Source organism: Pseudomonas sp. BN505 (assembly GCF_029873175.1).
Lineage (GTDB): Bacteria > Pseudomonadota > Gammaproteobacteria > Pseudomonadales > Pseudomonadaceae > Aquipseudomonas > Aquipseudomonas putida.
The window spans coordinates 1-56394 of record NZ_SSOI01000070.1; the positions used below are offsets into that span (position 1 = coordinate 1).

At 62.9% G+C, this 56394-nt stretch carries 59 protein-coding genes (1 of these 59 only partly in view); 10 read left to right on the forward strand and 49 right to left on the reverse strand.

The window, feature by feature from the left end; all coding sequences use genetic code 11:
* Window positions 1-20: 20 nt before the first annotated feature.
* On the reverse strand, window positions 21-1016 hold the full coding sequence (locus E8E78_RS26495) for an IS110 family transposase (protein WP_016497900.1): 996 nt from the start codon (window positions 1014-1016) through the stop codon (window positions 21-23).
* Between the two features lie 377 nt (window positions 1017-1393).
* Between E8E78_RS26495 and E8E78_RS26500 the strand changes: the two genes are divergently transcribed.
* The 4 genes from E8E78_RS26500 to E8E78_RS26515 all read left to right on the forward strand — a co-directional run bounded on the left by E8E78_RS26500 (window position 1394) and on the right by E8E78_RS26515 (window position 6543).
* Window positions 1394-2266, forward strand: a complete 873-nt coding sequence (locus tag E8E78_RS26500; protein ID WP_049273331.1) for an urea transporter — start codon at window positions 1394-1396, stop codon at window positions 2264-2266.
* 45 nt (window positions 2267-2311) lie between these two features.
* On the forward strand, window positions 2312-3133 hold the full coding sequence (locus E8E78_RS26505) for an ion transporter (RefSeq protein WP_049273333.1): 822 nt from the start codon (window positions 2312-2314) through the stop codon (window positions 3131-3133).
* A 213-nt stretch (window positions 3134-3346) separates the two neighbouring features.
* Window positions 3347-4345 (forward strand): sulfate ABC transporter substrate-binding protein, encoded by a 999-nt coding sequence (locus tag E8E78_RS26510; protein WP_049273334.1) that lies wholly within the window; start codon window positions 3347-3349, stop codon window positions 4343-4345.
* A gap of 173 nt (window positions 4346-4518) precedes the next feature.
* Window positions 4519-6543, forward strand: a complete 2025-nt coding sequence (locus E8E78_RS26515) for a mechanosensitive ion channel domain-containing protein (protein ID WP_049273336.1) — start codon at window positions 4519-4521, stop codon at window positions 6541-6543.
* A gap of 120 nt (window positions 6544-6663) precedes the next feature.
* On the opposite strand, the gene E8E78_RS26520 is transcribed toward E8E78_RS26515, so the two are convergent.
* Both E8E78_RS26520 and E8E78_RS26525 read right to left on the reverse strand, forming a co-directional pair.
* Window positions 6664-7590 (reverse strand): class I SAM-dependent methyltransferase, encoded by a 927-nt coding sequence (locus E8E78_RS26520; protein ID WP_049273338.1) that lies wholly within the window; start codon window positions 7588-7590, stop codon window positions 6664-6666.
* 145 nt (window positions 7591-7735) lie between these two features.
* Window positions 7736-8632 (reverse strand): DMT family transporter, encoded by an 897-nt coding sequence (locus tag E8E78_RS26525; protein WP_049277337.1) that lies wholly within the window; start codon window positions 8630-8632, stop codon window positions 7736-7738.
* Between the two features lie 133 nt (window positions 8633-8765).
* Here E8E78_RS26525 and E8E78_RS26530 point away from each other — a divergent pair, with 133 nt between their 5' ends.
* The 3 genes from E8E78_RS26530 to E8E78_RS26540 all read left to right on the forward strand — a co-directional run bounded on the left by E8E78_RS26530 (window position 8766) and on the right by E8E78_RS26540 (window position 11974).
* A complete protein-coding gene (locus E8E78_RS26530; RefSeq protein WP_019473363.1) occupies window positions 8766-9203 on the forward strand; it encodes an Lrp/AsnC family transcriptional regulator in 438 nt (145 codons plus the stop codon).
* A gap of 493 nt (window positions 9204-9696) precedes the next feature.
* On the forward strand, window positions 9697-11229 hold the full coding sequence (locus tag E8E78_RS26535; protein WP_059395750.1) for an NCS1 family nucleobase:cation symporter-1: 1533 nt from the start codon (window positions 9697-9699) through the stop codon (window positions 11227-11229).
* A 16-nt stretch (window positions 11230-11245) separates the two neighbouring features.
* Window positions 11246-11974 carry an aspartate/glutamate racemase family protein gene (locus E8E78_RS26540; protein ID WP_016498592.1) on the forward strand — a complete coding sequence of 243 codons (729 nt, stop codon included), beginning with the start codon at window positions 11246-11248 and terminating at the stop codon, window positions 11972-11974.
* 118 nt (window positions 11975-12092) lie between these two features.
* Here the strand turns inward: E8E78_RS26540 and E8E78_RS26545 are convergent, their stop codons facing one another.
* The 17 genes from E8E78_RS26545 to ccmA all read right to left on the reverse strand — a co-directional run bounded on the left by E8E78_RS26545 (window position 12093) and on the right by ccmA (window position 25273).
* Window positions 12093-13286 (reverse strand): D-amino acid dehydrogenase, encoded by a 1194-nt coding sequence (locus E8E78_RS26545; protein WP_049277341.1) that lies wholly within the window; start codon window positions 13284-13286, stop codon window positions 12093-12095.
* 44 nt (window positions 13287-13330) lie between these two features.
* Window positions 13331-13993: a hypothetical protein gene (locus E8E78_RS26550; protein ID WP_049277342.1), complete on the reverse strand. Its 663-nt coding sequence runs from the start codon at window positions 13991-13993 to the stop codon at window positions 13331-13333.
* Window positions 13994-14226: 233 nt separating this feature from the next.
* Window positions 14227-14733: a hypothetical protein gene (locus E8E78_RS26555; RefSeq protein WP_049277344.1), complete on the reverse strand. Its 507-nt coding sequence runs from the start codon at window positions 14731-14733 to the stop codon at window positions 14227-14229.
* A gap of 288 nt (window positions 14734-15021) precedes the next feature.
* A complete protein-coding gene (locus tag E8E78_RS26560; protein ID WP_016488389.1) occupies window positions 15022-15360 on the reverse strand; it encodes an FKBP-type peptidyl-prolyl cis-trans isomerase in 339 nt (112 codons plus the stop codon).
* Window positions 15361-15442: 82 nt separating this feature from the next.
* A complete protein-coding gene (locus E8E78_RS26565) occupies window positions 15443-15850 on the reverse strand; it encodes a GFA family protein (protein ID WP_016498587.1) in 408 nt (135 codons plus the stop codon).
* 79 nt (window positions 15851-15929) lie between these two features.
* Complete coding sequence (locus tag E8E78_RS26570) at window positions 15930-16718, reverse strand: PhzF family phenazine biosynthesis protein (RefSeq protein WP_049277346.1); 789 nt, start codon at window positions 16716-16718, stop codon at window positions 15930-15932.
* Window positions 16719-16767: 49 nt separating this feature from the next.
* A complete protein-coding gene (locus E8E78_RS26575) occupies window positions 16768-17706 on the reverse strand; it encodes a 2-hydroxyacid dehydrogenase (RefSeq protein WP_059395751.1) in 939 nt (312 codons plus the stop codon).
* Between the two features lie 221 nt (window positions 17707-17927).
* Window positions 17928-18344: a hypothetical protein gene (locus tag E8E78_RS26580; protein ID WP_016488394.1), complete on the reverse strand. Its 417-nt coding sequence runs from the start codon at window positions 18342-18344 to the stop codon at window positions 17928-17930.
* A 12-nt stretch (window positions 18345-18356) separates the two neighbouring features.
* Window positions 18357-19553 (reverse strand): c-type cytochrome biogenesis protein CcmI, encoded by a 1197-nt coding sequence (ccmI, locus tag E8E78_RS26585; protein WP_049277349.1) that lies wholly within the window; start codon window positions 19551-19553, stop codon window positions 18357-18359.
* A complete protein-coding gene (locus tag E8E78_RS26590; RefSeq protein WP_016498583.1) occupies window positions 19546-20022 on the reverse strand; it encodes a cytochrome c-type biogenesis protein in 477 nt (158 codons plus the stop codon). Before E8E78_RS26590 ends, ccmI begins: the two co-directional genes overlap by 8 nt.
* Window positions 20019-20555 carry a DsbE family thiol:disulfide interchange protein gene (locus E8E78_RS26595; RefSeq protein WP_016498582.1) on the reverse strand — a complete coding sequence of 179 codons (537 nt, stop codon included), beginning with the start codon at window positions 20553-20555 and terminating at the stop codon, window positions 20019-20021. Before E8E78_RS26595 ends, E8E78_RS26590 begins: the two co-directional genes overlap by 4 nt.
* Window positions 20552-22540, reverse strand: a complete 1989-nt coding sequence (locus tag E8E78_RS26600) for a heme lyase CcmF/NrfE family subunit (protein WP_016498581.1) — start codon at window positions 22538-22540, stop codon at window positions 20552-20554. Before E8E78_RS26600 ends, E8E78_RS26595 begins: the two co-directional genes overlap by 4 nt.
* Window positions 22537-22992, reverse strand: coding sequence for a cytochrome c maturation protein CcmE (gene ccmE / locus E8E78_RS26605; protein ID WP_049277351.1), 456 nt, complete (start codon window positions 22990-22992; stop codon window positions 22537-22539). Before ccmE ends, E8E78_RS26600 begins: the two co-directional genes overlap by 4 nt.
* Entirely contained in the window at window positions 22989-23165 is a 177-nt protein-coding gene (ccmD, locus tag E8E78_RS26610) for a heme exporter protein CcmD (RefSeq protein WP_012273475.1), read from the reverse strand. Before ccmD ends, ccmE begins: the two co-directional genes overlap by 4 nt.
* Window positions 23162-23929, reverse strand: coding sequence for a heme ABC transporter permease (locus tag E8E78_RS26615; RefSeq protein WP_016498579.1), 768 nt, complete (start codon window positions 23927-23929; stop codon window positions 23162-23164). The genes ccmD and E8E78_RS26615 overlap by 4 nt, the downstream gene beginning before the upstream one ends.
* A 46-nt stretch (window positions 23930-23975) precedes the next feature.
* The gene (gene ccmB, locus E8E78_RS26620; RefSeq protein ID WP_012051653.1) at window positions 23976-24644 is read right to left on the reverse strand and encodes a heme exporter protein CcmB; all 669 of its coding nucleotides are present in this window, start codon (window positions 24642-24644) and stop codon (window positions 23976-23978) included.
* Window positions 24641-25273: a cytochrome c biogenesis heme-transporting ATPase CcmA gene (gene ccmA / locus E8E78_RS26625; protein ID WP_049275138.1), complete on the reverse strand. Its 633-nt coding sequence runs from the start codon at window positions 25271-25273 to the stop codon at window positions 24641-24643. Before ccmA ends, ccmB begins: the two co-directional genes overlap by 4 nt.
* Before the next feature lie 203 nt (window positions 25274-25476).
* On the opposite strand from ccmA, the gene E8E78_RS26630 reads away from it, so the two are divergent.
* The 3 genes from E8E78_RS26630 (at window position 25477) to E8E78_RS26640 (ending at window position 30125) form a co-directional block, all read left to right on the forward strand.
* The gene (locus E8E78_RS26630) at window positions 25477-27033 is read left to right on the forward strand and encodes a flagellar hook-length control protein FliK (RefSeq protein ID WP_059395752.1); all 1557 of its coding nucleotides are present in this window, start codon (window positions 25477-25479) and stop codon (window positions 27031-27033) included.
* Window positions 27030-27371 carry an EscU/YscU/HrcU family type III secretion system export apparatus switch protein gene (locus tag E8E78_RS26635; protein WP_049275141.1) on the forward strand — a complete coding sequence of 114 codons (342 nt, stop codon included), beginning with the start codon at window positions 27030-27032 and terminating at the stop codon, window positions 27369-27371. Before E8E78_RS26630 ends, E8E78_RS26635 begins: the two co-directional genes overlap by 4 nt.
* Window positions 27372-27440: 69 nt before the next feature.
* The gene (locus tag E8E78_RS26640) at window positions 27441-30125 is read left to right on the forward strand and encodes a DUF6543 domain-containing protein (protein WP_049275143.1); all 2685 of its coding nucleotides are present in this window, start codon (window positions 27441-27443) and stop codon (window positions 30123-30125) included.
* An 85-nt stretch (window positions 30126-30210) separates the two neighbouring features.
* Here E8E78_RS26640 and E8E78_RS26645 read toward each other — a convergent pair whose 3' ends face one another.
* The 29 genes from E8E78_RS26645 to fliH all read right to left on the reverse strand — a co-directional run.
* Window positions 30211-30606, reverse strand: coding sequence for a DUF2802 domain-containing protein (locus E8E78_RS26645; protein WP_016498573.1), 396 nt, complete (start codon window positions 30604-30606; stop codon window positions 30211-30213).
* A gap of 1 nt (window position 30607) precedes the next feature.
* Window positions 30608-31087, reverse strand: coding sequence for a chemotaxis protein CheW (locus E8E78_RS26650; protein ID WP_003254393.1), 480 nt, complete (start codon window positions 31085-31087; stop codon window positions 30608-30610).
* 43 nt (window positions 31088-31130) lie between these two features.
* On the reverse strand, window positions 31131-32024 hold the full coding sequence (locus tag E8E78_RS26655) for a CheW domain-containing protein (RefSeq protein ID WP_049275144.1): 894 nt from the start codon (window positions 32022-32024) through the stop codon (window positions 31131-31133).
* On the reverse strand, window positions 32024-32812 hold the full coding sequence (locus E8E78_RS26660; protein ID WP_016488407.1) for a ParA family protein: 789 nt from the start codon (window positions 32810-32812) through the stop codon (window positions 32024-32026). Before E8E78_RS26660 ends, E8E78_RS26655 begins: the two co-directional genes overlap by 1 nt.
* Window positions 32813-33029: 217 nt before the next feature.
* A complete protein-coding gene (gene motD, locus E8E78_RS26665) occupies window positions 33030-33887 on the reverse strand; it encodes a flagellar motor protein MotD (RefSeq protein WP_016498571.1) in 858 nt (285 codons plus the stop codon).
* Window positions 33888-33890: 3 nt separating this feature from the next.
* The gene (locus tag E8E78_RS26670) at window positions 33891-34631 is read right to left on the reverse strand and encodes a flagellar motor protein (RefSeq protein ID WP_016498570.1); all 741 of its coding nucleotides are present in this window, start codon (window positions 34629-34631) and stop codon (window positions 33891-33893) included.
* Window positions 34631-35755 (reverse strand): chemotaxis response regulator protein-glutamate methylesterase, encoded by a 1125-nt coding sequence (locus E8E78_RS26675; protein ID WP_016498569.1) that lies wholly within the window; start codon window positions 35753-35755, stop codon window positions 34631-34633. Before E8E78_RS26675 ends, E8E78_RS26670 begins: the two co-directional genes overlap by 1 nt.
* A gap of 46 nt (window positions 35756-35801) precedes the next feature.
* Entirely contained in the window at window positions 35802-38051 is a 2250-nt protein-coding gene (locus E8E78_RS26680; protein WP_280311747.1) for a chemotaxis protein CheA, read from the reverse strand.
* A gap of 12 nt (window positions 38052-38063) precedes the next feature.
* Window positions 38064-38852 carry a protein phosphatase CheZ gene (locus E8E78_RS26685; protein WP_016498567.1) on the reverse strand — a complete coding sequence of 263 codons (789 nt, stop codon included), beginning with the start codon at window positions 38850-38852 and terminating at the stop codon, window positions 38064-38066.
* 20 nt (window positions 38853-38872) lie between these two features.
* Window positions 38873-39247 (reverse strand): chemotaxis response regulator CheY, encoded by a 375-nt coding sequence (locus E8E78_RS26690; RefSeq protein ID WP_162489843.1) that lies wholly within the window; start codon window positions 39245-39247, stop codon window positions 38873-38875.
* Window positions 39248-39367: 120 nt separating this feature from the next.
* Complete coding sequence (fliA, locus tag E8E78_RS26695; protein WP_019472908.1) at window positions 39368-40108, reverse strand: RNA polymerase sigma factor FliA; 741 nt, start codon at window positions 40106-40108, stop codon at window positions 39368-39370.
* On the reverse strand, window positions 40105-40938 hold the full coding sequence (gene fleN, locus E8E78_RS26700; protein WP_012273492.1) for a flagellar synthesis regulator FleN: 834 nt from the start codon (window positions 40936-40938) through the stop codon (window positions 40105-40107). Before fleN ends, fliA begins: the two co-directional genes overlap by 4 nt.
* A 93-nt stretch (window positions 40939-41031) precedes the next feature.
* Window positions 41032-42339 carry a flagellar biosynthesis protein FlhF gene (gene flhF / locus E8E78_RS26705; RefSeq protein ID WP_059394800.1) on the reverse strand — a complete coding sequence of 436 codons (1308 nt, stop codon included), beginning with the start codon at window positions 42337-42339 and terminating at the stop codon, window positions 41032-41034.
* An 11-nt stretch (window positions 42340-42350) separates the two neighbouring features.
* Entirely contained in the window at window positions 42351-44480 is a 2130-nt protein-coding gene (gene flhA, locus E8E78_RS26710; protein ID WP_016498563.1) for a flagellar biosynthesis protein FlhA, read from the reverse strand.
* 223 nt (window positions 44481-44703) lie between these two features.
* The gene (flhB, locus tag E8E78_RS26715; RefSeq protein WP_061203380.1) at window positions 44704-45846 is read right to left on the reverse strand and encodes a flagellar biosynthesis protein FlhB; all 1143 of its coding nucleotides are present in this window, start codon (window positions 45844-45846) and stop codon (window positions 44704-44706) included.
* A 2-nt stretch (window positions 45847-45848) separates the two neighbouring features.
* Window positions 45849-46625, reverse strand: coding sequence for a flagellar biosynthetic protein FliR (gene fliR, locus E8E78_RS26720; RefSeq protein WP_274138440.1), 777 nt, complete (start codon window positions 46623-46625; stop codon window positions 45849-45851).
* A gap of 7 nt (window positions 46626-46632) precedes the next feature.
* On the reverse strand, window positions 46633-46902 hold the full coding sequence (gene fliQ, locus E8E78_RS26725; protein WP_012273497.1) for a flagellar biosynthesis protein FliQ: 270 nt from the start codon (window positions 46900-46902) through the stop codon (window positions 46633-46635).
* Between the two features lie 21 nt (window positions 46903-46923).
* Window positions 46924-47691 (reverse strand): flagellar type III secretion system pore protein FliP, encoded by a 768-nt coding sequence (gene fliP, locus E8E78_RS26730; protein WP_016498560.1) that lies wholly within the window; start codon window positions 47689-47691, stop codon window positions 46924-46926.
* Window positions 47691-48125 (reverse strand): flagellar biosynthetic protein FliO, encoded by a 435-nt coding sequence (gene fliO, locus E8E78_RS26735; RefSeq protein WP_059394804.1) that lies wholly within the window; start codon window positions 48123-48125, stop codon window positions 47691-47693. Before fliO ends, fliP begins: the two co-directional genes overlap by 1 nt.
* A gap of 12 nt (window positions 48126-48137) precedes the next feature.
* Window positions 48138-48605 carry a flagellar motor switch protein FliN gene (gene fliN, locus E8E78_RS26740; protein WP_049274740.1) on the reverse strand — a complete coding sequence of 156 codons (468 nt, stop codon included), beginning with the start codon at window positions 48603-48605 and terminating at the stop codon, window positions 48138-48140.
* A 47-nt stretch (window positions 48606-48652) separates the two neighbouring features.
* Window positions 48653-49621 (reverse strand): flagellar motor switch protein FliM, encoded by a 969-nt coding sequence (gene fliM, locus E8E78_RS26745; RefSeq protein ID WP_013973595.1) that lies wholly within the window; start codon window positions 49619-49621, stop codon window positions 48653-48655.
* A 9-nt stretch (window positions 49622-49630) separates the two neighbouring features.
* Complete coding sequence (gene fliL, locus E8E78_RS26750; protein WP_016498557.1) at window positions 49631-50128, reverse strand: flagellar basal body-associated protein FliL; 498 nt, start codon at window positions 50126-50128, stop codon at window positions 49631-49633.
* A gap of 217 nt (window positions 50129-50345) precedes the next feature.
* On the reverse strand, window positions 50346-51602 hold the full coding sequence (locus E8E78_RS26755) for a flagellar hook-length control protein FliK (RefSeq protein WP_059394795.1): 1257 nt from the start codon (window positions 51600-51602) through the stop codon (window positions 50346-50348).
* A 72-nt stretch (window positions 51603-51674) separates the two neighbouring features.
* Complete coding sequence (locus E8E78_RS26760) at window positions 51675-52022, reverse strand: Hpt domain-containing protein (RefSeq protein ID WP_280311734.1); 348 nt, start codon at window positions 52020-52022, stop codon at window positions 51675-51677.
* A gap of 48 nt (window positions 52023-52070) precedes the next feature.
* The gene (locus E8E78_RS26765) at window positions 52071-53762 is read right to left on the reverse strand and encodes a fused response regulator/phosphatase (protein WP_059394794.1); all 1692 of its coding nucleotides are present in this window, start codon (window positions 53760-53762) and stop codon (window positions 52071-52073) included.
* An 8-nt stretch (window positions 53763-53770) separates the two neighbouring features.
* Window positions 53771-54076 (reverse strand): STAS domain-containing protein, encoded by a 306-nt coding sequence (locus tag E8E78_RS26770; protein ID WP_059394793.1) that lies wholly within the window; start codon window positions 54074-54076, stop codon window positions 53771-53773.
* Window positions 54077-54199: 123 nt separating this feature from the next.
* Window positions 54200-54652: a flagellar export protein FliJ gene (gene fliJ, locus E8E78_RS26775; RefSeq protein ID WP_016498552.1), complete on the reverse strand. Its 453-nt coding sequence runs from the start codon at window positions 54650-54652 to the stop codon at window positions 54200-54202.
* A gap of 6 nt (window positions 54653-54658) precedes the next feature.
* Complete coding sequence (gene fliI, locus E8E78_RS26780; protein WP_059394792.1) at window positions 54659-56014, reverse strand: flagellar protein export ATPase FliI; 1356 nt, start codon at window positions 56012-56014, stop codon at window positions 54659-54661.
* A protein-coding gene (fliH, locus tag E8E78_RS26785) for a flagellar assembly protein FliH (RefSeq protein ID WP_059394791.1) crosses the window boundary here: on the reverse strand, window positions 56004-56394 show its 3' end. 404 nt of this gene lie beyond the right edge of the window; the window shows 391 of its 795 coding nt (coding positions 405-795); its start codon lies beyond the right edge, outside the window; the stop codon is at window positions 56004-56006. Before fliH ends, fliI begins: the two co-directional genes overlap by 11 nt.

The window sequence follows — 56394 nt, forward strand, 5'->3', positions numbered from 1 at the left end:
TGTAGATACTCTGTTGGCGGTCAAGCTTTTCTAAGGTGTTCAGAGCTGAAAAGCTTGGCCGTATCAAATGGTTCATCGCCGCGCATGCATGCCCATATGCCTGTCAGGTACTTGCGCATGACAGCGGCGATCGCTTGCATTTTTTTCTTCCCCCTGCTGACCAGCGATTCATAAAAGGCCTTCGCGTAAGGATCGCAGCGCACCGCCGTCAGCGCCGGCATGTACATGGCCGCCCGTAAATAGGCATTCCCGCTTTTGCCGAGCCGACCAGGTTTATCAATGCTTGTCCCCGACTGTGTCTGTCGAACATCTAGACCAGCATGACGAGCGACCTGAGAGGACTTGAGCATTTGAGGAAGGGTGGTCAGCTCAGCCAAGGCAGCAAGTGCCGAGACTTCTCCCATTCCCGGGCCCGCTAGTAACTGCTTGTACTGCCGGTTAAGCGTCGGACACTGAGCGATCAACTCACGTCCGGCTTTGCGGAAACGCTCAATGCGATTGTCCAAAGTGGCAATCGCTTCCTCTTGATCTTCGATCAGCATCGACACGGTCGTAGCGGTCGCCTGCAATGCATGCAGCTCATTCTTCGCCCTGGTGCGGTGCCCGACCAGACGATTGATGTGCCGGCCAAGAGCCCTCAGCTCAAGCTGTACGGAGCTTGGCGGTGTCCACAAGCGCGGTGTCATACGTTCACCGTACTCGGACAGCAACTGAGCATCTATCGAGTCAGTTTTACTGTTCACCAGCATCAGCTTGGCGAAATTATGGAAGCTCTTGGGGTTGATCACCGAAACAGGAAGGTCCGCAGCATGCAGCTCAAGGGCCAGGTCCAGGTAATAGATTCCGGTCGCCTCCATCACGATCGACTTGGGCTTGAGCGCCTGCAGCTTTTTCACCGCTGCCTTACGACCAGCAGGGGTTTGAGCGATATCCCACTGTCCAGCGGGACGCCCATCTTTACGCACCCCAACGATCGACGTACGAGAACCAATATCCAGGCCCACACAGACATTCATTCTTCCCACTCCCAAGCGAGTTAGGTAACAATGGCCTCCGGTTCCCCGACCTCGAACTTCATGCCGCTGCAACCTTGTAATGCGAAGTCCGACTTGTCGGCTTCTCGATACTCTTCGTAGTGGGCAATGAGGCGGGGGGCCTCTCTACAGACAAGGTCAGGGGCAAACCCTGCCTTCAGGAGCGATCGGCCTCCCCGGAAGTGCTTCTATAGCCTGACGAGAATAACCTCTCTCATCAGGCTAGGCACAACATACAAGGAGCAGCCTTGTGCTGCGAATGGAGGGCGCAGCCCTCCCCGTACACCGATCTACCTGCACTGCGGAAAACCGAGGCCCAAAGAGGCCCACCGCTCCCCATCAACCTCACTGACTGCCCCATGTACACCAAAAATTTCGTCAACCCGTGCCCTGACTGGGCCACGGCATTACTCAACGGCTTCAGCCAGGTGCTGCTGCTGCGCAACCCCCTGTGCGGCCTGTGCTGCCTGCTGGCCATTCTGCTGACCGCGCCCAACCTGGTCGGCGGCGCCCTGCTTGGCGCCCTGGCCGGCCTGCTCACCGCCCAGGCACGCGGCTACGACCGCGCCGACCGCCAGGCCGGGCTGTACAGCTACAACGGCGTGCTCATCGGCCTGTTGATCAGCGCCGTGCTGCCTTGGTCGGCCATTCTGCCGCCACTGATCATCGCTGCCGGCGGCCTGTCCAGCATCATTACCCACCAGTGGCGCAAGCGGGGCGGCAAGCTGCTGATTGCCTATACCGCGCCGTTCGTCCTGCTGGGCTGGGGCACGCTGATGCTCACCAGCCCCTCGCCCAGCAGCTTCGTCGAGGCCGACCCGCTGGACGCCCTGGCGCGTGGCGTCGGTCAGATCTTCCTGCTTGACCAGCCCTTGGCCGGGTTGCTGATCATCGTCGGCATGTTCATCGCCAACCCCTACGCGGCAATGTGGGCGGTGATCGGCTCGGCCATCGGTGGGGGCGTGGCGTTGATTGCCGACCAGGCGCAGGCAGCATGGCTCGGCCTGTATGGCTTCAACGCCGCGCTGGCGGCACTGGCCTTCAGCAGGCAAGGTGAAAAACCCTGGGTGACGCTGCTTGCCATCGCCTTGGCCCTGTTGCTGCAATCGCTGTTCAAGCTGCTGCCCGTGCCGGGCCTGACAGCGCCCTTCGTCGCCGCCTGCTGGCTGATGCACCTGGGCAGCCACCTGGCTCAGCCCAGGCAGCGCAACGCCAGCCGCTTGCACAGCTGAAATGCAACCCCTAGGCTCAGCCCATCGCTTTTTTGGAATGAGCCAATGAATAACCCTGCGAGCCTGCGCGAGCGGCTCTTCGTCATCGTCTTCCAGTCCGATACCGTGGCAGGAAGACGCTTCGACAAAATCCTCCTGCTGATCATCCTGGCCAGCCTGGTCACCGTCATCCTCGACAGCATCGACGAAGTGCACCAAGGCTACGCCGGCCTGCTGGCCGGCATCGAGTGGGGCTTTACGGCGATATTCCTGGCCGAGTACATCACTCGCCTGTACTGCTCGCCCAAGCCCTTGCGCTATGCCTTCAGTTTTTATGGCCTGGTCGACTTGCTGGCGATCGTGCCGGGGATCATCGCCCTCTATTACAGCGACGCCCAGTACCTGCTGATCATCCGGGTGATACGGATGCTGCGGATCTTCCGCGTGCTCAAGCTCAGCCCCTATCTCAAGCAGGCTCACTACCTGATGGAGGCGCTGCGCGGTAGCAAGCAGAAGATCATCGTGTTCCTGGTGACGGTATCGACCCTGGTGACGGTGTTCGGCACGCTGATGTACGTGATCGAAGGGCCGGAGCACGGCTTTACCAGCATCCCCAAAGGCATCTACTGGGCCATCGTCACCCTCACCACCGTAGGCTTTGGCGACATCGTGCCAAAGACGCCGCTGGGGCAGGTGCTGTCGTCGCTGGTGATGATTACCGGTTATTCGATCATTGCCGTGCCGACCGGCATCTTTACCGCCGAACTGGCCAATGCCATGCGCGGGGAGCAGCTGCAGCATGAATGCCCGACGTGTCACAAAAAGACGCATGAGCATGGGGCGGCGTTCTGTTCCCGGTGTGGGAATGGGCTGTTTCCCAAACAATGATGCTGCCTGTACTGGCCCTTTCGCGTGTAAACCCGCTCCCACAGGATCACCACAGGCCTTAGCGGTGCGCGGCCCCTGTGGGAGCGGGTTTACCCGCGAAGAGGCCAGTACAGGCAACGGCATAACCAAAGTCATTTTTGTTCTTTAACCGCCACAAACCCACCCGCTATAGTCGCAGGCAAATTGCCAACATCTCGATAACAAGGACGCAACGTGAAAAAACTCTTCACCGCCTCGCTGCTCGCCGCAGGCCTGGCCTTGGGCAACCTCGCCCAGGCCGCCCCCACCCTGCTGAACGTTTCCTACGACGTGATGCGCGACTTCTACAAGGACTACAACCCGGCCTTCCAGAAGCACTGGGAAGCCGAGCACAAAGAGAAGGTCAACGTGCAGATGTCCTTCGGCGGTTCGAGCAAACAGGCGCGTGCAGTGATCGATGGCCTGCCGGCCGATGTCATCACCATGAACATGGCCACCGACATCAACGCACTGGTCGACAATGGCAAGCTGGTGCCGGACAACTGGGTAACCCGCCTACCGAACAACAGCGCGCCGTTCACCTCGGCCACTGTGTTCATCGTGCGCAAGGGCAACCCGAAAGCCCTGAAAGACTGGCCCGACCTGCTCAAGGACGGCGTGCAAGTGATCGTGCCCAACCCGAAAACCTCGGGTAACGGGCGCTACACGTACCTGTCGGCCTGGGGCTATGTGCTCAAGCAAGGCGGTGACGAGAGCAAGGCCCGCGATTTCGTCGGCAAGCTGTTCAAGCAGGCCCCGGTGCTGGACACCGGTGGCCGTGCCGCCACCACCACCTTCATGACCAACCAGATTGGTGATGTGCTGGTCACCTTCGAGAACGAAGCCGAGATGATCGCCCGCGAGTTCGGCCGCGACCAGTTCGAAGTGGTTTACCCAAGCGTGTCGGCCGAAGCCGAGCCACCTGTCAGCGTGGTCGACAAGGTCGTGCTGAAGAAAGGTACCAAGGCCGTGGCCGAGGAATACCTGAAGTACCTGTGGTCCCCAGAAGCCCAGGAGATCGCCGCCAACAACTACCTGCGCCCGCGTGATGCCACGGTGCTGGCCAAATACACCGACCGTTTCCCTAAAGTGGACTTCCTGTCGGTAGAGAAGACCTTTGGTGACTGGCGCACCGTGCAGAAGACCCACTTCAACGATGGTGGGGTGTTTGACCAGATCTATACCGGTCAATAACTGATGCAGGCAGGTACTGCACAATGCCCGAGGCGTGTGCAGTACCTGTGGGAGCTGGCTTGCCGGCGATAGCGCCAGTCGTTTTGACACACCTCTTCGAACTTTCTCCACCAACCTGCAATCAGTTCCTTGAGTAACCCTGCCCCGCTCACCCCGGCCCAAGGAGTACTCCAGTGCTGCGTTTTCTCTCTACCCTGCTGCTCGGCTGCCTGCTGAGCACCCACCTGTTGGCCGCTGACCCCACCCCCACTGAAGAACAACCCGCCGAACCCGAACCGGTACTGCAAGGCGGACTGCTTGGCGCCCTGGCCGACGGCCTGGACAGCGCCGCTCAGGAGCTGGACCTGGACGCCCATCTGGTGGATGCCTGGCGCCTGCGAACCGACCGCGCCGCCAAGGAAGTCGAGCGCCTGGTTGACCGCCATTCGGCCACCGATTCGCTGCAACTTGCCGGCAACTTCATTCTGCTCACCCTTACCTGGGCCGCCAGCTTCGCGGCACTCACCAGCCTCGGCCGCTGGGTAGCCAAACGCACTTCCGGTACGCCCTGGCTACGCGAACGCAAACGCGCCAGCAGCCTGCTCGGCTACCTGCTGCCCTACACCCTGCCGGCGCTGGCCAGCCTGCCGCTGACGCTGTACGCCAGCCGCTTTCTCGACCCGTCAGTGGCCCGCGCCCTGGGCCTGAGCCTGGCTTACGCCACCAGCAGCGGCCTGTTCTCGACTTCGATCATCCTGTGCCTGGTGACCCTGTTCGATGCCGGGCACAAACGCGACGCCGTGGCGGTCATCAAACGCCTGGCCCCCCGCCCGCTGTTCATGATCGGCTTCCTCGCGGCCTGGAGCGACGCCCTGACCAGCCCACAAATCGCCCGCCAGCTGGGCGGCAACATCACCGCCAGCATCGCGGTGGCCACCGGCCTGATTGCCACCTTCATCTTCGCCAGCCTGGTGATCCGCCTGCGGCGCCCGGTGGCGCACCTGATCCGCAACCGCGCCTTCAAGGACCGCGTGCAGCATCGCGCCGTGCAGGAGACCCTGCGGATCTTTTCGGTGCTGTGGTATCTGCCGATCCTGCTGATGATCCTGGTGTCGGCCATTCACCTGATCGGCGCCGGCGAAGAAAGCCAGAAGGCCCTGCAGAAAGCCTTGCTGACCACTGTACTGCTGGTCTGTACCGTGTTCCTCAGCACCTTGCTGCAACACTTGCTGGCCCAGCGCGAAACCGACCCGGCGCAGCGGGTACGCCCTTACAAGGAGCTGCTGCGCAGCCTCGCCCATGCGCTACTGCGCATCGCCATGGCGGTGACCTTCATCGAACTGCTGGGGCGCATCTGGGGCTTCTCGGTGGTCGATTTCGCCCTGAGCAACAGCCTGGGCCAGGCGATCAGCAACTCGCTGTCGAGCATTGGCCTGATCCTGCTGGTCACCTGGCTGCTGTGGGTGGTACTCGACACGGCCATCCAGGAAGCACTCAAACCACCCGTCGGTCGCCGCAGCGCACGCCAGCCGAGCACCCGGGTACGGACCATCCTGCCGATGCTGCGCAATGCGATCAAAGTGATCCTGATCGTCATCTGCACCATCACCACCATGGCCAACCTGGGCATCAACGTCGCGCCACTGCTGGCCGGTGCCGGGGTGATCGGCCTGGCCATCGGCTTTGGCTCGCAGCAACTGGTACAGGATGTGATTACCGGGCTGTTCATCCTGATCGAGGACACCATTTCCATCGGCGACTGGGTGGTGCTTGATTCCGGCCATGCCGGTACCGTCGAAAGCCTGACGATCCGTACCTTGCGCCTGCGCGATGGCAAAGGCTTCGTGCACTCGGTGCCGTTCGGCCAGATCAAGGCGGTTACCAACCAGTCGCGGCAGTTCGCCTATGCGTTCTTCTCGGTGCAGTTCACCTACGACAGTGATGTGGATGCGTCACTGGCGCTGATCCATGAGGTGGGCAAGTCGATCAGCGAAGACCCGCTGCTGCGCATCAACCTGCAAGGGCCGCTGCAAGTGTTCGGGGTGGACCGCATGGACTTGAACGGGTTTGTGCTGACGGCGCAGTTCCGCACCATCTCCGGCGGGCAGTATGCGGTGAGCCGGGCGTTCAACGAGCGGCTGAAGAAGCGGGTGGACCAGACCGACAACGTGAGTTTTGCCCAGGTGTACCCGCTGCCACTGCAGGCCCTGGGGGCATGAATTCGCCTGCACCGGCCCTTTCGCGGGCTCGCCCGCTCCCACAAGGATCATCACAGGCCTTCGTGCTGTGCGGTCCCTGTGGGAGCGGGCATGCCCGCGAAGAGGCCAGTAAGAGCAACATCAAACCTGGCGGAATACCAAGGCCTTGAGCCCCCCGGCCGGGTCCACATCCGGAAACTCCGGCGGGTTCTCCAGCCGCTCTACAAACACCAGCGATGGCGCCTGCTCAGCCATCCCCTCGATCAGAAACTCCGGCCCGACCCCCGGGTCGTTGACACAGGCCAGCACCGTCCCAGCCGCGCTCAGCAACTCCGGCAAACGCCGCAGGATCTTCGCGTAATCCTGGGTCAGCACGAAGCTGCCACGCTGGAAGGTCGGCGGGTCGATGATGATCAGGTCGTAGGGCCCATACTTGCGCACCTTGCCCCACGACTTGAACAGCTCATGCCCCAGGTAGGCCACACGCGATGCATCGTGGCCATTCAGGCGATGGTTATCGCGCCCGCGGGACAGCGCCGACTTGGCCATGTCCAGGTTCACCACCTGCTCAGCGCCCCCGGCAATCGCTGCCACCGAGAAGCCGCAGGTGTAGGCGAACAGGTTCAGCACGCGCTTGCCCGCCGCCTGCGCGCGCACCCAGCGCCGGCCGTAGCGCATGTCGAGGAACAGGCCGTTGTTCTGCCGCACGCCCAGGTCCAGCAGGTAGGTCAGGCCGTCTTCGACCACCTCGCGTTGCTGGCACGGCTCGCCCAGCAGCCACTGGCCCGGGCTGTCGGGCAAGTAGCGGTGCTGGATGAGAATGGCCTGGCCGGCCCATTGCGGGGACTGGGCCACAGTGCGCAGCATGGCTTCCAGTTCGGCCAGTTGGCCCTCGGGCAGCTCGCGGAACAGGGCTACCGAGAGCACGCCTTGCAACCAGTCCACAGTGACCTGCTCCAGGCCTGCCCAGCAGCGGCCACGGCCATGGAACAGGCGGCGGGTTTCCTGCGGGGCAGGGTCGAAGGCGGCGAGCAGGTGCTGCTCCAAGGTGTGAATCGGGGAAGTCATGGTGGGTCGCAGGCTGGCAAAAGCGGCATTCTACCTTGCGGGCCTCTTCGCGGGTAAACCCGCTCCCACAGGGACCCCACAGTATTCAGAGCCACGGTGATCCTGTGGGAGCGGGTTTACCCGCGAAGAGGCCCGCAAGGTCACTTCAGTTCTTGACTGCAAGCCGCGCCGGCCGGAACCACCATCCCTGCTGCATCCCCGCCGCTGCCAGCAGAATCAGCCCTACCCCCAGCCATTGCAGCGGCGCCAAGCGGTGCCCGAACGCCACCCAGTCCACCAGAATCGCCGCAATCGGGTAAATGAACGACAGCGCCCCGGTCAACGCCGTGGGCAAACGCTGGATGGCACTGTACAGCAGCACATACATGAGGCCGGTGTGGACCATGCCTAGCGTCAACAGGCTGGCCAGCGCTGACACTTCACCCGGCAATCCGCCGAGCTTGACCCACGGCGCCAGCAACAGCACACCCGTCGTTACCTGGATCAACGCGATCAGGTGAGGCGGGGTGCCTTTCAGCCGCTTGATGATCAACGCCGCAATGGCATACAACAACGCCGCGCCCAGTGCCAGGCCAATGCCCAGCAAGTATTCCTCACCACCGCCCTGCCCCGCACCATGGGCGCTGACGATGGCCAACATGCCAAGGAACGCCACGCTAAGCCATGTAAGCTTGGCCAGTGTGATCTTTTCGCCCAGAAACAGCGCTGCCAGCCCCACCAGCATGAACGGCTGCACGTTGTACACCGCTGTCCCGATGGCGATCGACGCACGGGAATACGAGGCAAACAGCAGCAGCCAGTTGCCGACAATGGCCACGCCGCTGGCGATCGCCAACAGGAACGCCGTACGGCTGATGACTCCGGCCCGCAAAAAGCCGAAAGCGGCGCAAATCACCAGCAGGGTCACGGCGCCGAAAACGCAGCGCCAGAACACCACCTCGAGCACCGGCTGCCCCGACACCAGCACGAACCAGCCGATGGTCCCGGAAATCAGCATGGCGGCGACCATTTCCAGCGAGCCACGGCGCAATGAACTGTCCATCTCACACCTCCCATTGACGATGAAAACAGTATGCAAAGGTTGCAGCCTTGCCTTCCAGCGGTTTACCAAGGCAAATTTGCAGCCTTGCCTTTACTATCAAGGCAAATAAGGCGAATTACCTGACGAGGTGACCATGACCGATGCCATCGACCAACTGCTGATCAACGCACTGATGGAAGACTCGCGTCGCTCGCTCAAAGCCTTGGCGCAAGTCAGCGGGCTGTCCGCGCCCAGCGTCAGCGAGCGCCTGCGCCGACTGGAAGAGCGTGGGGTGCTGCGCGGTTACACCGTGGAGGTCGACCCGCGCGCCTTTGGTTACCAGTTACAGGCCATCGTGCGCATCCGCCCACTGCCGGGCCAGCTGCAGGAGGTAGAACGGCAGATCATTGCCATCCCCGAGTTCACCGAATGCGACAAGGTCACCGGGGAGGACTGTTTCATTGCCCGGTTGCATGTGCGCTCGATGGAGCAACTGGACACCTTGCTCGACCGCATCAATGTGCTGGCCGAGACCAACACCGCCATCATCAAGAAAAGCCCGGTGAAGCGGCGATTGCCGCCAATGGAATGAATTCGCCTGTTCCGGCCTCTTCGCGGGCGCGCCCGCGAAGAGGACCGAGCAAGAAAAGCTGACTATTTTTTGTACACAAGAATGTCACCATAAGTGCCATTTTTGTGTGCACTTTCTCCAATAGCGCCCCAATCCGTTACACACTCATCGCCACTTATTTTGACCAATTGATCAACTATTGCACTTTATAAAAAATTAAACCTGCTCAATTGGTCAACTTATACTTTCTTTATTTCATTAACTTATCTTTCAACAAGATAAGTTCGAAATCTCCATCTGTTGAAACTTGCATTCCCTTGGCATGGAACTCGCTTTGGTGTGTTCGTGTTTTGTATACAACTTGAACAAAACATAAATACACAAGAACCCGCCACGCCGGTCCAAAGCCGGCCGCCGCGCCCAGAACCCTGTGATGCCAAGCTGCACCGACGAGATGGCGAGCCCGTGCGCATGCCCGCTCATCGCAGTCAAAGTGCATCAGGAGCCCGCCGGAATGAGTAGCAGCCTCGACCTTGCCCCTGAACTATCCGTCGCCAGCACCCACCCCGCTTCCAGCCTGGTCGGCAATGCGCCAGAACTGGCCCTGAGCCCGCGCCTGCACAACCGCGACCTTGCCCCGACACGCACCGCAGGGCGGCGCTGGGGTGGCTATAGTATCTTCGCGTTGTGGACAAACGATGTGCACAATATTGCCAACTACTCGTTCGCCATGGGCTTGTTCGCCCTTGGCCTGGGTGGCTGGCAGATTTTGCTGTCGCTGGCCATTGGCGCGGCGCTGGTGTACTTCTTCATGAACCTGTCCGGCTACATGGGGCAGAAAACCGGGGTGCCGTTCCCGGTCATCAGCCGGATTGCCTTCGGCATCCATGGCGCACAGATACCGGCGCTAATCCGCGCAGTCATTGCCATTGCCTGGTTTGGCATCCAGACCTACCTGGCCTCAGTGGTGCTGCGCGTGCTGCTTACCGCCGTGTGGCCGCAAATGGCGGCCTACGACCACGACAGCATCCTCGGCCTGTCGAGCCTGGGCTGGGTGTGCTTCGTGTCAATCTGGCTGGTACAGCTGGTGATCCTGGCCTACGGCATGGAGATGGTGCGCCGCTACGAGGCCTTCGCCGGCCCGGTGATCCTGCTGACCGTGGCCGCCCTGGCAGTGTTCATGTACTTCAAGGCCGACGCGCGCATCGCCTGGTCGGTCGCCGAGCCACTGACCGGCATCGATATGTGGCGCAACATCTTCGCCGGCGGCGCATTGTGGCTGGCCATCTACGGCACCCTGGTGCTGAATTTCTGTGATTTCGCCCGCTCCTCGCCATGCCGCAAGACCATTCGCGTCGGCAACTTCTGGGGCCTGCCGGTGAACATCCTGGTGTTTGCCGTGATCACCGTGGTGCTGTGCGGCGCGCAGTTCCAGATCAACGGCCAGATCATCGACAGCCCGACCCAGATCGTCGCCGCCATCCCCAGCACGTTGTTCCTGGTACTGGGCTGCGTAGCCTTCCTGATTGTCACCGTGGCGGTGAACATCATGGCCAACTTCGTCGCCCCGGCCTTCGTGCTCAGCAACCTGGCGCCACGCCACCTGAACTTCCGCCGCGCGGGGCTGATCAGCGCCACCCTGGCGGTGCTGATCATGCCGTGGAACCTGTACAACAGTCCGCTGGTGATCGTGTACTTCCTGTCCGGCCTGGGCGCCCTGCTGGGCCCGCTGTACGGGGTGATCATGTCCGACTACTGGTTGCTGCGCAAAGGCTGCATCAACGTGCCAGAGCTGTACACCGAGCACCCGACCGGCGCCTACCACTACAGCAAGGGTATCAACCTGCGCGCCGTGGCCGCCTTCGTGCCTGCTGCGTTGCTGGCCATCGTGCTGGCCCTGGTACCCAATTTCCACAGTGTGGCCCCGTTCTCCTGGCTGATCGGTGCCGGCATCGCCGCCGTCCTGTACCTGCTGATCGCACCACGCAACCGCCACTACCACGACGTCAGCGGCGAATGCATCGCCGTCGACCACAGCAGCCATTAATCAGGGAGGACTGCCCATGCGTATTCTGATCGCCAACGTCAACACCACCGAAGCCATCACCGAAGCCATTGCCCAGCAAGCCCGAGCGGTAGCAGCGCCCGGTACCGAAATTGTCGGCCTTACCCCTTGGTTCGGTGCCGAGTCGGTGGAAGGCAACTTCGAAAGCTACCTGGCCGCCATCGCCGTGATGGACCGGGTGCTGGCCTACGAGGGCCCCTACGACGCCGTGATCCAGGCCGGTTATGGCGAACACGGCCGCGAGGGCCTGCAGGAATTGCTGAACGTGCCAGTGGTGGACATTACCGATGCAGCCGCCAGCACCGCGATGTACCTGGGCCATGCCTATTCCGTGGTGACCACGCTGGACCGCACCGTGCCACTGATCGAAGACCGTCTGAAGCTGTCTGGCCTTTATGACCGCTGTGCGTCGGTGCGGGCCAGCGGGCTGGCGGTGCTGGAGCTGGAAGCTGACCCACAACGGGCTGTGGAGGCGATTGTCGAGCAGGCCGAACGCGCCGTGCGGGACGACAAGGCAGAGGTGATCTGCCTGGGTTGCGGTGGGATGGCCGGGCTGGACGAGCAGATCCGCCAGCGCACCGGCGTGCCGGTGGTGGATGGCGTGAGCGCGGCGGTGACCATCGCCGAATCGCTGGTGCGCATGGGCTTGAGCACCTCCAAAGTGCGAACCTATGCCACGCCGCGGGTGAAGAAAGTGGTGGGTTGGCCGATGCGCCTGGGCCGCTGATTTCAGGTTTGGCTGTACCGGCCTCTTCGCGGGTAAACCCGCTCCCACAGGTTCACCACAAACCTGAATGCTGTGGGGTCCTGTGGGAGCGGGTTTACCCGCGAAGAGGCCGGTATGGTCAACCGATTTCTCTAGCCAGCCGCTCTGCACTGCCACAGGCCAGTGTAAACCCCAAAGCCCCATGCCCCAGGTTCAGCCACAGGTTGCGATACACCGTCCCACCTATGATCGGCACCCCGGTCGGTGTCGCCGGTCGCATGCCCGCCCACTCCACCGCCTGCCCATAATCCGCAGCCATCGGTAATGTCTCCAGCGCCAGCCGTCGCATGCTCTGCAACCTGCGCTTTTCCACCGATTCGTCGAACCCGACAATGTCCACCATCGCCGCTACCCGCAGCTGCTGCCCCAGGCGGGCATAGACGATCTTGCGTTCATAGTCGGTAAGGCTCACCTCCGGCGGCCGATGCCAGGCGCTGATGGGTGCCGTCAGGCTGTAGCCCTTAAGCGGATACACCGGTATCTGCACCCCCGGTAAAGCCAAGCCTGGGCCACGATGCCCGGCACACAGCACCAACTGTTCCACCTCCAGTTGTTCGTTGCCCAGTTGCAGCGCTACGACCTGGTCCTGGCGCCGTACCAGCTGCGTCACTGGCCGGCCAAGCAGGAAACGGCATTGCCCCGAAGCGCGCAACAGAGCCTCCAGGCGCTGGCAGAACAAGTGACAATCGCCAACCTCTTCATCCGCTGTGAACACGCCACCCACAAACGGTGCGCCCTCCAGGGCAGGGTCCAGCGCGCGCAACTCGGCGGCCGCCAGCACCCGCTGGCTGGCCGGGTCGGTCAATTGCGCCCGGCCATGGGCAAAGGCCCGTTCGCTGCGAAAGGCCACCAGCTTGCCATTGCGCCGCCAGGCAAAATCCCCAAAGTTCTGGCTGTCGCGCCACTGCGCCAGAACCGCTTGGCTGCGCAGCGCCAGCTCCAGCAGTTGCCCGGCATTTCGGCGATTGACGCTGCGCCGGCATGCCAAGGTGAATGCCAGCAGCCAGCGCCACTGCGCCGGGTCCAGACGCAAGCGCAGGCGCAGCGGCGACTCGCCCTGCAATAGCCAACCCAGTGCCTGCCAAGGCACCCCGGTATCAGCCAGCGGTGCCACATAGCGATAGGACAATTGCCCACCATTGGCGAAGCTGGTGGCCGACGCCAGGCTGTCACGGGCCTCGATCAAATCAACCGACCACCCTTCACGAACAAGCGCGTAGGCCGTTGCCAGGCCAACCACCCCGCCACCGATTACCGTTACCCGCTGCTTCATCACACTTCCCTGTTCCGGCTTCCTGGCCAAACAGTACCAGCGGATCAGGTCGGGCAGCTATGCGCACCGTCATTCAGTCCCTGGCGCACGTTGCGGCTGAGCAGGCTGGCCTTGCCGTCGTGCCAGGTCAGGGTCAGTACATAGAGTGTGTCAAAGTCATCGCCGCTCCAGTCCTGGGTGATTACCCGCTCTTCACCCAAGGCCTTGCCGGCCACCGTGTTGATCAGTTCAGGCAGGTAGCCGTGGGACCAGGCGGTATAGACGGTCGCATTGCGGTATTTGTCGCTCAGCAACTCATCGGCCAGTTCGTCGGTGTCGTTGACGCCGTAGTCGATATTCACCGGCAAGCCGAGGCGGATGGCGCTGGGGGTGATGGTCATCAGCGGGCGGATGTAGCTGTAGCTTTCGTCCTTGCTGCCTTCTTCGACTTGCCGCGAAGGGTTGGCGGCAAACACGTAGTCGGCATTGCCGAAGCGCTCCGGCAGCAAGGTTGCCAGGTCCAGTGCGCGGTTGAGGCCCTGGCAGTTCAATTGCCCAAGCCCCTCACCCGGTTTCTCGGCATGGCGCAAGAACACCAGGGTCTGGGTGCCATCCACCGGTTCAGCCCGGCTTTCGACAGCCTCCAGCGCCAGCGGCACGGCGACGGCCGTGAGTACCAGGCTCAGCAGCAAATGGCGACGACGGCGGAAGAATGTTGGCAACTTCATCAAGGCAGGCTCGTGTGGCAGAGAAAATCGGGTTGACCCGCCACATCGCCCTGTCAGCTGCAGGGCGGCCTTGTAGTGAATGCCATCCTTGGCAACGAGTGAGGGTCAGAGTGCCCTGAACCCGTTTGGTTCCTCCCTGGAGGTGAATGCCGTTCCCTAGGCAAGGCCTAGATTAGAGGATGGGTGTTGCTGAATTATGTCCAGTCTCAACTAATCACTCTGGGGAGTAGCCGTCACAGTGCTCCTGCAGCTTCGCTCGCAGGGACAGAGTTGATGATGGTGACATCAAACACCTGTTCGATGACCTGTTTCGGACCTTGATTCAAACTCCAGGCGAAAAACACCAGAAAACCTAGCAAGAATACAAATAGAACTGAACCTACAAGACTTTGTGCCACGCCCAACCAGAACCCAGGTTTGGCTTGCCTGATTTCACTGCTCGCCTTATCTGAGTAGTACTGTTTAAGCTCCACAGCCTGCGCTGCGATCGAGGCGTCAAGAAAGCCCTGAGCAAGCTGGCTGGCCTGGTTTCGATAACTCTCGATCTGCGTGGCGCTGTTGCTGACGTCGTGGAAAGGAGCCAAGTCTTCATCTTTGGGCTCCCGATCATGCTTTGTTTTGAAAGCCTGGATGAATTCGATTTTCTGCCGCTTGTATAACGAATAGGCAATGATACCGAGCGTATCTTGCTCATTTTCTACAAGCACAGAGTAGATGTGGTTGTAACAGCCGTCCGCCATAAGGCTTTCACCCCTTGCGCAGGCGGAAGTAAGCGGCTGTGAAGGCTGCCTTCAGTTCCGAACGGGTCTTTCGCGGGTTAGTGATCACGCTGGCCAGTTCACGCGGTAGCGAAATTTCCATACGTGCACCTGATGCAACTAGCAAAGCGTTAGCTTCGCGTACCACCCTCGAGGAAAAATGCGACTTCATGGAATTGCTCCCCTCTCGCTTGTTGAGTCGGCAAGCTTAACTGGCTGTGAATCGCCCCTCAATCAGACACGCGCCGACAGCGCGTGTAGTCCTTTTCCTCAATCATCCCGCGTCAGCACTTCCAGCAATTCGATCTCAAAGGTCAGGTCCGAGCCCGGCGGTATGGCCCCCACACTGCGCTCGCCATAGCCCAGGTGTGCAGGAACCTGCAGTTTTCGCTTGCCGCCAACGCGCATGCCCATCAGGCCCTGGTCCCACCCCTTGATCACTCGACCGGTACCAATCACGCACTGGAACGGCTTGCCGCGTGACCAGGATGAATCGAACTCGCTGCCATCGGCCAGCCAGCCGGTGTACTGGGTGGTGATCAGGGCGCCTTTGACGGCGGCTTTGCCTTCACCCTCGACCAGGTCGATGATCTGCAGTTCTTGGCTCACGGGCACACTCCAACGCTGGAAAACAAAGCCGCCCTTTTCTCAGGAATGCACCGGTTTGGCAAGCAGGATCGACGGCACACGATTAGCTGTTCTGCTCAAACACCTCTTGGCCGGTCAGCTCTTTGGTGTGGTTGGCAAAACAGTACCAGGCGGGCTTCTGCTCGACAAAAATCTGCAGATCGAAATCCCATTCCTGATCCCCATCCAGCAGGCCGACCGGCACTGCATGGAAGTCGTTGGCCTTCAGCCGGTAATACAGGTGCGTGCCGCATTGGCCGCAAAACCCTCGCTGGGCCCAGTCGGACGAGTCATAGACACTGGGGGCACGCCCTTCGATCACCGGTGGCTGGCTGCAATGCACCACCAGCAACGGCCCGCCGGTCCACTTGCGGCACATGCTGCAATGGCATGCGCTGATATGAGTGTTGTCGACGGTGACCTTGAGCGTGGTGGCGCCGCACAGGCAGGTACCTTGTTTTTCCATGGCCATGGCTGGTTCCTTTAGCGAGGGTTGGGCCAGCAATTATAGATGCCAGCTGCAACGCGCCTACAAAGGATCGCGTGAAGCTTCAGATGTACACAGTGCCGCGCAGGTACAACGCCGCTCGCCCGCTGATGATCACCCGGCCATTGCCCGGTACTTCACACAGCAGCTGGCCTTTGCGTGCCCCGCCCTGCTCGCAGCTCAGCAACTGCTTGCCCAGGCGGTCAGCCCACACTGGCGCCAGCGAGGTGTGTGCCGAGCCGGTGACCGGGTCTTCATTCACGCCAACCCGTGGGCCGAACCAGCGGGTGACGAAATCAAAGCCACGCCCTGCCGCCGTCACGGCAATACCACGCACGTCGAAGGCCGACAGCGCCACAAAGTCCGGCTTCAGCGTGTCGAGCAACAGGGCGTCATCAATTACTACTACATAGTCATCGCTGCGGTACACCGCCTGTGCCTGGGTCAAGCCCAGCGCTTGCAGCAGGCCCACCGGGGTTTCCACGACGGCCGGTTGCCTGGCCGGGAAATCCATGGCCAGCAGCCCGTCAGTGCCACGGCTGACACGCAACTCGCCACTGCGGGTGTTGAAGCGCAGTACCTGCGCCTGCTCACCCAGCTGCTCGAACAGCACATAAGCCGAGGCCAGGGTGGCGTGGCCGCACAGGTCGACTTCTACGGTCGGGGTGAACCAGCGCAGGTCAAAGGTTTCGCCGTTGCGCACGAAATAGGCGGTTTCCGACAGGTTGTTTTCTTCGGCAATGCGCTGCAGCACATCGTCCGGCAGCCAGGCTTGTAGCGGGATCATCGCCGCCGGGTTGCCACCGAACGGTTCAGCGGAAAAGGCATCGACCTGGAAGATTTCGAGTTGCATGCACACACTCCTTGTTGCCCGGGATTTGCCAGGCAGATGTCTGAAAGGGTTACTGGCTCACCGGGGTCAGTACTGGTTCACCGGCAAAGAATGCCTGCAGGTTGTGCAGCACCAGGGTCACGGTATCGCGCGCGGCCTCAGGCGACTGGCCGGCCACGTGGGGTGTGAGCACCGTGTTGGCCATAGCCTTGAGAGCATCCGGCACCGCCGGTTCGTCGTCGAATACGTCCAGGGCGGCGCCCGCCAGCTTGCCTTGCTCCAGGGCGGCCACCAGGGCGTCGGTGTCGACCACGCTGGCCCGAGCGATATTCACCAGATAGCCCTTGCCGCCCAGCGCCTCTAGTACGTGGGCATCGACCAGATGCTGCGTATTGGCGCCACCGGGGGTGGCCACGACCATGATGTCGACAGCTTCGGCCAGGTGGAGCGGGCTGTCGTACCAGGTGTAAGGCACATCTTCGCGCAGCGTGCGGCTGTGATAGCTGACGGGCATGTCGAAGCCCAGGTTGGCGCGCTTGGCAATGGCTTGCCCCACCGCCCCCAGGCCAAGAATGCCCAGGCGCTTGCCGCTCACCGAGGGGCTGATCACCCGGTTCCATTCACCGCGCCGGGTGCTGGCATCAGCACGGGGAATGTCGCGCAGCAGCGCCAGCAACAGCGCCAGGGTGTGGTCGGCGACTGCACTGGCATTGGCACCCGCGCCGTTGGTAACGGTGATGCCGCGGGCGGCGGCGGCAGCCAGGTCGACTTGCTCGTAACCGGCACCGATCACGCAGATGATCTGCAACTTGGGCAATGCGTCGATTTCTGCGGCAGTCAGCCCCAGCGGGCCGCGAGTGAGCACGGCATCGATTTCACTGGCGTGGCGCTGGATGGCGTCGGCGCGCAGTTGCGGCGAGGGGGCGCGGATCAGGCGATAACCGGCCTGCTCCAGCATGGGCAGGTAATCGTCGACGGTTTCTACCAGTACCAGGACTGTCTTGCGCATGCCACCTCCCAATGTTGAAGGGGCATTATGCGGAATCACCGTGCAGTACAGTCAATCGGTAATTGCGCGGAAAACTGTACTGTACAGGTGGAGTGGGAAAAGAGATTGCGTAACGGCCGGGAAGTCCGGCGTTAGGGATGCGGCGCATGGGAGATCGAGCACCGCCCGCGCGGGGCTCGATCTCGAACACCCAAATAACTCAAGACGGACCCGAAAGCCCCCTACTGGGCGAACGCTCGCCCTAACCCACCCGGCACACCACTGCTGTCAGTATCCTGCCAAGGCCCATTCGGGCTCAGCGACCAGCTCCAGCCGTTATCAAACCGATAGTAGGTACGCTGCCGGTAAAACGTGTTGGGCTGTTTCTCCAATACATACACACCCAGCTTGGGGTCCCAGTGGCTCGCCCCGCCAGGTGGTGGCGCAAAGCTGGCCGAGGTGCGCGGCATCGGCTTGGGTATCGCCGCTGGTTTGCTCGGCTGGGTGGACGGCTGCCCACCCGGCAACGGCTTGACCACCGGTCCTTGCGGCGGCACGCGCTCGATCGGGGGTGCCGGCTGTTCATACGGCTGGTGCACCGTACACGCAGACAAACCCAGGGCCAGGGTAATCAGGGTCAGGCGGACGGTGCTGTGCATGGCTTTGCTCTCTTACGGGTCTGGGCTGTCGATGGTCAGGTGCTGGGTAGCCTGGGTGGCACTGGGCAACGGCGCGCCCTGGCCAATCCACTCGCCGCGGGTAGGCTGGCCAGCGCGGGAAACACGTGCAACCAGTTGGACTTCGGCAAATTGCGACAGTTTCATCTGCGGCATCATCGCGTCAGCATCGGACAACTCCACTTCGATCGGCAACTGCGCCACCGTCACCCGCTTGGCTGCCAGGGGCATCGGCGGGCCATTGCTGGCGCGAGCGAAGATGAACACCGTATCGTCCGGTTTTACCTTGTCCTTCAGTTCCGCCGCCAGTTCCACCCGTACTTTCAGCCGCGCAGCCACTGGTGCGGGCGCTGCACCCTGCCCTGCCGGGTCACCCAGGCGTTCGGCAGCGCGGTCGATGCCACCTTGCAGGGCCGCACGCGAGGCATCGCCTTCCGGCAGCTGCGCCAACAGGCGCTTCCAGTAGTCGATGGCTTCCTGGTAACGCTCACCCTCAAAGGCGGCAATACCGCGCAGGCCCAGGCTGGTCACTTCGTTGGGGTCGGCCTTCAGCGCTTCATCCGTCAGTGCCTGCAACTGCGGGTTCCACTGCTTGTCGGCGGCAAAGTACAGGGCCTGGGCCCACTGGCCCAGCAGCTCGGGCTGGCGGCCAGCCAAAGCGACCGAGCGCTCGAAGGTACGCGCAGCATCGGCCGGGCGCTGCTCGGCCATGTAGGCACGGCCCAGGAAGTACAGGGCCTCTGCAGACTCCGGCTGAGCCTGGACCACACGCTCCAGGCGCGTGGTCATTTCTTCCATCGACTTGGGCGCCTCGGCGAATTCCTGGGTCAGCGCCACCTTGTCGGCAGCACCAAAATGCAGGTAAAGCCCCAACGCCATCAGCGGTACCAGCACTGCAGCCAGCAGCGGCAGGGCTTTGCCCAGATGGCCCTGGCGCGGGGCTTCGGCGCCTTCGGTATCGGCCAGCAGCTCACGGGCAGCCTCGTCACGGCCCTTGGTCAACTGCGCCGTATCGAGCACACCGGCAGCCTGCTGGGCAGCCAGTTCGGCAACGCGTTCCTGGTACAGGGCCACGTTCAGGGCGGTACGGTCTTCTTCCTGCTGGCGGCCACGGCCACGCAGGATCGGGATCAGCAAAAAGCTGAGGGCGGCGAGCAGCAGCAGGCCCGCGCTAAGCCAGAATTCAGTCATGGGTCTGTTCTTTTTCCAGCAGTTTGGCGAGTCGCTCGCGTTCTTCGACGGAAAGCTCATTATTGCCCGGCAAAGCCGTACCACGGCGTCGGCGCACGATCACCGCCAGCACCGCAAAACCACCGACCAACAGGATGCCCGGCCCGAACCACAACAGCCAGGTACGCCCGCTGAGTGCCGGTTTGTAGCGCACAAAGTCACCATAGCGGTCGACCATGAAGTCGACGATCTGCTGGTTGCTCTTGCCTTCGCCAAGCATGCGGAAGATCTCGCGGCGCAGGTCGGCAGCGATCGGCGCGTTGGAGTCGGCAATGTCCTGGTTCTGGCACTTGGGGCAACGCAGTTCCTTGGTCAACTGCTGGTAGCGTTCGCGCTCGGCGTCGTCGCGGAACTGGTACGTGTCGATGGCCGCCTTGGCCACGCCGGCCAGGCTCATGCCCAGCACGGCAGCTGCCAGCCAGCGCCTCATGGCCTGGCCTCGTCGACCAGGCCCTGGTACAGCGGCGCCAGCTGCTCACGCCAGACAGTTGCATCGACAATGCCCACGTGCTTGTAGCGGATGATGCCCTTGGCGTCGATCAGGAAGGTTTCCGGCGCGCCGTACACCCCAAGGTCCAGGCCCAGGCTGCCCTGCTCGTCACGGATGTCCAGCTGGTAGGGGTTGTGGAACTCGGCCAGCCATTTCTGCGCGGCGGCGTTGTCGTCCTTGTAGTTGACCCCGTGGATCACCACGCCCTGCTGCGCCAGCTGGTTCAGGTACGGGTGCTCGACCTTGCACGACGGGCACCAGGTGGCCCACACGTTGACCAGTGCCGGGCGCCCCTGCAAGTCGGCCTGGGTCAAGGTGCGGTCGCCCTGGGTCGAAGCCAGGGAAAACACCGGGAACGGTTTGCCGATCATTGCCGACGGCAACTCGTCGGGCTTGAGAAACAGCCCCTTGTAGAGGAACACCGCCACCAGCAGGAACACTGCGAGGGGGACTACCATGATCCAACGCTTCATGCAGCTGCTCCAGACACGCCCAGGGCATCACGCACCCGGGTCTTGACCTTGACGCGGTAGCGCCGGTCGAGTGCCGCCAGCAACCCGCCCAGGCCGGTCAGCAGACCGCCCAGCCAGATCCAGCGGACATAAGGCTTGATGTGCACACGCACCGCCCAGGCGCCGTTTTCCAGCGGCTCGCCCAGGGCAACGTACAGGTCGCGGGTAAAGCCGGCATCGATGCCAGCTTCGGTCATCATCGACTGCTGCACGGTGTACAGGCGCTTTTCCGGGTGCAGGGTAGTCACTTCACGGCCATCACGGCTGACCACGACGGTACCTTTGTCGGAAATGAAGTTCGGCCCCTCGAAGTGCTTGGCGCCCTGGAACAGGAAGTGATACCCACCCAGCTCCACGCTTTCGCCCGGGGCCATACGCAGGTCGCGTTCGGCGCTGTTGTTGCTCGACAGCACCACGCCCAGCGCACACACCGCCAGGCCCAGGTGTGCCAGTTGCATGCCCCAGTAGCTGCGCCCCAGGCCAGGCAGGCCCTTGAGCAGGCCTTTGTGACGGGTCTTGTCGAGGATGTCGCGCAGCCCGCCGAGTACCACCCAGGCCGCCAGAGCGAAGGCGGTCAGGGTCGGCCAGTCGAAGTCGTCAACGATAAAACCGGCAACCGGGGCAAGGATGGCACTGCCGATCAGCACCGGGGTGATCATGCTGACCAGCCATTTGCCTGGGGTGTCCTTCCAGCGCACCAGCACGCCCACGCTCATTACCACCATCAGAAGTGCCATCAGCGGCAGGAACAAGGCATCGAAATACGGCGGACCCACCGACAGCTTGGCCCCGGTCAGGGCATCAAGCACCAGCGGGTACAGCGTGCCGAGCAGAATCATCGACGCGGCCACCACCAGCACCAGGTTGTTGGCCAGCAGCAGCGTCTCGCGGGACCACAGGGCGAAGCCGACCTGGCTCTTGACCACCGGTGCGCGCAGGGCGAACAGGGTGAGCGAACCACCGACCACGAACAACAGGAAGAACAGGATGAAAATGCCCCGCGACGGGTCTGCGGCAAACGCGTGCACCGAGGTCAGCACGCCGGAGCGCACCAGGAAGGTACCCAGCAGGCTCAGCGAGAATGCGGCAATTGCCAACAACACGGTCCAGCTCTTGAACACCCCACGCTTTTCGGTCACCGCCAGCGAGTGGATCAGCGCCGTGCCCACCAGCCAGGGCATGAACGAGGCGTTTTCCACCGGGTCCCAGAACCACCAGCCACCCCAGCCCAGCTCATAATAGGCCCACCACGAGCCCAGGGTGATGCCAACCCCCAGGAAGGCCCAGGCGACGATGGTCCAGGGCCGCGACCAGCGCGCCCAGGCAGCGTCCAGGCGGCCGCCGAGCAAGGCGGCAATGGCGAAGGCAAAGGCCACCGAGAAGCCCACGTAGCCCATGTACAGCATCGGCGGGTGAACGATCAGGCCGAAGTCCTGCAGCAGCGGGTTGAGGTCGCGGCCGTCGGTGGGCACTTGCGGCAGCAGGCGCTGGAACGGGTTGGAGGTGATGATCAGGAAGCTCAGGAAGCCGACGCTGATCATGCCCATCACCGCCAGCACGCGGGCCAGCATCACCTGCGGCAACTGACGCGAGAACACCGACACGGCAAAGGTCCAGCCGCCCAGGATAAACGCCCACAGCAGCAACGAACCTTCGTGGGCGCCCCATACGGCGCTGAACTTGTAGTACCACGGCAAGGCGCTGTTGGAGTTGCTGGCCACATAGGCGACGGAGAAGTTGTCGGTCATGAAGGCATGGGTCAAACAGGCGAAGGCAAAAGCCAGGAAGGCGAATTGCCCCCACGCCGCCGGGCGCGCCAGGCTCATCCACAGGCTGTCGCCACGCCAGGCGCCGAGCAGCGGCACACTGGCCTGCACGGCGGCAAAGCAGATGGCCAGAATCATCGCCAGCTGGCCGAGTTCAGGGATTACCAGTGCCGCATTCATGGCTTGGCCTCCGTACCGGTGGCAGCCTGGCCGCTTTCCTTCAGGGCCTTGGTGACCTCGGGCGGCATGTACTTCTCATCGTGCTTGGCCAGTACTTCATCGGCCACCACTACGCCGTCGGCGTTGACCTTGCCCAAGGCGACGATGCCCTGCCCTTCGCGGAACAGGTCGGGCAGGATGCCGCGGTAGGTGATTGGCACCGACTTGTTGAAGTCGGTGACCACAAAGCGCACATCCAGCGAGTCGGACGAGCGCTGCACCGAGCCCTTCTCGACCATGCCGCCAGCACGGATGCGGGTGTCCAGCGGCGCTTCGCCGTTGGCGATCTGGGTCGGTGTGTAGAACAGGTTGATGTTCTGCTGCAATGCGCTCAAGGCAAAGCCGACGGCAACCCCGACGCCGACCAGCAGGCCGACGATGAGCAACAGGCGTTTCTTGCGCTGCGGATTCACTGGTTGTTCTCCCGGCGCAAACGGCGCGCCTCTTCTTGCAGGTAGCGACGGCGGGCCAACAGCGGCGCAGCGACATTCAGCGCCAGCACCGCCAGGCAGATGCCATAGGCCGACCACACGTACAGGCCATGGTGGCCCATGGCGAGAAAATCACCGAAGGTGGCAAAGCTCATTGTGCGCTCCTCCGCCCCAGGCTGTTCAACACTTCGTCCCTGACCCAACTGGCGCGCGCCTCGCGCTTGAGCACTTCAAGGCGCATGCGAAGCAACAGCACAGCGCCGAAGAAACAGTAAAAACCCAACGCCGTGCACAGCAGCGGCAACCACATTTCTGCGGGCATCGCCGGTTTTTCGGTCAGGGTGAAGGTCGCGCCCTGATGCAGGGTGTTCCACCACTCCACCGAGTACTTGATGATCGGGATGTTGACCACGCCGACAATCGCCAGCACCGCACAGGCCTTGGACGCACTGTCACGATTACTGATTGCCTGGCCCAGCGCAATAATGCCGAAGTACAGGAACAGCAGGATGAGCATGGACGTAAGGCGGGCGTCCCACACCCACCAACTGCCCCAGGTCGGCTTGCCCCAGATGGCGCCGGTAACCAGCGCCACGGCGGTCATCCAGGCGCCGATGGGCGCAGCACATTGCAGGGCGACGTCGGCCAGTTTCATCTTCCACACCAGCCCCACCACCCCGGCGACCGCCAGCAGCACGTAGCAGGACTGCGCCAGCATCGCCGCCGGCACATGAATGTAGATGATGCGGAAGCTGTTGCCTTGCTGGTAGTCCTGGGGGGCAAACGCCAGGCCCCAGGTGATACCGACCAGCAACAGGAGCACGGCAGCGCCGGCCAGCCATGGCAGCATACGGCCGCTGATGGCATAGAACCATTTCGGGGAGCCCAGCTTGTGGAACCACGTCCAGCTTATTTTCATCAGGGTACATCCAGGGTATTTGCCGGGCTTGAAAGCCCGGGACTCGTTATTCGCCGACGCTGATCTTCAGGCCGGCCGCTATCGCAAAGGGTGCCAGGGTAACGGCCAGGGCCGTCAGGCTGGCGAGCCAGAGCAGGTGGCCGGTTGCGGGCATATTTTGCAACGCCGCTTGCAACGCACCACTGCCCAGGATCAATACAGGGATATACAACGGCAGAATCAGCAACGCCAGTAACAAACCACCGCGCTTCAGACCGACTGTCAGCGCCGCACCTACCGCGCCCAGCAGGCTCAGGACCGGTGTGCCCAGCAGCAGGGAGCCGAGCAGCACCGGCAGGCAATGGCTCGGCAGCCCCAGCATCAGCGCCAGTAGCGGCGCCAACAATACCAGCGCCAGCCCGGAAAAGATCCAGTGCGCCAGCACCTTGGCCAGCACCAGCAGCGCCAGCGGGTGCGGCGACAGCACCCACTGTTCCAGCGAGCCATCCTCGAAATCGCTGCGGAACAAGCCGTCCAGCGACAGCAGCACTGCCAGCAGCGCCGCTACCCAGACCAGGCCCGGCGACAAGGTTTGCAACAATTGGCTTTCCGGGCCGACTGCCAGCGGGAACATGGCCACGACGATGGCGAAGAACACCAGCGGGTTGGCCAGCTCGGCAGGGCGACGGAACAGCAGGCGCGCTTCGCGACGCAACAACAGGATGAATACGCTCATGCCGCCCATTGCCCCAGGTTCAGTTCACGGTAACCGGAGGGCTTGCGTTCCAGCGTATGGTGGGTGGTCAGCACCACCGTGCCGCCCTGCTCGCAGTGCGCCGCCAGGTGCGCTTCGAGCTGCGCTACACCTTGCTTGTCCAGGGCAGTGAACGGCTCGTCGAGAATCCACAGCGGCGGGCTGGCCAGGTGCAGCCGGGCCAGGGCCACGCGGCGCTGCTGGCCGGCCGACAGGGTATGGCAGGGTACGTCTTCGAAACCGCGCAAACCGACCGCCGCCAGCGCCGCCCAGATCGCCTCGCGGCTGGCCTGCTGGTGCAGGGCGCACAGCCAGGTGAGGTTTTCCTCGGCGGTGAGCAGGTCCTTGATGCCCGCAGCGTGACCGATCCACAGCAGAATGCTGGCCAGGGCATGGCGCTGCTCGGCCAGGGGCTTGCCGCCCAGCAATATCTGCCCGGCGGTGGGTTGCATCAACCCGGCCAACAGCCGCAGCAAACTGGTCTTGCCGCTGCCGTTGGGGCCGCTGATCTGCAGCATGTCGCCGGCGCCCAGCTCGAAATCGAGCTGCTCGAACAGCAGGCGCCAGTCGCGCTCGCAGGCCAGGCCCGCAGCTTGGAGGTGAAGGGTCACGGTTTCGCCTTATCTTTGTAGGGCTTCGGGCCGGCGTCGCCTGTTTCGCGGGCAAGCCCGCGAAGCAGGCGACGCCGCTCCAGAACCCTTGTGTCTCAAGTCGCCCCGCGCGCTGCCGTTATACTGGCAACCACGGGCGGTCGGCATTATTACACGCGCCACCGCGCTGCCAAGAGGCCGGGTCCGACAGGTTGTATACAATCATGACTGAAATCAATAGTCTCGGCGCACAAACCGCGATCAACAGCCAAGCCATGAAGGCGGGCATGACCGGCGAACTGCTGCGCCTGATCCAGGCGCAGCCTGGCCTGCTGGCACCCGGCGAGACCGCGCAGGCCGAGGTCGTGTCGTTGCGCCAGACGGGCCAGGACTTCCAGCTGGTGCTGCGGTTGATACAGGCCAACGGCGTACAGACCCAACTGCAAGCCAGCGCCAGCCAGCCCTTGCCCCAAGGCAGCCAGGTCACTGTGAGCCAGACCGAAAGCAACCGCCTGGCAATCATGCTGCAGCAGGCCAACGCCAGCCAGATCACCACCCTCACTCGCCTGGACACCAGCAAAGTGCCCGTCGGCACCCTGCTGCAAGGCAAGGTCCTGACCAACCAGGCATTGGCCCAGGCGCCTGGGCAACCGGCGAGCTACCGGGCGCTGGTCAGCCTGCTCAACACTGCCCAGGCCGGCTCCACCCTGAGCATCGACAGCCCGCGCCCACTGGCCATTGGCAGCCTGCTCAGCGCACTGGTGCAGGGCGACCAGTCGCTGCGCTTTGTCCCGCTTAGCGGCAGACAGGACCAGCTCAGCATTGCCCAGCAACTGCTGACCCAGCAAAACCGCCAGGCCTCGCTGCCCGGCCTGCTCAACGCCCTGCAACAGCTCACCCGCGACCCGGGCGTCGATGGCGACCTGCGTGCCAGCGCCGAGCGCCTGCTGGCCGGGCTGCCAGACGCCCGCCAGCTGGGCAACCCCAAGGCCGTGGCCCAGGCCCTGAACAACAGTGGCACTTTCCTTGAAGCGAAACTGCTGGGCGGCTTTCCTGCCAGCGTGGCCACAGACCTGAAGGCCCACCTGCTGCGCCTGATCACTCAGGCCCCGGCCAGCACACCCGGCACGCCCGACCTCGCGCCCGCCAGCCTGGCCGTGACCATGCCGGCGCTGGCCCGCAGCGCACTGGGCATGCTCGAACGGGTCAGCCCCAAGCCGCAGCCAGGGGCATTCCCCCTGCCCTCGCGCCTGCTGAAGGCCATGGAAGACGAAGGCGACCTGCAACAACTGCTGCGCCTGGCCGCTGCGGCCATCTCGCGCCTGCAAAGCCATGCCATGAGCAGCCTGCAACAAACCGGCACGCTGGAAAACGGCAATCTGCAGACCACCTGGCAAACCGAAGTGCCGATCCGCCACGGCCAGGAGTTCATCCCATTGCAGGTCAAACTGCAGCGTGAAGAAACCCCGCAACAGCAGGCAGACCGCCAACACGAAGCACAGGACCCTTTGCAAGCCCTGTGGCGCATTGAGCTGGCCTTCGACCTTTCACCTCTCGGTCCACTGCAAGTACAGGCGCAGTTCAGCCAAGGCCGCCTGAGCGGGCACCTGTGGGCAGAGCGCGAACAAACCGCAAAGCTGATCGACAGCCAGCTCGGTGCCTTGCGCCAGCGCCTGCTGGAGCGCGGCCTGGAGGTTGGCGACCTGGAATGCCACCCGGGCATCCCCCCTCAAGGCCCGCGCACACGGGTTGAGCAACGCTGGGTAGACGAAAACGCATGACACAGAAACCACCCCGCCAGGCCATTGCCCTGACCTACGACGGCCAGCAGGCCCCAACCCTCAGCGCCAAAGGTGACGATGCGCTGGCCGAGGCCATACTGGCCCTGGCCCGCGAGCATGAGGTGCCGATCTACGAAAACGCCGAACTGGTGCGCCTGCTGGCACGCCTGGAACTCGGCGAACAGATCCCGGAGGCACTGTACCTGACCATTGCCGAGATCATTGCCTTCGCCTGGCAACTGCGGGGCAAGGTGCCCGCCGGTTTCAGCGACGAACCCGAGGCGCCGCGCGACATCACTCCGGTCACTGCACTGCTGCCGCCGGCAAACCACCGGTAGTTATCTAACACCGCCGTCGGCGTCAGCCGTTCAGCCTTGCCATTCCCGTCAATGAGCAAGGTGAACACCATGTCCACAAGCCGCATCAACTCCGCCGCCGTGCAGTACGTTCGCGACCACCTGAGCCATATCCCCCGCCCTGACCGCGAAGCCAGCCGTGCGATCCACCAATGGCTGACGCAGCAGGGCCATCACCTTGACCCCGACCAGACCGACGTAGTCACCCTGCACTACCGTGGCAATCAGGCAGTCATCGTCCAACGCCTTTCACTTACCCAAGCGACGCTTTCAGACTGGCAGGGTGAAACAGCCAAGAACCTGATCGGCCAGTTGCTCCCTGGCCACTGGGCAGGCACGTTGCCAGATGGCCCGCTGACCATCGTCGAGCGCCTGCCCGAACCTGGGGTGTTTGACAACAGCGCCCGCTTCTCGGTGTTCAACGGCCTGTTCCGGCGCACGACCCCGGCCCGCTACGACAGCAGCACACACCTGCCGGTCGACGTCGAGGCCATGCAGCAGTTCATCTGGGACCTGCACTTTCACACCCGCTTCGTGGGCATGCTCGACAATTACTGGCAACAGGCTGAACAAACCCACCGGCAGTCAATGCAGATCAGCTTCATGGCCGCCTGCAACAAGCAGGTCCAGGAAGGCTCGTTGAGCGATGCAGGCCGCCAGATGGCGTGGCAAGTGGCGGGGCTGATGGCAAAAGCACCCGGTTTGCAGGCAAGGCCTTTGAACGTATACGGCTACGCAGCCACCGACCTGATCTGCATCACAGACGAGGCACAGCCAAAAGTACTGCTGTACCTGCCAGGCAATGCATCGCCCTTGCATGAGTTCGACGGTATGGCTGCCATGCAAGACTGGTTCGCCGAACAGTGCCGCGACGACGAAAAACGCCTGCGCCTGCGCCAGTACTTCAAACTGGCCGACACCCCCGATGGCCTGGACTTCAGTGGGCTGGATACCGCGCTGGCGGGCCTTGGCGCCTACCCCGGTTTTCACCACCGATCGCCCAACCGCGCAGGCTTCACCGTCGACAGCCCCTGGCCCCCCCGCGAGTACATCAACTACAAGGCCGACCACTACAGCCCGTTGCTCGCAGGTGATCTGTTCACAGCCCTCACCCAACGCCAGCGCGAGCGCAGCTATGCCGATGCCGATTTCATCATCACCAGCGATGCGCAGGTGACCAAGGCTCGCTGGCGCGGCTACCTGGTGGCGTCGATCAACCTGCTGGCACCGCTGGCGCTGGTGGTTCCCGAGCTGATCCCGCTGCTGGCAGCCGGCGGTGTCGCGCAATTTGGCCTCGGGCTCGATCAGGCGATCAACGGCAAGACCCTTGCAGACAAGGACGCTGGTGTGAGCAACATCGCCTTCGGCCTGCTTAATGCCGCCCCACTGGCCTTGCTCCCTGCAGACGGCCTGCGAATGCTGTTCCCAGGCAAAAGCTCGCGCTTCGTCCTGCCCACGCGTCTTAACGATCAATGGGGCTACCCGCTGGGGCCCAACAGCCCTCCCCGGCTACCTGAAGAAATACTGGCAGACTTTTTCGTGCCAGCCGAGCCACCTGTAGAAGCCACGCGGATTGCCAGGGGACCCTTGAATCGGGCAACGGGTACCAACCCGCTGCTGGCGCTCAAGGACGGCAGCGAAGTCCAGGTACTGTATGACACTGAAAACGATGCCTTCATCCTCCAGGAGGATGCCAACGAAGTACTGCCGAATTACTACCAGGTAAACGCGGGCACGCGCGACCTGTATCAGGTCAACCCGGCCACGCGTGGCGCCAGCGATGCAACGCGCATGTACACGCTACGTAACATGGACGTCGACCTGCAACTGCCGCTCAGCGTGCCTGTGGTCAACAGCTCGGAAGTAACCCCACTGCCCAAGAAAATCCTCAGCATCTGGGTCGGTGGCAAGAGCATCCCGGATGAGCTGGTGGAGAACATCACGAGCAATGCAAAACGCCTTGAGGGTACGGGCTTTACTTATGAGTTCTACCTGTCGAAGTCCAACCCTAAAGCCTTCATGAAAAACCGCGCAAAGCTGACCGCTGCTTCGAACGTTCAGATCAAAACTCTGGAAGAGCAGCCCTTCTACGCGGCCTTCGAGCAAACCGACTTCTACCATCAGTACCGCCAGGCACTGGACAGTAACGGGGCAAACTTCTCGTCTGCCTCCGACATACTGCGCTACCCGTTACTCCATTCGGAGGGCGGAATCTACATGGACGTCGACGACACGCTGCGCAGCTTCGAAGACAACCCCGACAGCTTCGCCATGATCAGCTCGGTAGCCTTGAAAACCACGCCTGATGGCCTGGTCCTCGGCAGCCCGGTGAACAACGAGCTGCTGGGCATGCATTGTGACTACAACAGCAACATGATCGGCAGCCATGCCAACAACCCGACCCTGCGCGCAATTTCTGCAGAGATGGATGCACGCTACCGCAGCAATCTATCGTTCTACGACATCAGGCCACTGGCAGGCACCCACGGTTACGCAGCCTACGCCAAGGAATTGAGCAGGATGACCGGGCCTGGCTTGCTCAACGATGTAGTTGCTGGGCATCTACCCAGGCTGCAGTTCCTGCGGCAACTAAGCAAGCTGGAGTCGATTCCGCAGACCACTTATCGCGCCCTCACGGAAAACCTGGCCTTCCCCATTGCCCAGGCGCGCAAAAACGACCAGGCACTGGGTAGCGTGGCAACCATCGGCAACTACCACTCTTGGGGCAAACCCTGAGGTCGGCGTCCTGAGTTACCTGACCCGCAGCGCGATACAGGATCAGCCCCTGCTCCGGTGCGCCCAGGCAGGCCTGTAACCGAGGTCAGCCGCTGCGGTGCAGCTTGCTCATCAGCTCCGCCTCGGCCTGGGTCAGCCCACAGCTTTCGGTCAGCTCGGCCACGCTGGCGCCCATGCCAACCAGCTTGGCCGCCTGGGAGAAGGTGACGTTGTTGGGGTCGCGCTGCTCCAACTGCTGGAGCCTGTCAGGCAGCGGGGCCATCGTCACGCTCAGTTCGTGCAGCGCCTCGCCCATGCGCACGGTACCGTTCTGGTAGTCGTCCAGGCGCTTGGCCAGGTCCTTGATGCGCTGGTCACGCAGCGCATCGCCCTCGGCTTGCTGCGCAGCCAGCTCGCGCTGGCGCTTGCTGTAGTTGAGGAAGAACCACAGGCTCAGCGCCCAGACCAGCGCCAGGAAGATGACAGCAACCTGTAGGATCAACTCAGATATTCTCCAGCTCGGACCACTCTTCCTCGGTCATCATCTTGTCCAGCTCGACCAGGATCAGCAGTTCGCCATTCTTGTTGCACACGCCCTGGATGAACTTGGCCGACTCTTCGTTACCCACGTTCGGTGCGGTTTCGATTTCGGACTGGCGCAGGTAAACCACTTCGGCCACGCTGTCGACCAGAATGCCGACGACTTGCTTGTCGGCTTCGATGATGACGATGCGGGTGTTGTCGGTGACTTCGGTCGGCATCAGGCCAAAACGCTGACGGGTGTCAATCACGGTCACCACATTGCCGCGCAGGTTGATGATGCCCAGCACGTAGCTTGGAGCGCCCGGTACCGGGGCGATCTCGGTGTAGCGCAGCACTTCCTGTACCTGCATCACGTTGATGCCGTAGGACTCGTTGTCCAGACGAAAGGTAACCCACTGCAGGATCGGATCTTCGGAACCTTGTGCAGACGACTTTTTCATTCCCCTACCCTCAAAATCCGCTGTTTGGCGGTTGTGTTCTGTGTCATTTCTGTTTGGCGTGCATCTGCTTGACCGCGCCGCTGGCGATCAACTCGGCCAGTGCGGCGACGTCGAGCAGTGCACACATGTGTTCAATCACCGTGCCGGCCAACCACGGGCGCTGGCCGCGCTGGCTACGCCACTTGATCTCGGACGGGTCCAGGCGCAACGAGCGGCTGACCTGATGCACGGCCAGTCCCCATTCGTAGCCTTGCACGGAAATCACGTAATTCAGGCCTTGACGGAAATCGTCGCGGTAGCGGTCGGGCATTACCCAACGCGCAGTGTCCAGCACCTTCAGGTTACCGGCCTGGCAGGTCAAAATACCCAGGAACCAGTCAGGCTGGCCGAACAGCGGCGTCAGCTCCTGGCCGGCCAGGTTGTAGATCGAGCCCAGGCACACCAACGGCACCGCCAGGGTCAGGCCGGCGACGTCGAACAGCAGGCACTCGAACGGCTCCGCCGCCCACACCGGGCGACCGTCGACGGTCGCCGGGGGCACCGGTAAATTGGGCGCTGGCAGGTGCACATCGACCAGCGGCACTGCGGGTTCCACGGTTTGTTCTTCGACCAGAACCGGAATGGCGGCCTCGGCGAGCACCTCCTGCTCGACCACCGTCACCACCGGCGCCTCTACTGGCACGACGCTGGGCAGCACCGCCAGCCTGGGTTCAGCAAACGGCCGTGGGGCAAGGCTGGCAGGGGCTTCGGCGGGTACCGGTTGGGCCAGCTGACGGGCATCACGTGCCTGTTCCTCACGCACCGCCTCGGCGAACGCGTCCGCCGAGGCTGGCGGCTCAAACAGGTCTTCGGCCTCGGTGGCTTCCTGCAGCAGGCCATCGAGGTACGACTGCAAGGCCATCTGCGGCCGGGTGCTGGTGTGTCGGGTCTGGGTCATCAGGCCACCTGCACTGCAGTCTTGTAGGTCAGCAGGTGCTTGAGCAGCGCCCGGTAAGCAATCAACCCGCGGCTCTTGCTGTCGAACTGCGAGGGCGTGACGCCCTTGCGGCTGGCATCGCGCAGGCGCGTATCCACCGGAATATAGCCCTGCCACACCTGTTGGCCATAGGTGTCACGCAGCAGCTTGAGTGTGCCCAGCGAGGCCTGGGTGCGGCGGTCGAACAGCGTGGGCACAATCTGGTACGGCAGCGCCTGCTTGCGCGAGCGGTTGATCATGGCAAGGGTACCGACCATGCGTTCCAGGCCCTTCACCGCCAAAAACTCGGTCTGCACCGGGATCACCAACTGCTGGCTGGCGGCCAGGGCATTGACCATCAGCACGCCCAGCAAGGGTGGGCTGTCGATCACGGCATAGTCGAAATCCTGCCACAGCTGCGCCAGACTCTTGGCGATCACCAGGCCCAGGCCATTCTGCCCCGGCGACTGACGCTCCAGCACGGCCAGTGCGGTGCTCGACGGCAACAGCGAAATGCGCTCATCGCTGGTGGGCAGCAGCAACTGCCCGGGCAGGCCGTCCGGCACTGCGCCCTTGTGCAGGAACAGGTCGTAGCAGCTGTGCTCCAGCGCATCGGGGTTGTGCCCGAAATAGCTGGTCATCGAACCGTGCGGATCGAGGTCGACAACGACCACGCGCTTGCCTGCCTCAGCCAGCAGGCCAGCCAGGGCGATGGTTGTGGTGGTCTTGCCGACGCCACCTTTTTGATTGGCTACTGCCCAGACTCTCATCAAGCAAACTCTATCTATTGATTTGGCAGGGACACTGTAGAAACTACTGCCTTGCTCAACACTTGGAAGCGTGTGCAATCAGTGTGGGAGCGGGTTTACCCGCGAACACCGGCGTAGCCGGTGCCATACACCGTGTCGCCTTCTTCGCGGGTGAACCCGCTCCCACAGGGATTTGGCAATCTCATCAACTGGGTAACGGTGACAGAGAATTGACGAGTTACTGCCCCGCCACCGTTGCTGGCGTTGCAGGTGCACTTTGTGTGCCAGCCCGGCGCAACGCGGCATCCGGCGTGGCATGAGCACTGCCCGAGCCGGTCAGGCTGCGGCGCACTTCGAGGTTGCGCGAAATCACCAACACCACCCGGCGGTTACGCGCGCGGCCTTCGGCGGTGTCATTGCCGGCCACCGGCTGGTACTCGCCATAACCCACCGAGGCCATGCGCGCCGGGTTGACCCCTTCCATGGCCAGCAGGCGTACGATACTCGCCGCCCGCGCCGACGACAGCTCCCAGTTGGTCGGGTACTGCGCCGTGCGGATCGGCAGGTTGTCGGTAAAGCCTTCGACATGCACCGGGTTGGCGAACGGTTTGAGGATGCTGGCCACCTTGTCGATGATGGCAAATGCCTTGTCGCTGGGCATGGCATCGCCACTGCCGAACAGCAATGACGAACTCAGCTCGATCTCGATCCACAACTCGTTGCCGCGCACGGTCATCTGGTTGCTGTTGATCAGGTCGCCAAAGGCGTCGCGCACGTCATCGCTGATGGTTTTCAGCGGGTCGACATTGGTCGCTGCCAGGCCCGCTTCGGTCTGCTCGCTGTCTTTGACCAGCGGCTCTGCCGGACGCACGCTCAACGGCTGCTCATCGCCGATGGGGATCGGTTTCATGCTGCGCTCAGGGTCGTTGAACACCCCGAGCAAGGCTTGGGAAATAACCTTGTACTTGCCCTCGTTGATCGAGGAAATCGAGTACATCACCACGAAAAAGGCGAACAGCAAGGTGATGAAGTCGGCGTACGACACCAGCCAGCGTTCGTGGTTTTCGTGTTCCTCGGTATGACGACGGCGACGCATGGGTTACTCCATGAAGCCTTGCAGCTTCAACTCGATGGAGCGCGGGTTTTCACCCTCGGCAATCGACAACAAGCCTTCAAGCAGCATCTCGCGGTAGCGCGACTGGCGCATGACGTTGGCCTTGAGCTTGTTGGCGACCGGCAGCAGGATCAGGTTGGCGCTGGCCACGCCGTAGATGGTGGCGACGAAGGCCACGGCAATGCCGTTGCCCAGCTGCGAGGGGTCGGCCAGGTTGCCCATCACGTGGATCAGGCCCATCACCGCACCAATGATGCCGATGGTCGGCGCATAGCCGCCCATGCTCTCGAACACCTTGGCCGCCTGGATGTCACGGCTTTCCTGGGTCAGGAAGTCGACTTCAAGGATGCTGCGGATGGCTTCTGGTTCGGCACCGTCCACCAGCAACTGCAGGCCCTTGCGCGCATACGGGTCGGGCTCGGCGTCGGCCACCCCTTCCAGGCCCAGCAGGCCCTCCTTGCGCGCGGTCAGGCTCCAGTTCACCACGCGGTCGATGCCACCCGCCAGGTCGACCCGCGGCGGGAACAGGATCCAGCGCAGAATCTGCAAGGCGCGCTTGAAGGAGGACAGCGGCGACTGCAACAAGGCAGCCGCCAGGGTGCCACCCAGCACGATCAGCGCCGCCGGGCCGTTGACCAGAGCGCCGGCATGGCCGCCTTCAAGGAAGTTGCCACCGACGATGGCGACAAAGGCGAGAATCAGGCCGATCAGGCTGAGGACGTCCATCAGACGCAGGCCTCCACCAGGTGCTTGCCGATGTCGTCCAGGCTGTACACCGCGTCCGCCAGGTTGGCTTTGACGATGGCCATGGGCATGCCATAGATCACGCAGCTGGCTTCATCCTGGGCCCACACGGTGCTGCCGCCCTGCTTGAGCAGGCGCGCACCTTCGCGGCCATCGGCGCCCATTCCGGTGAGCACCACCGACAGCACCTTGTCACCGTACGACTTGGCTGCCGAGCCGAAGGTGATGTCCACGCACGGCTTGTAGTTCAGGCGCTCGTCACCGGGCAGGATCTTCACCGTGCCACGGCCGTCGATCATCATCTGCTTGCCGCCGGGGGCCAGCAGGGCCAGGCCTGGGCGCAGCATGTCACCGTCCTCGGCTTCCTTCACGTTGATGCGGCACAGCTTGTCCAGGCGTTCGGCAAAGGCCTTGGTGAACGCTGCCGGCATGTGCTGGATCAGCACGATCGGCGCCGGGAAGTTGGCCGGCAGCTGGGTCAATACCCGCTGCAGGGCCACCGGGCCGCCCGTGGAGGTGCCGATGGCCACCAGCTTGTAAGGCTTGCGCTTGGGGGCTGGCGAGTGCGACGCCGCCGGGGCCGCTGCACGGGCAGTCGCCGCAGGGCGGGCCGGCGCCGGGCTGGCGAAGCTGCTGGCCGGCGCAGGGCTGCTGGCGGGCACAGGGGCGGCGACCGGCGCCGGCCTGGCATAGCTGCCGAGGCGGCGGTTGCTGCGCGAAATGGTATGTACCTTCTCGCACAGCATCTGCTTGACCTTGTCGGGGTTGCGCGAAATGTCCTCAAAGTTTTTCGGCAGGTAATCCACCGCGCCAGCATCCAGCGCGTCGAGGGTGACGCGAGCGCCTTCGTGGGTCAGCGAGGAGAACATCAAAACCGGCGTCGGGCAGCGCTGCATGATGTGCCGCACAGCGGTGATGCCGTCCATCATGGGCATTTCGTAGTCCATGGTGATGACATCGGGCTTGAGCGCCAGCGCCTGGTCGATTGCTTCCTTGCCATTGGTCGCGGTACCTACTACCTGGATCGTCGGATCCGCGGAGAGGATTTCCGAGACACGGCGGCGGAAGAAACCGGAATCATCCACCACCAGGACCTTGACTGCCATAAACACTCCATTAGGCGGCGCAACCCGCCAGGGTGCGCCACCGAAATCAAATACGCCGCGCGGCGTAACGCTTGAGCATGCTCGGGACGTCGAGAATCAACGCAATGCGACCGTCACCGGTGATGGTGGCCCCGGACATGCCCGGGGTGCCCTGCAGCATCTTGCCCAGCGGCTTGATTACCACTTCTTCCTGGCCAACCAGTTGATCGACGACAAAGCCGATGCGTTGCGTGCCGACCGACAGGATCACTACATGACCCTCGTGCTGCTCTTCGTGCACCTGGCCCTGTACCAGCCAGCGCTTGAGGTAGAACAGCGGCAGCGCCTTGTCGCGCACGATCACCACTTCCTGGCCGTCGACCACGTTGGTGCGCGACAGGTCGAGGTGGAAGATCTCGTTGACGTTGACCAGCGGGAAGGCGAATGCCTGGTTGCCCAGCATCACCATCAGGGTGGGCATGATCGCCAGGGTCAGCGGCACCTTGATGACGATCTTCGAGCCCTGGCCTTTGGCCGAGTAGATGTTGATCGAGCCGTTGAGCTGGGAAATCTTGGTTTTCACCACGTCCATGCCCACGCCACGGCCAGACACATCGGAAATTTCGGTCTTGGTCGAGAAGCCCGGGGCGAAGATCAGGTTGTAGCAGTCAGATTCGCTCAGGCGATCAGCGGCATCCTTGTCCATCAGGCCTTTTTCCACGGCCTTGGCACGCAGGATGTTCGGGTCCATGCCCTTGCCGTCGTCAGAGATCGACAACAGGATGTGGTCACCTTCCTGTTCGGCCGACAGCACCACGCGTCCGGTGCGGGCCTTGCCCGAAGCTTCACGCTCGTCGGGCATCTCGACACCATGGTCGACGGCGTTGCGCACCAGGTGCACCAACGGGTCGGCCAGGGCCTCGACCAGGTTCTTGTCCAGGTCGGTTTCTTCGCCGACCAGCTCCAGGTTGATCTCTTTTTTCAGCTGGCGGGCAAGGTCGCGTACCAGCCGCGGGAAGCGGCCGAAAACTTTCTTGATCGGCTGCATGCGGGTTTTCATCACCGCAGTCTGCAGGTCGGCAGTGACCACGTCGAGGTTGGACACGGCCTTGGACATGGCCTCGTCGCCGCTGTTCAGGCCCAGGCGCACCAGGCGGTTACGCACCAGCACCAGTTCGCCGACCATGTTCATGATCTCGTCCAGGCGCGCGGTGTCGACGCGAACGGTGGTTTCCGCTTCGCTGACGGCATGCTTCTCGGCAGCCGGCGCAGGCGCACGGGGGGCCGGCGCAGGCTTGCTGGCGGCCGCAGGCGCCGGCGCCGGCGCAGCAGCGGCTGGCTTGGCCGCCGGCTGGCTGTCGGCCAAGGCCTGGGCAGGCGCTTGCGCCTTGGCCACAACCGCGGCCTCGACCGCAGCAACGTCACCACCAAACTTGCCCTTGCCGTGCAACTGGTCAAGCAGGGCCTCGAACTCGTGCTCGCTGATTTCGTCGCCAGCGGCGCTGTTGTCAACCGCGACCGGCGCCGGTGCTTTGACGGCAGGCAACGCATCAGCCTGGAACGTGCCCTTGCCATGCAACTGGTCGAGCAGCGATTCGAATTCTTCGTCGGTAATTTCGTCGCTTACCGCTTCTGCGGGCGCGGCAACCGGCTGTACCGCAGCTTCGACACTGAACTGGCCTTTGCCGTGCAACTGGTCGAGCAGCGACTCGAACTCGGCGTCGGTGATTTCGTCACCTGAACCACTGACAGCCTCGACCTGCATCTGCTCATCGACCGCGGCTTGCGCCTTGACCGCATCGAGCGAATCGAGCAGCTGTTCAAACTCGCTGTCGGTGATGTCCTGGTCATCGGCAGGGCCCATGGCCGCAACCGGTGCCTCGGCTACCGCTGCCGCTGGCGCAGGCGCTTCAGCGGCCTCGGCACCACCGGGTTCGGCCAGGCGCGACAAGGCCGCCAGCAACTCGGGGGTGGCCGGGGTTACATCGGCGCGCTCGCGCACCTGGCCAAACATGCTGTTGACCGTATCCAGTGCTTCAAGCACCACGTCCATCAGTTCCGCATCGACCCGGCGCTCACCTTTGCGCAGGATGTCGAACACGTTCTCGGCGATATGGCAGCACTCCACCAGCTCGTTCAGCTGGAGGAAGCCGGCGCCCCCTTTTACAGTGTGGAAACCGCGAAAGATCGCATTGAGCAGGTCGGCATCGTCAGGTCGGCTTTCCAGCTCGACCAGTTGCTCGGACAGTTGCTCAAGAATTTCGCCGGCTTCTACCAGGAAATCCTGGAGGATTTCTTCATCGGCGCCGAAGCTCATCAAACGTGCTCCTTAAAAACCCAGGCTGGACAGCAAATCGTCGACATCGTCCTGACCGGACACAACGTCTTCACGCTTATCGGCATGAATCTGCGGACCTTCACCCCGAGTCGGATGTTTTTCTGCATCTTTTTCTGCGCGCAGTTGATCGTGGTCATGCTGGATACCGGCAAAGCGGTCGACCTGGCTGGCCATCAGCACCAGTTTGAGCAGGTTGCTTTCCACCTCGGTCACCAGGCTGGTGACGCGCTTGATCACCTGGCCGGTCAGGTCCTGATAGTCCTGAGCCAGCAGAATGTCATTGAGATGCCCGGCAACCTTGCGGTTACCTTCAGCGCTGTGCGTCAGGAAACTGTCGACGCGCTTGACCAGGTCACGGAACTCCGGCGCAGCCACTTCGCGGCGCATGAAGCGCTGCCAGTCGGTGCTCAGGGCCTTGGCTTCGCTGGCCAGGTCGTTGAGCACCGGGGTGCTTGCCTCGACCAGGTCCATGGTGCGGTTGGCCGCGCCCTCGGTCAGCTTGACCACGTACGACAGGCGCTCGGTAGCGTCGGTAATCTGCGACACCTCCTCGGCCTGCGGGATGGTCGGGTCGATCTGGAAGCTGACGATAGCGCTGTGCAACTCGCGAGTCAGCTTGCCCACTTCCTGGTACAGGCCGCGATCGCGGGTCTGGTTCAGCTCGTGAATCAGCTGTACCGCCTCGCCAAAACGGCCCCGTTCCAGGCTTTCGACCAACTCCTGGGCATGTTTCTTCAGGGTCGATTCGAACTCCCCCAAAGACGTTTGTGATGAATCCATGGCGCGCCCCCTGACGTGACTCAGCCGTTGACGCGTTCGAAGATCTTCTCGATCTTTTCTTTGAGCACCTGAGCGGTGAACGGCTTGACCACATAGCCATTGACGCCGGCCTGGGCCGCTTCGATGATCTGGTCGCGCTTGGCTTCAGCGGTGACCATCAATACTGGCAAGGTCTTCAGCTGATCGTCGGCACGCACTTTGCGCAGCAGGTCGATGCCGGACATGCCGGGCATGTTCCAGTCGGTCACCAGGAAGTCGTAGGCGCCCCTTTGCAGCATCGGCAGCGCCGTGATGCCATCGTCGGCTTCGTCGGTGTTGGTGAAGCCCAGGTCACGCAACAGGTTCTTGATGATCCGCCGCATCGTCGAAAAGTCGTCAACGATGAGGATTTTCATGTTCTTGTCCAATTAGACCTCCAAGCAGTCTCAAACGCGCCCGGTCTACCGGGCACGCACTCATTCAATTCGGTACAACGTGGATAACGCACGTGGAAAACGACTGCAACGACACCGGGCTCAACGCGCCCGCCATTCCCCCAGGCGGCTACGCAGGCGCGCGGCACACTGGCTGTGCAACTGGCTGACCCGCGACTCGCTGACCCCAAGCACCTCGCCGATTTCCTTGAGGTTCAGCTCTTCGTCGTAGTACAGCGCCAGCACCAGGCGCTCACGCTCCGGCAGGTTGGCAATGGCCTCGGTCAGGGCAGCCTGGAAGCGTTCGTCCTCCAGGCCACGCGCAGGTTCGACATGGCCACTGGCGCCATCCTCATGCAGCCCTTCGTGCTCGCCGTCCTGCAACAGGTCGTCAAAGCTGAACAGGCGGCTGCCCAAGGTATCGTTCAAGATCCCGTAGTAATCATCGAGACTCAATTGGAGTTCGGCAGCAACTTCATGATCTTTAGCGTCCCGGCCTGTTCTGGCTTCAACAGCACGCATCGCGTCACTGACCATGCGGGTGTTGCGGTGCACCGAACGCGGTGCCCAGTCGCCCTTGCGCACCTCGTCCAGCATGGCCCCGCGGATGCGGATGCCGGCATAGGTTTCAAAGCTGGCGCCTTTGCTGGCGTCATATTTGTTGGCCACTTCAAGCAGGCCGATCATGCCGGCCTGGATCAGGTCCTCGACCTGCACGTTGGCCGGTAACCGCGCCAACAGGTGGTAGGCAATGCGCTTGACCAGCGGGGCGTAGCGTTCGATCAGCTCGTACTGGGCGTCTTTCGCCGCCCGGCTGTACATCTTGAAGCCGCTGGCGTTCATAGCACGGGTCCCGCGCTGGTGGGTTGCACCAGACGCTCGACAAAGAACTCCAGATGGCCGCGCGGATTGGCCGGCAGCGGCCAGCTGTCGACCTTCTGGGCGATCGCCTTGAAAGCCAGCGCGCACTTGGAGCGAGGGAAGGCTTCGTAGACGGCGCGCTGCTTCTGCACTGCCTTGCGCACACACTCGTCGTACGGCACGGCGCCCACGTACTGCAGGGCAACGTCGAGGAAGCGGTCGGTGACCTTGGTCAGCTTGGCGAACAGGTTGCGCCCTTCCTGCGGGCTCTGCGCCATGTTGGCCAGCACACGGAAACGATTCATCCCGTAGTCGCGGTTGAGCAGTTTGATCAGGGCGTAGGCATCGGTGATCGAGGTGGGCTCGTCACAGACCACCAGCAGCACTTCCTGGGCGGCGCGAACGAAGCTGACCACTGACTCGCCAATCCCCGCCGCAGTGTCGATCACCAGCACGTCGAGGTTGTCGCCGATTTCGCTGAACGCCTGGATCAGCCCGGCATGCTGGGCCGGGGCCAGGTGCACCATGCTCTGGGTGCCCGATGCCGCCGGTACGATGCGCACACCGCCAGGGCCCTGCAGCATCACGTCACGCAGCTCGCAGCGCCCCTCGATTACATCGGCCAGGGTACGTTTGGGGGTAAGGCCCAGCAACACGTCGACGTTGGCCAGGCCCAGGTCGGCGTCCAGCAGCATGACCCTGCGGCCAAGCTCGGCCAGCGCCAGGGACAAGTTCACTGAAACGTTAGTCTTGCCGACGCCACCTTTGCCACCGGTCACGGCGATCACCTGTACGGGATGCATGCTACCCATGTCTGTTCTTTACCTTGTCTCGCTGGGACTCAGGCCACACGTGGGGCAATTCTGCGTACCCCTTGGCATAGCTACTTTGCACACGCTTCATGGTCAACCCGCTCGCCGGGGGTTGTGATAGAGATCAGCGAACATGTCGGCCATGGCCTCCTCGCTGGGCTCGTCCTGCTGCTGCACATTGACCGCACGGGACACCAATTGGTGGCCACGCGGCAGGTGCAGGTCGTCAGGAATGCGCGGGCCATCGGTGAGGTAGGCCACGGGCAGTTCATGACTGATGGCAAGGCTCAGCACATCGCCAAGGCTTGCCGTTTCATCCAGTTTGGTCAGGATGCAACCGGCCAGGCCACAGCGCTTGTAGCTGTGGTAGGCGGCGGTCAGTACTTGCTTCTGGCTGGTGGTAGCCAGCACCAGGTAATTCTTCGCGGCAATGCCACGCCCGGCCAGGGTTTCCAGCTGCATGCGCAGTGCCGGGTCGCTGGCCTGCAGGCCGGCGGTATCGATCAGCACGACGCGTTTGCGCAGCAGTGGTTCCAGTGCCGCAGCCAGCGACTGGCCCGGGTCGACGTAGGTCACTGGCACGTTGAGGATGCGGCCCAGGGTCTTGAGCTGCTCCTGGGCGCCGATACGAAAACTGTCCATGCTCACCAGCGCCAGGTTCTGCGCGCCATACTTGAGCACGTAGCGGGCAGCCAGCTTGGCCAGGGTGGTGGTCTTGCCCATGCCGGCCGGGCCGACCATGGCAATTACCCCACCCTCTTCGATCGGTTCGATTTCGGGGATTTCGATCATCCGCGCCAGGTGCGCCAGCAGCATGCGCCAGGCCTGGCGAGGCTCTTCGATCTCGGCGGTGAGGTCGAGCAACTCACGGGCGATAGGCCCGGACAGGCCGATGCGCTGCAGCCGGCGCCAGAGGTTGGCCTGCTGTGGCTTGCTGCCCTGCAGCTGGCTCCAGGCCAGCGAACCGAGTTGCACTTCCAGCAGCTCGCGCAGGCCCGACAGCTCGGAGCGCATGGCATCGAACAAGCGCGGATCGACCGGCGCCGCAGCAGGCGCAGCGGCAGCCTCAGGGGCATCGACATGCGGCTCGATCAACGGCTCGGCGGCGGTCAGCGACTGCCCGGCAAACAATTGGCGGTTGTTGTCGCTGCTGTCCTGGCGGTGGTCCAGCTCGGCCTGGGCAGTGGCGATGCGCGTATGGGTCTTGCGCAGCTCTTCTTCCAGCTCGGCGTTGGGCACGCGCGGAGCCAGGGCGGACAGCTTGTAGTCCAGCGCGGCCGTCAGTTCGACACCACCGGCAATGCGGCGGTTGCCAATGATCGCGGCATCGGCGCCCAGCTCGTCACGGACCAGTTTCATGGCCTGACGCATATCGGCGGCGAAAAATCGCTTAACTTGCATTATCCACTACCTCAGCCGTTAGGGCCCACGGTGGCAACGATGGTGACTTGCTTGTTGTCCGGTATTTCCTGATACGCCAGAACATGCAAATTCGGTACAGCCAGGCGACCGAAACGCGACAGCATGGCGCGGATCGGGCCGGCGACCAGCAGGATGGCCGGCTGGCCCTGCATTTCCTGGCGCTGGGCCGCTTCGATCAGCGAACGTTGCAGCTTCTCGGCCATGCTCGGCTCCAGAAGAACACCATCTTCCTGACCCTGCCCGGCCCTTTGCAGACTATTGAGCAAAATCTGTTCCAACCTTGGCTCCAGGGTAATCACTGGCAGCTCCGACTCAACGCCGACAATGCTTTGCACGATGGCGCGACACAATCCGACGCGCACCACCGCCACCAGCGCGGCGGTATCTTGACTCTTGCCGGCGTTGTTGGCGATGGCTTCGGCAATACTGCGAATATCGCGCACCGGCACCTGTTCCGACAACAGCGCTTGCAGCACCTTGAGCAGGCCCGACAAGGAAATGACACCCGGCACCAGCTCTTCTGCAAGTTTAGGCGATGCCTTGGACAGCACCTGCAGCAGTTGCTGAACCTCTTCGTGGCCAATCAGCTCATGGCAGTGCTTCTGCAGGATCTGGTTGAGGTGGGTGGCCACCACGGTGCTTGCGTCGACCACGGTGTAGCCCAGCGACTGCGCCTGGGAACGCTGGCCGACGTCGATCCACACCGCCTCCAGGCCAAACGCCGGGTCACGAGCTGCAATGCCGTTCAGGGTGCCGAACACTTGCCCGGGGTTGATCGCCAGCTCCCGGTCCGGGTAAATCTCCGCTTCGGCCAGGATCACCCCCATCAGTGTCAGGCGATAGGCGCTGGGCTGCAGGTCGAGGTTGTCACGAATGTGCACGGTGGGCATGAGGAAACCCAGGTCCTGGGACAGCTTCTTGCGCACACCCTTGATCCGCGCCAGCAACTGGCCGCCCTGGTTGCGGTCGACCAGCGGGATCAGCCGGTAACCGACTTCCAGGCCGATCATGTCGATGGGCGTCACGTCGTCCCAGCCCAGCTCCTTGGTATCAAGCGCGCGCTGCGGCGAGGGCAACAGGTCTTGCTGGCGCTGCGCCTCTTGTAGCGCCTCCAGCTTGACCTTGTTCTGCTTCTTCCACACCAGGTAGGCGCCGCCGCAGGCCAGCAGGCCAAGGCTGAGGAAGGCCACATGCGGCATGCCCGGCACCAGCCCCATGACGATCATCAGCCCGCCGGACACCGCCAGGGCCTTGGGCGAATCGAACATTTGCCGGTTGATCAGCTTGCCCATGTCCTCGGAGCCCGAGGCGCGGGTGACCATGATCGCGGCGGCGGTGGACAGCAGCAGTGATGGCAATTGCGCCACCAAACCGTCACCGATGGTCAGCAGGGCGTATACCTTGCCGGCATCGCCAAAGCTCATGCCGTGCTGCAACATGCCGATCAGCATGCCGCCGATCAGGTTGATGAACAGGATCAGCAGGCCGGCGATGGCATCACCGCGGACGAACTTGCTGGCACCGTCCATCGAGCCGTAGAACTCCGCCTCTTGCGCCACTTCGGCACGGCGGTGCTTGGCCTGGGCCTGGTCGATCAAGCCGGCGTTGAGGTCGGCATCGATGGCCATCTGCTTGCCGGGCATGGCGTCGAGGGTGAAGCGCGCGCTCACTTCGGAGATACGCCCGGCGCCCTTGGTCACTACCACGAAGTTGATGATCATGAGGATGGCGAACACCACCGCACCGACCACGTAGTTGCCGCCGATCACCACCTCGCCGAAGGCCTGGATCACCTTACCGGCAGCGCCGTGGCCCTCCTGGCCATGCAGCATGACCACGCGGGTGGACGCCACGTTCAGGGCCAGGCGCAGCAGCGTGGCCACCAGCAGGATGGTGGGAAATGCGGCGAAGTCCAGCGGGCGCAAGGCGTACACGCACACCAGCAGCACCACGATCGACAGGGCGATGTTGAAGGTGAAGAACACGTCGAGCAGGAACGGTGGTATCGGCAACATCATCATTGCCAACATCACCAGCAGCAGCAGCGGCACGCCCAGGTTGCCCCGGCCGAGACCGGCCAGGTTGTTGCGGGCGTTGCTGATTAACTGAGTGCGATCCACCGCGAGTCCTCTTGATGCAAAACTTTGACGCCCAGGGGGCGCCTGGGCGTGGCTCTGCAAGAAGCCTTCCAACTTTGCTCGGGAGAGGATGCTGTTTTTGCAGGAGCAGCCTTGTGCTGCGAAGAGGCCATTGCAAGAGAAGATCAACTTCAGCCTTACCGGCCTCTTCGCAGCGCAAGGCTGCTCCTACAGGCACCGCGCCGCCTTCAAGGATAACAAGAGGTCAACTGTCGCGACGCAGGTCCGGCGGGATCGGCAGGTCTTCTTTCAACGGCTCTGGCCGCTTGCCCCTGCCAGCGCGGTACTGGCGGATCTGGAACACATAGGCCAGCACCTGCGCCACGGCCAGGTACAAGCCGGCGGGGATCTCCTGCTCTGGCTCGGTGGAGTAGTAGATCGCCCGCGCCAGCGCCGGCGATTCGAGGATCTGGATCTTGTGCTCCACGCCAATCTCCCGAATCTTCAAGGCCATGAAGTCGGTGCCCTTGGCCAGCAGCAATGGTGCTGCCCCGCCCTTCTCCGGGTCGTACTGCAGGGCCACCGCATAGTGCGTCGGGTTGGTGATGATCACATCGGCCTGCGGCACCGCCGCCATCATGCGCCGCTGCGACATCTCGCGCTGCAGCTGGCGAATGCGTTGCTTGACCTCGGGCTTGCCCTCGCTGTCCTTGTACTCGTCGCGCACTTCCTGCTTGGTCATCTTCATTTTCTTGTGCGTCTGGTACAGCTGGAACGGCACGTCGGCCGCGGCAATCAGCAACAGCCCGGCCGACATCCACAAGGCACTCCAACCCACCACCTGCAGGCTATGGATGATCGCCTGCTCCAGCGGCTCATTGGCAATCGCCAGCAAAGCCTGGCGGTCGTTGGACAGCACCACCACCGCGACTACCAAGATCACGAAGAACTTGGCCAGCGCCTTGAGCAGCTCAGTCAGGCTATTCATCGAGAACATGCGCTTGATCCCCGATAACGGGTTCATGCGGCTGAATTTTGGCTGCAGCAGGCTGCCAGAGAACAGGAAGCCGCTGAGGGCAATAGGTGCCACGAAGGAAATCACGAACAGCAGGATCAGAACCGGCTGCACCGCCCATATCGCCATCTTGCCCGAGGCCAGCAGAAAGGCGCCCATGGCCCGCTCGTCGACAATGATGTCGCGGGTCAGGCTGAAGTTCATGCGCATGATGCTCAGCAACGTCTCGGCCATATGACCGCCGAATGCCAGCAGGCCACCCGCGCCAGCCAGCGTCACCGCCACCGTATTCAGCTCCTTGGAGCGGGCGATCTCGCCTTTCTCGCGGGCATCGCGCTTGCGCTTGTCGGTGGGGTCTTCTGTCTTGTCCTGGCCGCTCTCGCTTTCTGCCATGCTCAGCGCGCCCTCGCCAGTTCACGCAGCCATTGCAGCGCTTCGCTGGCCAATGCCTGGTAGTGGGACAGCACATCGGCCAGGCCGACCCAGAAAATGAACATACCCATGACCAGGGTCAGCGGAAAGCCAATCGAGAAGATATTCAACTGCGGCGCGGCGCGGGTCATCACGCCGAAGGCAATGTTCACCACCAGCAACGCAGCGATCACCGGCAGGATCAGCAACAGGCCGGCAGAAAATACCCAACCCAGCCGCCCCGCCAGCTCCCAGAACTGGTTGACCATCAGCGCATTGCCCACCGGCAAGGTGGTAAAGCTTTCGGTCAGCACCTCGAACACCACCAGGTGGCCGTTCATCAACAGGAACAGCACGCTCACCAGCATGGTCATGAACTGGCTGATGACCGTGACGTTAACGCCGTTGGCGGGATCCACCATCGAGGCGAAGGCCATGCCCATCTGCACCGCGACGACCTGGCCGGCGATCACGAAAGCCTGGAACAACAACTGCAAGGCCAGGCCGAACAGCGCACCGACGATGATCTGTTCGGCGCACAGCAACAGGCCGCGCAGGCTCAGCGGGTCGAATTCAGGCAACGGCGGCAGCGCCGGCACGAGCACCACGGTAATGGCCACCGCCACGTACAGGCGCACCCGCGCCGGCAGCATGCGCGTGCCGAGGATCGGCATGGTCATCAGCACCGCAGTCACCCTGAACAACGGCAGGATGAAGGTGGCAACCCAAGTGCCGATCTGCGCGTCGGTCAGCTCCAGCATATCCGCGTCAACCGATCAGCTGCGGGATGTTGGTGTAGAGGGTGGTGATGTACTCCATGAACTTCTGCACCAGCCATGGCCCGGCGACGATCAGCGTGATCAGCATCACCAGCAGACGCGGCAAAAAGCTCAGGGTCTGTTCGTTGATCTGGGTGGCAGCCTGGAACATCGCAACCACCAGCCCCACCAACAGGCTCGGTACCACCAGCACAGCGACCATCAGGGTGGTCAGCCACAGGGCATCACGGAACAGGTCGACAGCTACTTCAGGTGTCATCGGCGGCTCTCCTTGACGGCGTCAGACGCCGCCGAAACTGCTGGCCAAGGTACCCATGATCAGCGCCCAGCCATCCACCAGCACGAACAGCATGATCTTGAACGGCAGCGAGATGATCAGCGGCGACAGCATCATCATACCCATGGCCATCAGCACACTCGCCACCACCATGTCGATGATCAGGAACGGGATGAAGATCATGAAACCGATCTGGAACGCGGTTTTCAGCTCGGAGGTGACGAATGCCGGCACCAGGATTGTCAGCGGCACCTGGTCGGGGCCGGCAATGTCGGTGCGCTTGGACAGGCGCATGAACAGGTCGAGGTCGCTTTGCCGGGTTTGCGCCAGCATGAAGTCCTTGAGCGGCACCTGGGCCTTGTCGATGGCCTGCTGGGCGGTCATCTGCTCCTTGAGGTACGGCTGCAGGGCGTCCGAGTTCACCCGGTCGAACACCGGTGCCATGATGAACATGGTCAGGAACAGCGCCATGCCGGTCAGAATCTGGTTCGACGGCGTCTGCTGCAGGCCCAGGGCCTGGCGCAGGATCGAGAACACGATGATGATGCGGGTAAAGCTGGTCATCAGGATGACGAACGCCGGGATGAAGCTGAGCGCCGTCATGATCAGCAGAATCTGCAGGCTGACCGAATACTCCTGCTGCCCGTCCGCCCCGTTGGACAGGGTAATGGCCGGGATCGACAACGGGTCGGCGGCCAGGGCGAGCGGCGCAGCCAGCAGCAGCGCCACACCCAATAAAGAGTTCAACAACGTACGCAGCGGGCCGCTCATCACAACTTGTCCTTAGGGTCCTTGCCCATCAGCTCCATCAGCCGCTGGGCAAATTCCGGCGTTGCCTGACGTGCGCCAGCCGGCACTTCCACAGGTTCGGCCAGCACATGCAAGGCCTCGATGCTGCCGGGGGTGTGGCCAATCAGGATCTGCTCCTTGCCCACCTGCACCAGCAGCAGGCGGTCACGTGGGCCGATGGCCCGGCTGCCGACGATCTCGATCACCTGCCCGCCCTTCACCGCCGTGCTTTGCATACGCCGCAGCACCCACGCCAGGAAGAAAATCAGGCCCACCACCAGCAGCAGGCCGAAGACCATCTGCGCCAACTGGCCGCCAAGGCTGCCAGGCGCCGTCGCCGGGGTCGCCGTTGGCGTGGCCGCGGCCAGGCACGCCTGGCTGGCCAGCAGTGCAGCGAACGCCGCAATGGCGCGCATCGGGCCCTTCACTCAGCGCAGCTTCTTGATACGTTCGCTGGGGCTGATCACGTCGGTCAGGCGAATGCCGAACTTCTCGTTGACCACCACCACTTCGCCATGGGCGATCAGCGTGCCATTGACCAGCACATCGAGCGGCTCGCCAGCCAGGCGGTCCAGCTCGATCACCGAGCCCTGGTTGAGTTGCAGCAGGTTGCGAATATTGATCTCGGTGCTACCCACTTCCATGGAGATGTTCACCGGGATGTCCAGGATCACGTCCAGGTTCGGGCCTTCGAGGCTGACGTTTTCGTTCGGTTTCGGCGAGCTGGCGAATTCTTCCATCGGCATGCGACCAGCGCCGCCGCTGCTGCCGGTGTCACCGCCCAGCAGCGCATCGATGTCGGCCTGCCCGGCCGAGCCGGTTTCCTCAAGGGCTGCAGCCCACTCATCGGCCAGCGCCTGGTCCTCTGCGGAGGTGATCTCGTTTTCGTTAGCCATGGTTTCCTCGACAGGCATTCAATTCGTTATGAGCGACCGGCACGCCGTCAGCGGCGTTCGATCGGGTCGATGATCTGCAGGGCCAGGTTGCCCTTGTGCGAACCCAGCCGCGCCTTGAACGATGGCACACCGTTGGCGCGCAGCACCAGGTGCTCGGGCAGCTCCACCGGGATCACGTCACCGGGCTGCATGTGCAGGATGTCGCGCAGCTTCAGCTGGCGGCGGGCGACCGTGGCGGTCAGCGGCACGGCCACATCCAGCACGTCCTCGCGCAGGGCCTTGACCCAGCGCTCGTCCTGGTCGTCCAGGTCGGACTGGAACCCGGCATCGAGCATTTCCCGCACCGGCTCGATCATCGAGTACGGCATCGTCACGTGCAGGTCGCCGCCGCCACCGTCCAGTTCGATGTGGAAGGTGGACACCACCACTGCCTCGCTGGGGCCGACGATGTTGGCCATGGCCGGGTTGACCTCGGAGTTCATGTACTCGAAGGTGACCGGCATGATTGCCTGCCAGGCTTCCTTGAGGTCGACGAAACACTGGTCCAGCACCATGCGCACCACGCGCAGCTCGGTAGGGGTAAATTCGCGACCTTCGATCTTGGCGTGGCGGCCATCGCCACCGAAGAAGTTGTCCACCAGCTTGAACACCAGCTTGGCATCGAGGATGAACAGCGAGGTGCCGCGCAGCGGCTTGATCTTGACCAGGTTGAGGCTGGTCGGCACGTACAGCGAGTGCACGTATTCGCCGAACTTCATCACCTGTACGCCACCCACGGCCACGTCGGCGGAACGGCGCAGCAGGTTGAACATGCTGATACGGGTGTAACGGGCGAAGCGCTCGTTGATCATTTCCAGGGTCGGCATGCGACCCCGCACGATACGGTCCTGACTGGTCAGGTCGTAGCTTTTGATACTGCCAGGCTCGGATGCACTTTCGGTCTGCACCAGCCCGTCGTCGACGCCGTGCAACAGGGCATCGATTTCATCCTGGGACAGCAGGTCCTGTACGGCCATTGCGGACTCCTACTGCAATACGAAATTGGTGAACAGCAACTGGTCGATGACCGGCTTGCCGACTTCCTTCTGCGCCACTTCCTGGACCACTGCGGTCGCCTTCTGGCGCAACATCTCCTGCCCGACCGGGCTGCTGGCCAGGGTGTCGAAACCCTGCCCGGAGAACATCATCACCAGGTTGTTGCGGATCACCGGCATGTGCACCTTCAGGGCATCCAGGTCGGCCTGGTTGCGCGCCTGCATGGTGATGCTCAGCTGCATGTAGCGCTGGCGGCCGTTCTGGTTGAAATTCACCACAAATGCCGGGGTCAGCGCCTCGTAGATCGCTGCTGGCTTGACGTTGCCGGCCACAGGCTCGGCGGCCGGGGCCGAATCGCTCTTGTGCATGATGAACCAGGTAGCGCCCACCGAAAGGCCGATCGCCAGCAACAGGCCTACGACGGCCAGCAGGATCAGTTTGAGTTTGCCTTTAGTGGCGGGGTCTTTGACTGCTTCGCTCTTCGCCATGCCAATAATCCGTCGTCCATCGGGGGTTCAAAGGTGGATGGCTTGGCTTGAGCAAGTGTTATGCCAGATTTTGCAGACGATGGGTTCCAGCAGGTTTTGCGGTGCTGCCTTCTTCGCGGGCACGCCCGCTCCCACAGGTGCCGCAAAGGATTTGAAAGCGATGAAACTCCTGTGGGAGCGGGCATGCCCGCGAAGAGGCCGACACTGCAAATGAAGGTCAGGCGTAGTAATCAACCGCACTGTCGCCAACAACCACCTGCTGCTCCACAGGCCGGGTGCCTTCGACGGGCTCGCCCCCGCCCTGCTCCGCCTGGCGCGCTGCCACCCCCGACAGGTTGCTGCCCTGCGCCTGCCCCTGCTGCTGTTGCTGGCCGCGCGACTGGTCGGCCACGTTGACATCCGGCTGGGCCAGCCCCTGCTGGGCGAACAGTTCGCGCAGGCGGTGCACCTGGCTGTCGAGGGCATCACGCACACCGGCGTGACCGCTGATGAAGGTGACCTGGGTCGACTGGTCCGTCGCAACATTGACGCGAATGTCCAGGCGGCCCAGCTCCGCCGGCTCCAGCTGGATATCCGCCGACTTGAGGTTCTGGCTGGACAGGTACATGACCCGGTTGACCAGGCCCTCGGCCCAGGCACCCTGGTTCATCGGCAATGGCTGGTGTAACGGGCTGGCATTGGCCGGCACGGCGTTGGCGGTCTTGGCCGTGGCCGCCTGGGTCAGGCTGGCCAGGCGATTGGCGAAATCATCGATGCGGGTGTCGCTGCTGGCGCTCTTACTGTCTTTCAGGCCATCTTCAAGCAAGGCACCAAAGGCTTTGTCGCCCGGCTCACCTGCTTCACCCTCGGCATTTTCCACCAGATTCGCCAAGGTATTGACGGCTGCCTGCCCATCTTCGCCCTGGGCCCGGGACGGATCCAGCGCATGCGCCGAGGTGCCACCCTTGGCCTGGGCGCTGTGCTCCAAGGCCAGCCGCAAGGTTGGCAGGTTGGCCAACGGGTCGGCATCGGGGTCGAAGGCTTCTTCGGCAGCGGGTTCTTCGGGCAGCGCAGCAACCTGCGCCGTGGCGGCCTGCAGTACCGGCGCAACGGCCTCGGCCTGGGCCTGGATCAGTTGCGCACCGGGCTGGGCGTCGGTGACCTGGCCGGCCACCAGGCTGGCATCACGCAGCCCGGTATCGGCCTGGGCCGCGTCGTCAGCTGGCAATTTATTGCCGTCATCGGCAACCGCAGTTTTGTCGGCGGGGTCTTTCTTGCCACCCGCTGCGGCCTCAGGTTTGTCCTTTGCCTTGGCCGGGGCAGCCTTGTCGTCCTGCCCGACGGCCTTATCACGCCCCTGCCTGGCCATCACCTGGCCAAAGCCGTCGCCCTTGTCACCCAGCGCCTGCAGCGGTTTATCCGCCTGCGCGCTGGCCGAACGCGAGGTGCTTTTAATGGCGTTGGCTTGCAACAAAGGGTTGGGTGCGACAGGCATCGAGCGGTCTCCGCGCCAGGAACAGAAAGATCATCCAGCCGGATAAAAGCAAGACTCGCGCCAACTCACACATCAGCCTGCAGAAATACGCTGCTGCTCATCGCGGTAGAAGTGCTGCACCTCGACATATTCCAGATCGATGCGGTTGATCAGGTCTTCGATCCCATACAGCGGTCGCTGCCGCGCGCGGTCTTCCAGCTGCTGGCACAGGCAAGCCAAGGCCATGGCGCCCATGTTGCTGCTGCTGCCCTTGAAGCTGTGGGCGGCCGCACCAAGCTCTTCGGCGCTTTTGGCCGCGTGCAGCTGGCTCAGGCGCCGTTCAGAGTCGTCGAGAAAGGTTTGCACCAACTGCAGGTAGCCATCCTCCATGACCTCACGCAGGTCACTGAGGACCTTGTGGTCAATATGCATGTCAGTCACTTGTTCACTCCTTGATCAAGCCAGATTATGCCCGAGCCAACCTGTGGCTCACCATACGAACTCCACATGTGCGCAACGCCCGCCTTCGCTCCAGCGGGCATTGCTGGCCAGCCGCTGAATCAGGTTCAGGCCACGCCCGCTCAGGCCCTGCGCCAGCGACGGCCGCGACAGCACACGCTGCACATCGAACCCGGCGCCACTGTCGAGCACCTCGATCATCAGACGCCCGCCCTCGGCGTGCGGTTCAACCCTGAAGTCGATGCGCACGAAACCGTCGCTCAACGCACCCAGCCGCCGGGCGCGCTCCTGATAATAGTCGGCGAACCCCTGCACATCGCGCTTGAGCTGTGAGTCCAGGCCCAGCACCCCATGCTCCAGCGCATTGGAATATAGCTCGCTGAGCACCGCGTGCAGGCTGCCGGTGCGCGCCCGCAGGCCGTGAATTTCCTGCAACAACTGCACCAGATACGGCACCGGGTTGAAGCGCTTGAGGCTCTCGCCACGCACCTCGAACCCCAGCGACCAGTCCAGCGGGCTGGAACGGCCGCTATCAGAATAGATCATCGGCGCCGGCACCCGCTCCTCCGCGCTGAACATGCGGATATCGCACAGGCTGATGTCATCACGCGGGTGCCCGCCAAATTGCTCCAGCGCCTGCATGACTTCATCGAACAGCTGCGCAGGGTCGCGATTGTCGGCCAACACCGCACGCAAACGCTCCACGCCGAATAACCGTTCCTGGTCATCGGCGGTGTCCAGCACGCCGTCCGACAACAGCAACAAGCGCTCGCCCGGTGCCAAGGGCAGCACTTCAGTGCTGTCATCGAAACGCTCTGCAGCCAGGATACCCAGCGGCAGGTGCCGAGAGCTCAGTGATGATAGCATATGGCCACTTACCGACAGGCGATAGCCATCGGGCATGCCCCCGTTCCACACCTCGACCGAACCGCGCTGCAAGCTGAGGTCGAGCAGCAGTGCACAGCAGAACATGTCCACCGGCAGGATACGTTTGAGCTTGGCGTTCATCTCGCGCAGGATCTGCGCCATGCCGTAGCCCTTGGCGGTCATGCCGTAGAACACTTCAGCCAGCGGCATCGCCCCTACCGCCGCTGGCAGACCATGGCCGGTGAAATCGCCAAGCAGCACACGCATGTCACCGGCCGGGGTGAACGCGGCCAGCATCAGGTCGCCGTTGAACAGCGCATAGGGCGATTGCAGGTAGCGGATGTTGGGGGCAGAAAGGCAGCCGGAGTGGGCCACCTTGTCGAACACCGCCTTGGCCACCCGCTGCTCGTTGAGCAGGTGGTGGTGGTGCCGGGTAATCTGGTCACGCTGCTCCAGCACGGTAGCCTGCAGCCGGCGCAGGCGGTCCATGGCGCGGATCTTGGCGCCGAGGATCACCGCACTGTACGGCTTGGCCATGAAGTCATCGCCCCCGGCCTCCAGGCAGCGCACCAGGCCCTCCTCCTCATTCAGCGACGTCAGGAAAATGATCGGCACCAGCGCTTCGCCGGCCAGGGCCTTGATCTGCCGCGCAGCCTCGAAGCCATCCATCACCGGCATCAGTGCATCCAGCAGCACCAGCTGCGGGCGCCGCTCGACGAACAACGCCACCGCCTGCTCGCCGTTTTCTGCGGTGAATACCTGATGGCCTTGGCGGCGCACGATCTGCGCCAGCAGCGTTCTGTCGGCGGCCCCGTCTTCGGCGACCAGCACGGTCAACGCCTGTTGGGGCGGCATGTCGGCGCTCAACTGATGTCGAACAGTTTTTCGAAATTGGAGATGGCGAGGATCTTGCGTACATCGGAGCTGGCGTGCACCACGCGCACATCCGACTCATCGCCGCCCGCATGGTCCCTCAGCAACAGCAGCATGCCGAGCGCAGAACTGTCGAGGTAGGTGGTGTCTTTCAGGTCGACGATTACCGAATCGGGCCGATAGGGCTGGCGTTCGTAGGCGTCACGAAATTCCTGATGCTTGCCGAAATCGAAGCGCCCCTTGATCTTGATCGTCAGTTTATTCCCTTTCCGCGAAAAATCAGTCTCGACTGCCATGCTAGCGATTCCTTCGATGATGGCGGATGCAACTCCATTAAGGTTTAGCAGGCGATGGCATGGGTGGCAAGCACATGGTTCCAGCAGGCGATGCGGCCCCCTGATTGATGGTGCAAGACAGGATCAGAAATGGTTTTGCCGGGGCAAGCGCTGCGACAGTTCGTCCAGCAACCGCTGCTCACGCTTGTCTTCGGCGCGCCGGGCTTCGTCCATGTAGCGCTGCACCAGCTTGCGCAAACCCTCTACCCGGGCATAGGCCTGCTGCCAGGTGCCACGGGCGTTGTTGAGGTTATTCTGGTGCCACACCAGGCTCTGGCGCTGCTGGGTCATGGCCGTTTCCAGCTGCCCCAGAAAACGCTGGTAGTTGACCAGCCAGCTGCCATTGACCCCCTGCCCGCCGCGGTTGATCCACTGCAGCTGGTAATCCTCACGAAACCGTTCGAGTTCGGCCAGCTTGGCCTGGGAGGTGGCCACCTGCTGCTGGAAATGCCCCAGGCGCTGGGCTGCCTTGCGCTCGGCTTCCTCGGCCATGTCCACCACCGGCGCCAGGCGCGCAGCGCGTCCGGGCAGCGCCATGGCCTATCAGCCCGCCGGGGGCGTGAAGATCGCCCCCAGCTGTTCGCGGCTCTGCGCCATGCCCACATTCTCCTGCAGGCCTTGGCGCAGAAACTCCACCAGCTTCGATTGCAAGGCAATGGCCAGGTCGGTTTCCGGGTCGCCGCCGGCCACATAGGCGCCCACGCTGATCAGGTCGCGGCTTTGCGAAAGGCGCGACCACAATTGCTTGAACTTCTGCGCCTGGCGCAAGTGGTCGGCATCGACCACCTGGGGCATCACCCGGCTGATCGAGGCTTCGATGTCGATGGCCGGATAATGCCCCTCTTCGGCCAGCCGGCGCGACAGCACGAAGTGGCCGTCGAGCACACCGCGCGCCGAGTCGGCGATCGGGTCCTGCTGGTCATCACCTTCGGACAACACGGTGTAGAACGCGGTAATCGAACCACCACCCGCCTCGCCATTGCCCGCCCGCTCCACCAGCTTGGGAAGCTTGGCGAATACAGACGGCGGGTAACCCCGGGTGGCCGGCGGCTCGCCGATGGCCAGGGCAATTTCACGCTGGGCCTGGGCGAAACGGGTGAGCGAGTCCATCAGCAACAGCACATTCTTGCCCTTGTCGCGGAAGTACTCGGCGATGCGCGTGCAATACATGGCAGCGCGCAGGCGCATCAGCGGCGCATCGTCGGCAGGCGAAGCCACCACTACCGAACGCTTGAGGCCCTCTTCACCCAGGATGTGCTCGATGAACTCCTTCACCTCACGGCCCCGCTCACCGATCAGGCCAACCACGATGATTTCGGCTTCGGTGAAGCGGGTCATCATGCCCAGCAACACTGACTTACCTACGCCAGTACCGGCAAACAGGCCAAGGCGCTGGCCGCGACCGACGGTCAGCAGGCCATTGATACTGCGGATGCCCACGTCCAGCGGCTTGCTGATGGGATCACGGTTGAGCGGGTTGATCACAGGGCCGTCCATCGGCACCCAGTCCTCGGCCTTCATCCCGCCCTTGCCATCCAGCGCGCGGCCGGCGCCGTCCAGCACACGGCCGAGCATGCTCATGCCCATGGGCAGCCGGCCGCCGTCATCCAGCGGCACCACCCGGGCGCCGGGGGCGATACCGACAATGCTGCCGACAGGCATGAGGAACACCTTGGGCCCGGCAAAGCCCATGACTTCGGCTTCTACCTGGACCGGGTGGTAGCTGTCGTCGTTGATCACCAGGCAGCGGCTTCCCACCGCAGCGCGCAGGCCTTCGGCCTCCAGGGTGAGCCCGACCATGCGCAGCAGGCGGCCTTCGACGATGGGCTGGGACGGCAGCTCGATGGCCTCGGCATAACTGCCCAGGCGTTTGCCGAAGCTGGTGCGCTTAAGGTGCATCAGGGCTTTCCACCGAACGCTCTACGGGGGCGTTCAGGTCTACCGACATGTCTGGCGCCGCCGGGTGCAGGGAATGGTCGTGCAACTGGTCGAACAGCTGCGCCACGGCTTTCTCGATGCGCGTTTCCATTGTCGCGTCGATGCGGCTATGGGCAGTCTCGATACGGCAGCCCCCCGGTAGCAGCGCGCTGTCTTCCAGCAGCCGCCAGTTTTCTTCATGGCGTTCGCGCAGGGCCTTGGCCAGCTCGAAGTCCTGCGGGTTGAGGTGGATGCGGATATTGTCCGCGCCCATGGGCAGCAGCTTCAATGCTTCGCGCAGCACCTGGGTGATCTGGCTGGAGTCGTTGTGCAATTCGCGGCCGATCACCTGGCGAGTCATG

Coding starts and splice junctions, on each gene's coding strand:
- E8E78_RS26495 (WP_016497900.1), bottom strand. CDS start 1,016: ATGAATGTCTGTGTGGGCCTGGATATTGGTTCTCGTACGTCGATCGTT.
- E8E78_RS26500 (WP_049273331.1), top strand. CDS start 1,394: ATGTACACCAAAAATTTCGTCAACCCGTGCCCTGACTGGGCCACGGCA.
- E8E78_RS26505 (WP_049273333.1), top strand. CDS start 2,312: ATGAATAACCCTGCGAGCCTGCGCGAGCGGCTCTTCGTCATCGTCTTC.
- E8E78_RS26520 (WP_049273338.1), bottom strand. CDS start 7,590: ATGACTTCCCCGATTCACACCTTGGAGCAGCACCTGCTCGCCGCCTTC.
- E8E78_RS26525 (WP_049277337.1), bottom strand. CDS start 8,632: ATGGACAGTTCATTGCGCCGTGGCTCGCTGGAAATGGTCGCCGCCATG.
- E8E78_RS26530 (WP_019473363.1), top strand. CDS start 8,766: ATGACCGATGCCATCGACCAACTGCTGATCAACGCACTGATGGAAGAC.
- E8E78_RS26535 (WP_059395750.1), top strand. CDS start 9,697: ATGAGTAGCAGCCTCGACCTTGCCCCTGAACTATCCGTCGCCAGCACC.
- E8E78_RS26540 (WP_016498592.1), top strand. CDS start 11,246: ATGCGTATTCTGATCGCCAACGTCAACACCACCGAAGCCATCACCGAA.
- E8E78_RS26545 (WP_049277341.1), bottom strand. CDS start 13,286: ATGAAGCAGCGGGTAACGGTAATCGGTGGCGGGGTGGTTGGCCTGGCA.
- E8E78_RS26550 (WP_049277342.1), bottom strand. CDS start 13,993: ATGAAGTTGCCAACATTCTTCCGCCGTCGTCGCCATTTGCTGCTGAGC.
- E8E78_RS26555 (WP_049277344.1), bottom strand. CDS start 14,733: ATGGCGGACGGCTGTTACAACCACATCTACTCTGTGCTTGTAGAAAAT.
- E8E78_RS26565 (WP_016498587.1), bottom strand. CDS start 15,850: ATGGCCATGGAAAAACAAGGTACCTGCCTGTGCGGCGCCACCACGCTC.
- E8E78_RS26570 (WP_049277346.1), bottom strand. CDS start 16,718: ATGCAACTCGAAATCTTCCAGGTCGATGCCTTTTCCGCTGAACCGTTC.
- E8E78_RS26575 (WP_059395751.1), bottom strand. CDS start 17,706: ATGCGCAAGACAGTCCTGGTACTGGTAGAAACCGTCGACGATTACCTG.
- E8E78_RS26580 (WP_016488394.1), bottom strand. CDS start 18,344: ATGCACAGCACCGTCCGCCTGACCCTGATTACCCTGGCCCTGGGTTTG.
- ccmI (WP_049277349.1), bottom strand. CDS start 19,553: ATGACTGAATTCTGGCTTAGCGCGGGCCTGCTGCTGCTCGCCGCCCTC.
- E8E78_RS26590 (WP_016498583.1), bottom strand. CDS start 20,022: ATGAGGCGCTGGCTGGCAGCTGCCGTGCTGGGCATGAGCCTGGCCGGC.
- E8E78_RS26595 (WP_016498582.1), bottom strand. CDS start 20,555: ATGAAGCGTTGGATCATGGTAGTCCCCCTCGCAGTGTTCCTGCTGGTG.
- E8E78_RS26600 (WP_016498581.1), bottom strand. CDS start 22,540: ATGAATGCGGCACTGGTAATCCCTGAACTCGGCCAGCTGGCGATGATT.
- ccmD (WP_012273475.1), bottom strand. CDS start 23,165: ATGAGCTTTGCCACCTTCGGTGATTTTCTCGCCATGGGCCACCATGGC.
- E8E78_RS26615 (WP_016498579.1), bottom strand. CDS start 23,929: ATGAAAATAAGCTGGACGTGGTTCCACAAGCTGGGCTCCCCGAAATGG.
- ccmB (WP_012051653.1), bottom strand. CDS start 24,644: ATGAGCGTATTCATCCTGTTGTTGCGTCGCGAAGCGCGCCTGCTGTTC.
- E8E78_RS26630 (WP_059395752.1), top strand. CDS start 25,477: ATGACTGAAATCAATAGTCTCGGCGCACAAACCGCGATCAACAGCCAA.
- E8E78_RS26635 (WP_049275141.1), top strand. CDS start 27,030: ATGACACAGAAACCACCCCGCCAGGCCATTGCCCTGACCTACGACGGC.
- E8E78_RS26640 (WP_049275143.1), top strand. CDS start 27,441: ATGTCCACAAGCCGCATCAACTCCGCCGCCGTGCAGTACGTTCGCGAC.
- E8E78_RS26650 (WP_003254393.1), bottom strand. CDS start 31,087: ATGAAAAAGTCGTCTGCACAAGGTTCCGAAGATCCGATCCTGCAGTGG.
- E8E78_RS26655 (WP_049275144.1), bottom strand. CDS start 32,024: ATGACCCAGACCCGACACACCAGCACCCGGCCGCAGATGGCCTTGCAG.
- E8E78_RS26660 (WP_016488407.1), bottom strand. CDS start 32,812: ATGAGAGTCTGGGCAGTAGCCAATCAAAAAGGTGGCGTCGGCAAGACC.
- motD (WP_016498571.1), bottom strand. CDS start 33,887: ATGCGTCGCCGTCGTCATACCGAGGAACACGAAAACCACGAACGCTGG.
- E8E78_RS26670 (WP_016498570.1), bottom strand. CDS start 34,631: ATGGACGTCCTCAGCCTGATCGGCCTGATTCTCGCCTTTGTCGCCATC.
- E8E78_RS26675 (WP_016498569.1), bottom strand. CDS start 35,755: ATGGCAGTCAAGGTCCTGGTGGTGGATGATTCCGGTTTCTTCCGCCGC.
- E8E78_RS26680 (WP_280311747.1), bottom strand. CDS start 38,051: ATGAGCTTCGGCGCCGATGAAGAAATCCTCCAGGATTTCCTGGTAGAA.
- E8E78_RS26685 (WP_016498567.1), bottom strand. CDS start 38,852: ATGGATTCATCACAAACGTCTTTGGGGGAGTTCGAATCGACCCTGAAG.
- E8E78_RS26690 (WP_162489843.1), bottom strand. CDS start 39,247: ATGAAAATCCTCATCGTTGACGACTTTTCGACGATGCGGCGGATCATC.
- fliA (WP_019472908.1), bottom strand. CDS start 40,108: ATGAACGCCAGCGGCTTCAAGATGTACAGCCGGGCGGCGAAAGACGCC.
- fleN (WP_012273492.1), bottom strand. CDS start 40,938: ATGGGTAGCATGCATCCCGTACAGGTGATCGCCGTGACCGGTGGCAAA.
- flhF (WP_059394800.1), bottom strand. CDS start 42,339: ATGCAAGTTAAGCGATTTTTCGCCGCCGATATGCGTCAGGCCATGAAA.
- flhB (WP_061203380.1), bottom strand. CDS start 45,846: ATGGCAGAAAGCGAGAGCGGCCAGGACAAGACAGAAGACCCCACCGAC.
- fliR (WP_274138440.1), bottom strand. CDS start 46,625: ATGCTGGAGCTGACCGACGCGCAGATCGGCACTTGGGTTGCCACCTTC.
- fliQ (WP_012273497.1), bottom strand. CDS start 46,902: ATGACACCTGAAGTAGCTGTCGACCTGTTCCGTGATGCCCTGTGGCTG.
- fliP (WP_016498560.1), bottom strand. CDS start 47,691: ATGAGCGGCCCGCTGCGTACGTTGTTGAACTCTTTATTGGGTGTGGCG.
- fliO (WP_059394804.1), bottom strand. CDS start 48,125: ATGCGCGCCATTGCGGCGTTCGCTGCACTGCTGGCCAGCCAGGCGTGC.
- fliN (WP_049274740.1), bottom strand. CDS start 48,605: ATGGCTAACGAAAACGAGATCACCTCCGCAGAGGACCAGGCGCTGGCC.
- fliM (WP_013973595.1), bottom strand. CDS start 49,621: ATGGCCGTACAGGACCTGCTGTCCCAGGATGAAATCGATGCCCTGTTG.
- fliL (WP_016498557.1), bottom strand. CDS start 50,128: ATGGCGAAGAGCGAAGCAGTCAAAGACCCCGCCACTAAAGGCAAACTC.
- E8E78_RS26755 (WP_059394795.1), bottom strand. CDS start 51,602: ATGCCTGTCGCACCCAACCCTTTGTTGCAAGCCAACGCCATTAAAAGC.
- E8E78_RS26765 (WP_059394794.1), bottom strand. CDS start 53,762: ATGCCGCCCCAACAGGCGTTGACCGTGCTGGTCGCCGAAGACGGGGCC.
- E8E78_RS26770 (WP_059394793.1), bottom strand. CDS start 54,076: ATGGCAGTCGAGACTGATTTTTCGCGGAAAGGGAATAAACTGACGATC.
- fliJ (WP_016498552.1), bottom strand. CDS start 54,652: ATGGCGCTGCCCGGACGCGCTGCGCGCCTGGCGCCGGTGGTGGACATG.
- fliI (WP_059394792.1), bottom strand. CDS start 56,014: ATGCACCTTAAGCGCACCAGCTTCGGCAAACGCCTGGGCAGTTATGCC.